The sequence below is a fragment of the Pseudoduganella flava genome, from assembly GCF_007830495.1.
GTDB lineage: Bacteria > Pseudomonadota > Gammaproteobacteria > Burkholderiales > Burkholderiaceae_D > Rugamonas > Rugamonas flava.
The window spans coordinates 58,095-114,289 of record NZ_VLKW01000006.1; the positions used below are offsets into that span (position 1 = coordinate 58,095).

Annotated in this window: 54 protein-coding genes and 1 pseudogene (1 of these 55 only partly in view); 35 read left to right on the forward strand and 20 right to left on the reverse strand. The window is 62.6% G+C overall.

Annotation, left to right across the window (positions count from 1 at the left end; translation table 11 throughout):
- Positions 1-133: 133 nt before the first annotated feature.
- Positions 134-2,368 (reverse strand): NADP-dependent isocitrate dehydrogenase, encoded by a 2,235-nt coding sequence (locus IP92_RS16195; RefSeq protein WP_145876803.1) that lies wholly within the window; start codon positions 2,366-2,368, stop codon positions 134-136.
- Between the two features lie 337 nt (positions 2,369-2,705).
- Between IP92_RS16195 and IP92_RS16200 the strand changes: the two genes are divergently transcribed.
- Genes IP92_RS16200 through IP92_RS16210 form a run of 3 tightly spaced genes read left to right on the forward strand, consistent with a single transcriptional unit; the run spans position 2,706 to position 4,197 of the window.
- Positions 2,706-3,062 carry an ArsR/SmtB family transcription factor gene (locus IP92_RS16200; protein WP_145876806.1) on the forward strand — a complete coding sequence of 119 codons (357 nt, stop codon included), beginning with the start codon at positions 2,706-2,708 and terminating at the stop codon, positions 3,060-3,062.
- On the forward strand, positions 3,062-3,529 hold the full coding sequence (locus IP92_RS16205; RefSeq protein ID WP_145876808.1) for an SRPBCC family protein: 468 nt from the start codon (positions 3,062-3,064) through the stop codon (positions 3,527-3,529). Before IP92_RS16200 ends, IP92_RS16205 begins: the two co-directional genes overlap by 1 nt.
- 8 nt (positions 3,530-3,537) lie before the next feature.
- Positions 3,538-4,197 carry a glutathione S-transferase family protein gene (locus IP92_RS16210; RefSeq protein WP_199271783.1) on the forward strand — a complete coding sequence of 220 codons (660 nt, stop codon included), beginning with the start codon at positions 3,538-3,540 and terminating at the stop codon, positions 4,195-4,197.
- A gap of 4 nt (positions 4,198-4,201) precedes the next feature.
- Here the strand turns inward: IP92_RS16210 and IP92_RS16215 are convergent, their stop codons facing one another.
- The 4 genes from IP92_RS16215 to IP92_RS16230 form a co-directional block, all read right to left on the reverse strand.
- On the reverse strand, positions 4,202-4,483 hold the full coding sequence (locus tag IP92_RS16215; RefSeq protein WP_145876810.1) for a hypothetical protein: 282 nt from the start codon (positions 4,481-4,483) through the stop codon (positions 4,202-4,204).
- A gap of 304 nt (positions 4,484-4,787) precedes the next feature.
- Positions 4,788-5,384, reverse strand: coding sequence for an NADPH-dependent FMN reductase (locus IP92_RS16220; RefSeq protein ID WP_145876812.1), 597 nt, complete (start codon positions 5,382-5,384; stop codon positions 4,788-4,790).
- A gap of 8 nt (positions 5,385-5,392) precedes the next feature.
- Positions 5,393-6,601: a sterol desaturase family protein gene (locus tag IP92_RS16225; RefSeq protein WP_145876815.1), complete on the reverse strand. Its 1,209-nt coding sequence runs from the start codon at positions 6,599-6,601 to the stop codon at positions 5,393-5,395.
- A gap of 12 nt (positions 6,602-6,613) precedes the next feature.
- Positions 6,614-6,814 (reverse strand): hypothetical protein, encoded by a 201-nt coding sequence (locus IP92_RS16230; protein ID WP_145876817.1) that lies wholly within the window; start codon positions 6,812-6,814, stop codon positions 6,614-6,616.
- Between the two features lie 207 nt (positions 6,815-7,021).
- On the opposite strand from IP92_RS16230, the gene IP92_RS16235 reads away from it, so the two are divergent.
- Both IP92_RS16235 and IP92_RS16240 read left to right on the forward strand, forming a co-directional pair.
- On the forward strand, positions 7,022-7,555 hold the full coding sequence (locus tag IP92_RS16235; protein WP_145876819.1) for a DUF1993 domain-containing protein: 534 nt from the start codon (positions 7,022-7,024) through the stop codon (positions 7,553-7,555).
- A 75-nt stretch (positions 7,556-7,630) separates the two neighbouring features.
- A complete protein-coding gene (locus IP92_RS16240) occupies positions 7,631-8,356 on the forward strand; it encodes a helix-turn-helix transcriptional regulator (protein WP_145876821.1) in 726 nt (241 codons plus the stop codon).
- A gap of 48 nt (positions 8,357-8,404) precedes the next feature.
- On the opposite strand, the gene IP92_RS16245 is transcribed toward IP92_RS16240, so the two are convergent.
- Together IP92_RS16245 and IP92_RS16250 are read right to left on the reverse strand one after the other, a co-directional pair.
- Positions 8,405-9,106, reverse strand: coding sequence for a LytR/AlgR family response regulator transcription factor (locus IP92_RS16245; RefSeq protein ID WP_145876823.1), 702 nt, complete (start codon positions 9,104-9,106; stop codon positions 8,405-8,407).
- Positions 9,103-10,200, reverse strand: coding sequence for a sensor histidine kinase (locus IP92_RS16250; RefSeq protein WP_145876825.1), 1,098 nt, complete (start codon positions 10,198-10,200; stop codon positions 9,103-9,105). Before IP92_RS16250 ends, IP92_RS16245 begins: the two co-directional genes overlap by 4 nt.
- A gap of 151 nt (positions 10,201-10,351) precedes the next feature.
- On the opposite strand from IP92_RS16250, the gene IP92_RS16255 reads away from it, so the two are divergent.
- On the forward strand, positions 10,352-11,245 hold the full coding sequence (locus IP92_RS16255) for a DJ-1/PfpI family protein (RefSeq protein ID WP_145876827.1): 894 nt from the start codon (positions 10,352-10,354) through the stop codon (positions 11,243-11,245).
- A 93-nt stretch (positions 11,246-11,338) separates the two neighbouring features.
- Here the strand turns inward: IP92_RS16255 and IP92_RS16260 are convergent, their stop codons facing one another.
- On the reverse strand, positions 11,339-12,313 hold the full coding sequence (locus IP92_RS16260) for a hypothetical protein (protein WP_145876829.1): 975 nt from the start codon (positions 12,311-12,313) through the stop codon (positions 11,339-11,341).
- A 219-nt stretch (positions 12,314-12,532) separates the two neighbouring features.
- On the opposite strand from IP92_RS16260, the gene IP92_RS16265 reads away from it, so the two are divergent.
- The gene (locus IP92_RS16265; protein WP_145876831.1) at positions 12,533-13,432 is read left to right on the forward strand and encodes an alpha/beta fold hydrolase; all 900 of its coding nucleotides are present in this window, start codon (positions 12,533-12,535) and stop codon (positions 13,430-13,432) included.
- Positions 13,433-13,448: 16 nt separating this feature from the next.
- On the opposite strand, the gene IP92_RS16270 is transcribed toward IP92_RS16265, so the two are convergent.
- The gene (locus IP92_RS16270; protein WP_145876833.1) at positions 13,449-14,021 is read right to left on the reverse strand and encodes a hypothetical protein; all 573 of its coding nucleotides are present in this window, start codon (positions 14,019-14,021) and stop codon (positions 13,449-13,451) included.
- A 65-nt stretch (positions 14,022-14,086) separates the two neighbouring features.
- Positions 14,087-15,916: a glutamine--fructose-6-phosphate transaminase (isomerizing) gene (gene glmS / locus IP92_RS16275; RefSeq protein ID WP_145876835.1), complete on the reverse strand. Its 1,830-nt coding sequence runs from the start codon at positions 15,914-15,916 to the stop codon at positions 14,087-14,089.
- 141 nt (positions 15,917-16,057) lie between these two features.
- Here glmS and IP92_RS16280 point away from each other — a divergent pair, with 141 nt between their 5' ends.
- A complete protein-coding gene (locus IP92_RS16280) occupies positions 16,058-16,522 on the forward strand; it encodes an Lrp/AsnC family transcriptional regulator (RefSeq protein WP_145876837.1) in 465 nt (154 codons plus the stop codon).
- Positions 16,523-17,180: 658 nt separating this feature from the next.
- Positions 17,181-17,780 (forward strand): acyl carrier protein phosphodiesterase, encoded by a 600-nt coding sequence (locus tag IP92_RS16285; RefSeq protein ID WP_145876839.1) that lies wholly within the window; start codon positions 17,181-17,183, stop codon positions 17,778-17,780.
- Here the strand turns inward: IP92_RS16285 and glmU are convergent.
- Positions 17,764-19,140, reverse strand: coding sequence for a bifunctional UDP-N-acetylglucosamine diphosphorylase/glucosamine-1-phosphate N-acetyltransferase GlmU (gene glmU, locus IP92_RS16290; RefSeq protein WP_145876841.1), 1,377 nt, complete (start codon positions 19,138-19,140; stop codon positions 17,764-17,766). The genes IP92_RS16285 and glmU overlap by 17 nt on opposite strands.
- A gap of 25 nt (positions 19,141-19,165) precedes the next feature.
- On the opposite strand from glmU, the gene IP92_RS16295 reads away from it, so the two are divergent.
- The 7 genes from IP92_RS16295 (at position 19,166) to IP92_RS16330 (ending at position 24,302) form a co-directional block, all read left to right on the forward strand.
- Positions 19,166-20,065 (forward strand): DUF6279 family lipoprotein, encoded by a 900-nt coding sequence (locus IP92_RS16295; RefSeq protein ID WP_145876843.1) that lies wholly within the window; start codon positions 19,166-19,168, stop codon positions 20,063-20,065.
- A 66-nt stretch (positions 20,066-20,131) separates the two neighbouring features.
- A complete protein-coding gene (locus tag IP92_RS30225) occupies positions 20,132-21,412 on the forward strand; it encodes an NUDIX hydrolase N-terminal domain-containing protein (RefSeq protein WP_199271784.1) in 1,281 nt (426 codons plus the stop codon).
- A gap of 133 nt (positions 21,413-21,545) precedes the next feature.
- On the forward strand, positions 21,546-22,175 hold the full coding sequence (gene rsmD, locus IP92_RS16310) for a 16S rRNA (guanine(966)-N(2))-methyltransferase RsmD (protein WP_145876845.1): 630 nt from the start codon (positions 21,546-21,548) through the stop codon (positions 22,173-22,175).
- A gap of 73 nt (positions 22,176-22,248) precedes the next feature.
- Entirely contained in the window at positions 22,249-22,755 is a 507-nt protein-coding gene (coaD, locus tag IP92_RS16315) for a pantetheine-phosphate adenylyltransferase (RefSeq protein WP_145876847.1), read from the forward strand.
- Positions 22,756-22,764: 9 nt separating this feature from the next.
- A complete protein-coding gene (locus IP92_RS16320) occupies positions 22,765-23,022 on the forward strand; it encodes a YfhL family 4Fe-4S dicluster ferredoxin (RefSeq protein WP_145876849.1) in 258 nt (85 codons plus the stop codon).
- 61 nt (positions 23,023-23,083) lie between these two features.
- Positions 23,084-23,638 (forward strand): DUF1003 domain-containing protein, encoded by a 555-nt coding sequence (locus tag IP92_RS16325; RefSeq protein WP_145876851.1) that lies wholly within the window; start codon positions 23,084-23,086, stop codon positions 23,636-23,638.
- Positions 23,639-23,714: 76 nt separating this feature from the next.
- Positions 23,715-24,302: a chalcone isomerase family protein gene (locus IP92_RS16330; RefSeq protein WP_145876853.1), complete on the forward strand. Its 588-nt coding sequence runs from the start codon at positions 23,715-23,717 to the stop codon at positions 24,300-24,302.
- A 208-nt stretch (positions 24,303-24,510) separates the two neighbouring features.
- On the opposite strand, the gene IP92_RS16335 is transcribed toward IP92_RS16330, so the two are convergent.
- The 4 genes from IP92_RS16335 to IP92_RS16350 form a co-directional block, all read right to left on the reverse strand.
- Complete coding sequence (locus IP92_RS16335; RefSeq protein WP_158644359.1) at positions 24,511-25,191, reverse strand: hypothetical protein; 681 nt, start codon at positions 25,189-25,191, stop codon at positions 24,511-24,513.
- A gap of 220 nt (positions 25,192-25,411) precedes the next feature.
- Complete coding sequence (locus IP92_RS16340; protein ID WP_145876856.1) at positions 25,412-26,194, reverse strand: hypothetical protein; 783 nt, start codon at positions 26,192-26,194, stop codon at positions 25,412-25,414.
- A complete protein-coding gene (gene dgt / locus IP92_RS16345; protein ID WP_145876858.1) occupies positions 26,184-27,713 on the reverse strand; it encodes a dGTP triphosphohydrolase in 1,530 nt (509 codons plus the stop codon). Before dgt ends, IP92_RS16340 begins: the two co-directional genes overlap by 11 nt.
- Before the next feature lie 932 nt (positions 27,714-28,645).
- A complete protein-coding gene (locus IP92_RS16350) occupies positions 28,646-28,933 on the reverse strand; it encodes a hypothetical protein (RefSeq protein ID WP_145876859.1) in 288 nt (95 codons plus the stop codon).
- Between the two features lie 106 nt (positions 28,934-29,039).
- Here IP92_RS16350 and IP92_RS16355 point away from each other — a divergent pair, with 106 nt between their 5' ends.
- Positions 29,040-30,008: a LysR family transcriptional regulator gene (locus IP92_RS16355; protein ID WP_145876861.1), complete on the forward strand. Its 969-nt coding sequence runs from the start codon at positions 29,040-29,042 to the stop codon at positions 30,006-30,008.
- Positions 30,009-30,080: 72 nt separating this feature from the next.
- On the opposite strand, the gene IP92_RS16360 is transcribed toward IP92_RS16355, so the two are convergent.
- Both IP92_RS16360 and IP92_RS16365 read right to left on the reverse strand, forming a co-directional pair.
- On the reverse strand, positions 30,081-31,619 hold the full coding sequence (locus IP92_RS16360; protein WP_145876862.1) for a methyl-accepting chemotaxis protein: 1,539 nt from the start codon (positions 31,617-31,619) through the stop codon (positions 30,081-30,083).
- Positions 31,620-31,696: 77 nt separating this feature from the next.
- On the reverse strand, positions 31,697-32,152 hold the full coding sequence (locus IP92_RS16365; protein ID WP_130186877.1) for an Lrp/AsnC ligand binding domain-containing protein: 456 nt from the start codon (positions 32,150-32,152) through the stop codon (positions 31,697-31,699).
- 222 nt (positions 32,153-32,374) lie between these two features.
- Here IP92_RS16365 and putA point away from each other — a divergent pair, with 222 nt between their 5' ends.
- A complete protein-coding gene (gene putA / locus IP92_RS16370) occupies positions 32,375-36,010 on the forward strand; it encodes a trifunctional transcriptional regulator/proline dehydrogenase/L-glutamate gamma-semialdehyde dehydrogenase (protein WP_145876864.1) in 3,636 nt (1,211 codons plus the stop codon).
- 407 nt (positions 36,011-36,417) lie between these two features.
- Here putA and IP92_RS16375 read toward each other — a convergent pair whose 3' ends face one another.
- A complete protein-coding gene (locus IP92_RS16375; protein WP_145876866.1) occupies positions 36,418-37,128 on the reverse strand; it encodes a 5'-methylthioadenosine/adenosylhomocysteine nucleosidase in 711 nt (236 codons plus the stop codon).
- A 723-nt stretch (positions 37,129-37,851) separates the two neighbouring features.
- On the opposite strand from IP92_RS16375, the gene IP92_RS16380 reads away from it, so the two are divergent.
- The 7 genes from IP92_RS16380 (at position 37,852) to IP92_RS16410 (ending at position 46,354) form a co-directional block, all read left to right on the forward strand.
- On the forward strand, positions 37,852-38,889 hold the full coding sequence (locus IP92_RS16380) for an NAD(P)H-dependent flavin oxidoreductase (protein WP_145876868.1): 1,038 nt from the start codon (positions 37,852-37,854) through the stop codon (positions 38,887-38,889).
- 300 nt (positions 38,890-39,189) lie between these two features.
- Complete coding sequence (locus IP92_RS16385) at positions 39,190-39,960, forward strand: ABC transporter ATP-binding protein (RefSeq protein WP_145876870.1); 771 nt, start codon at positions 39,190-39,192, stop codon at positions 39,958-39,960.
- The gene (locus tag IP92_RS16390; protein ID WP_145876872.1) at positions 39,960-40,715 is read left to right on the forward strand and encodes an ABC transporter ATP-binding protein; all 756 of its coding nucleotides are present in this window, start codon (positions 39,960-39,962) and stop codon (positions 40,713-40,715) included. Before IP92_RS16385 ends, IP92_RS16390 begins: the two co-directional genes overlap by 1 nt.
- Before the next feature lie 65 nt (positions 40,716-40,780).
- Positions 40,781-41,989: an ABC transporter substrate-binding protein gene (locus IP92_RS16395; protein WP_145876874.1), complete on the forward strand. Its 1,209-nt coding sequence runs from the start codon at positions 40,781-40,783 to the stop codon at positions 41,987-41,989.
- Positions 41,990-42,335: 346 nt separating this feature from the next.
- A complete protein-coding gene (locus IP92_RS16400; RefSeq protein ID WP_145876876.1) occupies positions 42,336-43,220 on the forward strand; it encodes a branched-chain amino acid ABC transporter permease in 885 nt (294 codons plus the stop codon).
- A 10-nt stretch (positions 43,221-43,230) separates the two neighbouring features.
- A complete protein-coding gene (locus IP92_RS16405) occupies positions 43,231-44,205 on the forward strand; it encodes a branched-chain amino acid ABC transporter permease (RefSeq protein WP_145876879.1) in 975 nt (324 codons plus the stop codon).
- Between the two features lie 94 nt (positions 44,206-44,299).
- Entirely contained in the window at positions 44,300-46,354 is a 2,055-nt protein-coding gene (locus IP92_RS16410) for a 3-hydroxybutyrate oligomer hydrolase family protein (protein WP_145876881.1), read from the forward strand.
- A gap of 44 nt (positions 46,355-46,398) precedes the next feature.
- On the opposite strand, the gene IP92_RS29930 is transcribed toward IP92_RS16410, so the two are convergent.
- Complete coding sequence (locus IP92_RS29930) at positions 46,399-46,551, reverse strand: hypothetical protein (RefSeq protein ID WP_158206759.1); 153 nt, start codon at positions 46,549-46,551, stop codon at positions 46,399-46,401.
- A 48-nt stretch (positions 46,552-46,599) separates the two neighbouring features.
- Positions 46,600-47,756, reverse strand: a pseudogene (locus IP92_RS16415) (iron-containing alcohol dehydrogenase).
- Between the two features lie 90 nt (positions 47,757-47,846).
- On the opposite strand from IP92_RS16415, the gene IP92_RS16420 reads away from it, so the two are divergent.
- The 10 genes from IP92_RS16420 to IP92_RS16465 all read left to right on the forward strand — a co-directional run.
- Complete coding sequence (locus tag IP92_RS16420) at positions 47,847-48,611, forward strand: sulfite exporter TauE/SafE family protein (protein ID WP_145876883.1); 765 nt, start codon at positions 47,847-47,849, stop codon at positions 48,609-48,611.
- Between the two features lie 198 nt (positions 48,612-48,809).
- Positions 48,810-50,738 (forward strand): tRNA uridine-5-carboxymethylaminomethyl(34) synthesis enzyme MnmG, encoded by a 1,929-nt coding sequence (gene mnmG / locus IP92_RS16425; protein ID WP_145876885.1) that lies wholly within the window; start codon positions 48,810-48,812, stop codon positions 50,736-50,738.
- Complete coding sequence (gene rsmG, locus IP92_RS16430) at positions 50,738-51,406, forward strand: 16S rRNA (guanine(527)-N(7))-methyltransferase RsmG (protein ID WP_145876887.1); 669 nt, start codon at positions 50,738-50,740, stop codon at positions 51,404-51,406. Before mnmG ends, rsmG begins: the two co-directional genes overlap by 1 nt.
- A 91-nt stretch (positions 51,407-51,497) precedes the next feature.
- Entirely contained in the window at positions 51,498-52,268 is a 771-nt protein-coding gene (locus IP92_RS16435) for a ParA family protein (protein WP_145876889.1), read from the forward strand.
- A 70-nt stretch (positions 52,269-52,338) separates the two neighbouring features.
- Positions 52,339-53,226: a ParB/RepB/Spo0J family partition protein gene (locus IP92_RS16440; RefSeq protein WP_145876891.1), complete on the forward strand. Its 888-nt coding sequence runs from the start codon at positions 52,339-52,341 to the stop codon at positions 53,224-53,226.
- A gap of 333 nt (positions 53,227-53,559) precedes the next feature.
- Complete coding sequence (locus IP92_RS16445) at positions 53,560-53,928, forward strand: ATP synthase subunit I (protein ID WP_145876894.1); 369 nt, start codon at positions 53,560-53,562, stop codon at positions 53,926-53,928.
- Between the two features lie 84 nt (positions 53,929-54,012).
- Positions 54,013-54,816, forward strand: coding sequence for a F0F1 ATP synthase subunit A (atpB, locus tag IP92_RS16450; RefSeq protein ID WP_145876896.1), 804 nt, complete (start codon positions 54,013-54,015; stop codon positions 54,814-54,816).
- Between the two features lie 62 nt (positions 54,817-54,878).
- Positions 54,879-55,160: a F0F1 ATP synthase subunit C gene (atpE, locus tag IP92_RS16455; protein ID WP_145876898.1), complete on the forward strand. Its 282-nt coding sequence runs from the start codon at positions 54,879-54,881 to the stop codon at positions 55,158-55,160.
- A 39-nt stretch (positions 55,161-55,199) separates the two neighbouring features.
- The gene (locus IP92_RS16460; RefSeq protein WP_145876900.1) at positions 55,200-55,670 is read left to right on the forward strand and encodes a F0F1 ATP synthase subunit B; all 471 of its coding nucleotides are present in this window, start codon (positions 55,200-55,202) and stop codon (positions 55,668-55,670) included.
- A 2-nt stretch (positions 55,671-55,672) separates the two neighbouring features.
- A protein-coding gene (locus IP92_RS16465; protein ID WP_145876903.1) for a F0F1 ATP synthase subunit delta crosses the window boundary here: on the forward strand, positions 55,673-56,195 show its 5' portion. 11 nt of this gene lie beyond the right edge of the window; 523 of the gene's 534 nt are visible here — the first part of the coding sequence; the start codon lies at positions 55,673-55,675; the stop codon falls past the right edge of the window.

Below are 56,195 nucleotides of genomic sequence, written 5' to 3' on the forward strand. Positions count from 1 at the left end.
CGGCAGCAGGAGCGACCGTAATATCTGCGATAAGTTCCGTTCCGGGATGAAAGCTCAGCCAACGCGAACAGCGCGATGAAAAAACGGCCGGCTGCTCGCGCAACCGGCCGTTTTCAACGACTACGGAGAACGATCAGGCTGCGACCGTTTCCAGCGCCTTGTTGAAGGTGGCGCTCGGGCGCATCACGGCCTTCACCTTGGCGCTGTCCGGCAGGTAGTAGCCGCCGATGTCGACCGGCTTGCCCTGGATTTCCAGCAGCTCGGCAACGATCTTCTGCTCGTTCTCGCCCAGTGCCTTGGCCAGCGGTGCGAACTTGGCGGCCAGTGCCGCGTCTTCCGTCTGGTTCGCCAGTTCCTGTGCCCAGTACAGCGACAGGTAGAACTGCGAGCCGCGGTTGTCCAGCTCACCGGTCTTCGGCGACGGCGACTTGCGGTTGTCCAGCAGCTTGCCGGTGGCGGCGTCCAGCGTCTTGGCCAGGATCTTGGCTTGTGCGCTGCCCGTCTTCAGGCCCAGGTCTTCCAGGCTGACGGCCAGTGCCAGGAACTCGCCCAGCGAATCCCAGCGCAGGTGGTTTTCTTCCACCAGCTGCTGCACGTGCTTCGGTGCCGAACCGCCGGCGCCCGTTTCGTACATGCCGCCGCCGGCCATCAGCGGGACGATCGACAGCATCTTCGCCGACGTGCCCAGTTCCATGATCGGGAACAGGTCGGTCAGGTAGTCGCGCAGGATGTTGCCGGTCACGGAGATCGTGTCCAGGCCGCGGATCACGCGTTCCAGCGTGTAGCGCATCGCACGCACCTGCGACATGATTTCGATGTGCAGGCCCGTCGTGTCGTGATCCTTCAGGTACGTCTGCACCTTCTTGATCAGCTCATTCTCGTGCGGACGGTACGGGTCCAGCCAGAACACGGCCGGCATGCCGGAGTTGCGCGCGCGGGTGACGGCCAGCTTGACCCAGTCGCGGATCGGCGCGTCCTTCACCTGGCACATGCGCCAGATGTCGCCCTGCTCGACGTTCTGCGACAGCAGCACTTCGCCCGTTGCCAGGTCGGTGATGTTGGCCACGCCGTCTTCCGGCACTTCGAACGTCTTGTCGTGCGAGCCGTATTCCTCGGCCTGCTGGGCCATCAGGCCCACGTTGGGCACCGTGCCCATCGTGCGCGGATCGAAGGCGCCATGCCATTTGCAGAAGTTGATGATCTCCTGGTAGATGCGGGCGAACGTGGATTCCGGGATCACGGCCTTGACTTCCTTCAGGCGGCCGTCGGCGCCGTACATCTTGCCGCCGGCACGGATCATCGCCGGCATCGACGCATCGACGATCACGTCGTTCGGCGAGTGGAAGTTGGTGATGCCCTTGGCCGAGTCGACCATCGCCAGCGCAGGGCGGTTTTCCTGGCAGGCGTGCAGGTCGCGCTCGATCTCTTCGCGCTGCGAGGCCGGCAGCGTGGCGATCTTGCTGTACAGGTCGGCCATGCCGTTGTTGACGTTGATCTTCAGGCTGTCGAACAGCGCACCGTGCTTCTCGAACGCTTCCTTGTAGAACATGCGCACGCAGTGGCCGAACACGATCGGGTGCGACACCTTCATCATCGTCGCCTTCACGTGCAGCGAGAACATCACGCCGGTGTTCTTGGCATCCTCGATCTGCTTTTCATAGAACTCCAGCAGGGCCTTGCGGCTCATGAACATGGAGTCGATGATCTCGCCTTCCTGCAGCGCGACCTTCGGTTTCAGCACGATGGTCTGGCCGGACTTCGTGATCAGTTCCATCTTCACGTCGCGGGCACGATCCAGCGTCATCGACTTTTCGCCGTGGTAGAAGTCGCCGTGCGTCATGTGCGACACGTGGGTGCGCGATGCCTGCGACCACTCGGCCATCGAGTGCGGGTTCTTGCGCGCGTATTCCTTGACGGCGCGCGGCGCGCGGCGGTCGGAGTTACCTTCGCGCAGGACGGGGTTCACGGCCGAGCCGATGCACTTGCCGTAGCGCGCCTTGATCTCTTTTTCCTCGTCCGTTTTCGCGTCGGCCGGGTAGTCGGGAATGTTGTAGCCCTTCGCTTGCAGTTCCTTGATCGCTGCCTGCAGCTGCGTCACGGACGCGCTGATGTTCGGCAGCTTGATGATGTTCGCGTCCGGCTCCAGGGTTTTCTTGCCCAGTTCGGACAGTGCGTCCGGCACGCGCTGTTCGGGCGTCAGACGATCGGCAAAATTCGCGAGGATGCGCGCGGCAACGGAAATATCGCTTTCTTCGACGCGGATGCCAGCCGGCTTCGTGAAGGTCCTGACGACCGGCAGGAAGGCGTGGGTCGCCAGCAGCGGCGCCTCGTCGGTCAACGTGTAGATAATGGTCGGATCATTGCTCATGCGCTAATTCCTCGGTTTTCGCGGTTTGTACTACTGAAAAATCATCGCCTGTCTGGTCGCGCGGTCAACATATCCCGATCACATGACCCGACTACGCAGCGTGACGGACAGAGTGAAAATCATAACCCACTTCGGCCCCTCGTCCCCGTGGCATTTGTCGATGCCGGCGGTCTCCAGTGGACGGCGTTCCTTGCTGGGTTCAAGTCTTATATAAGATATAGGACATCCCGATATTATGGCACGAGCGCGGGGTGGGGCACCAGCTTTTGGCGGCCTGCCGCCGCAATACTAAAGCAATCGCTTGACTATTTGATGACACGGGCGGATACTCAAGTCCATGCTTAACCATGAACAGAAACTCGATGCTGTCTTCCGCGCCCTGGCCGAGCCCGCCCGCCGCGCGATCGTGCTGCGGCTGTCACGCGGCAGCGCCAGCGTCAGCGAGCTGGCCGAACCGATGGCGATGTCGCTGGCGGCCGTCGTGCAGCACGTGCAGGCGCTGGAGCAAAGCGGGCTCGTGAAGACGCACAAGGAAGGACGCGTGCGCCGTTGCACGCTCGACCCGCAGGCGATCAGCCTGGCCGAGTCGTGGCTCAGCGAGCGCCGCCAGCAATGGGAAACGCACTTCGACCGCCTCGGCGCGCTGTTCGCGGCCGATACCGATACTCCCCCCACCAGTGAAAGGAAGTCCTGATGAACGTCTCGCCGATCTTCCATGGTTCCTTCGTCATCGAGCGCCGCTATCCGGTGCCGCCCGCCCGCGTATTTGCCGCCTGGACCGATCCCGCGCTGAAGAGCCGCTGGTTCGTCGGGCCGGCCGGCTGGCAGCAGATCGAGCGCACGCTCGACGTGCGCCCGGGCGGCAGCGAGATCCTGCACGGCAGGTTTGCTGAACGCGCGCTGGAGACGAAATTCACGGCCCGTTATCACCACGTGGTGCCCGACGCCCGGCTCGTGTACATCTACGACATGCACCTGAACGGCGCGCACCATTCGGCATCGCTGGCCACCGTGGAGTTCATCGCCGATGGCGCCGGCACCTTGCAGCGCTTCCACGAGCAGGTGGCCTTCCTTGACGGCACCACGGCCGACCAGGGCGTACCGTCGCGCGAGCACGGCACGGCGGCGCACCTGGACCGCCTGACCCAACTGTTCCAATGAGGCCGGCCATGGACCTGCATTTCTACGCCCACCCATTCTCGTCCTACTGCCAGAAGGTGCTGGTCGCGCTGTACGAGCACGATTTACCGTTCACGTGGCGGCCGATCAACGACGGCGATGCCGCTGCCGAGGAGGAATTCGCGCGGCGCTGGCCGATGCGCCACATGCCGCTGCTGACGGACGGCGGCCGCGACGTCGTCGAGGCCAGCATCGTCATCGAATATCTGGAACGCTACCGCGGCGACGCGCCGCCGCTGATCCCGCTTGATGCCGACGCGGCGCTGCAGGTGCGCTTCCTCGACCGCTTCTTCGACAACTACGTGATGACGCCGATGCAGCGCATCGTCTACGACCACATCCGGCCGGAAGCCGAGCGCGACGCGCGCGGCGTGGCCGATGCGCGTGCGCTGCTCGAGCGCAGCTATGCATGGCTGGAGACCCAGATGGCCGGCAAGGAGTGGGCGGCCGGGCAGGCGTTCACGCTGGCCGATTGCGCGGCCGCGCCGGCGCTGTTCTATGCGGACTGGGTGCACCCGATCGCCGCGCACTACGAACATGCGCGGGCGTATCGCACGCGGCTGCTGGCGCGGCCGTCGTTCGCGCGTGCCGTCGACGAAGCGCGGCCGTACCGCAAGCTGTTCCCGCCGGGGGCGCCGGACCGGGATTGACGCGTTACTGGTACGGACAGCGCTGGCGCATCATCTCCATGCGCCGGTCGCGCATCTCGGGCGTCATGCCCTTCATGTGCTCTTCCATCAACGCCTGCCGCTCGGCCGGCGTCTTCGCGCTCATGATTTCCCGGTGCTGGGCGCACATCGGCTGCCTGCCCTCGTCCGGTGCGCCACCGCCTTGCGTGCCGGCAGCACTGAGGCCGGACGTGTCCGCCATGCCGGCGCAACCGGCCAGCAGCACAGCCGCAAGCGGGCCGGACCATCGAAGAAGTGGGTTCATCATCAGCTCCTCACGGGTAATCCGATATCTCCCATCCTACAAGCTTTGCCGGCGCCACTCCCGTGGATTTCATTCGAGTGCGGCGTTGGCGTCACAACCTCGACACAATTGCCGCCGAGCGTACTCCAGCGTACGGAGCGCGCGCGGCGGCACTGGCATGCTGGAACCCTGGATAAACGAACAGGAGCACAATCATGGGTAAATACTTCCTCGCATGGATTCTGGGCGTGCCGGCCTTCGTGCTGGTTCTCATCTATCTGTTCTTCAACTGATCGCAGTGCGGCGCCCTTGACCGGGCGCCGCCTGCTTACATGCCGTAGCCGTACTTGCCGTAATCGAAGTCGAAGTTCTTCCTCAACTCGGCCAGGTGAAGGGCATACGCATGCAACGTGCGCAGCGAATACTCCAGCCGCGCGCGTATCGCCTGCTCGGCCTGCACCGGTTCCGCATTGAACACGGCATCGACATTGCGCACGATGACATGGTCCGGGATATACACGACATGGTTGTTCTTCGCGGACGCCATGCGCAACTCGGCAACGGGATAGACGCCGTTGCCCGACGCGGACACCGAGACGATCAACGCGGGCTTGTGCCCCAGCTCGCGGTTCCCGCACAGCAGCAGGAAATTCTTGAAGCCACTGGGGACCATGCCAGCCCATTCAGGCACGACAAACACGAAACCTTCCGATGCACGCAACTGCCGCGCGATCGGCAGCCACACGTCGTGCCATTTACCGCTTTCCGATCCCGCTTCCTCATCCCATAACGGCAGCGGATTGCCGGCCAGGTTGATGACGGCGGAGTTCACGCCTTCCGCCCCCAACATGCTCGCGATATAAAACGCGAGCTTCATGCTTTGCGAGCCGCGCCGGTGGCTGCCGCTGACGATCGTGATCTTCATGCCCGCTCCTAGTGACTCATCTTCGCCTTGACCGGCGGGCTGTAGAACACGGAACCGAACAGGATCTTCGGCCAGTGGCGCAGGCTGTTCAGACGCAGTTCGCGGTAGAACCGCACATAGGGCAGCAACAGGAAGCGGATCGGGTTATAGCAATAATCCGCGTGCTTGCCGAACAGACCCGTCTGCGGAATCTCTTCGTCCGGCTCGACGTACGTGCCGAACAGCCGGTCCCACAACGTGAAGCGTGCGCCGAAATTGCAGCCGGTCTTGCGGTTGTGGCGCGGCTCGTTCGAGTGGTGCGTGTAATGCACGGCGACCGTGACGAACACCAGCCGCATCATCCGGAATACGCGGTATTTCTGTTCCAGCTTGTACAGCATCGGCGAATGCGAGGGATCGATCCAGATATCGATCAGCAGCACCGGGATCAGGAACCAGCCGACGCCGGCCAGGTCCGTGGTGAACAATGCGCTCAGCAACGGCAGCATGAACAGCGTGATGCCTTTCGATGCCTTCAGCGCCAGCACGTCCGGTTCGGCCGCGAAGTGGAACTGCGTCAGGTTTTCATGGCGATGATGGTTGATGTGCCCCAGGTTCCACAGCAGCCGCATATTGTGCGTGAGGCGGTGCGACCAGTAAAAGCAGAAGTCGCCGATCAGGCACGCCAGAATGACGGCGAACGGCCCGCTGATATCAACGATCTTCGGCACCGCATGCAGCCACGCCATGTAGTGGCCCATCACCCGCTCGAACCACGGCTGCGTGCCGATGAACAGGAAGCCGAACAGCCACATCATGATATTGGCCAGCGACGTATTGATCATGCCCTTCCACGCGAACGGCCGGCCGGTGGCGCGGCGGTGAAACACGATGTCGCCGAGGCCGACGGCAACCAGAAAGGCGAAGCGGAACAACGCAAGCCCCAGCAATATCTTCGCCACCAGCGGACCTTCCGCGCCCAGGTTCACCTCCGGCATCATGTGGAAGATGTGCGCCGTATTGGTCGTCAGCGGGTCGAGCAGGAACGCCAACTTCGGCGTCGCGAACAGCCACACGACGAATGCCGCACCAAACGCCGCGTACAGCCACCGCCGGTGTTTGCTCAACATGTTTTCGTGAATATTGAAGTCCCAGATCTTCCGCACGATCCGCGCCGCGGCGCCGCGCCAGTCGCCCGGCAGGGCGTTCACGTGCGCATTCGATACCGATGTATTCATGGTCTGCTTCCCTTATTGGTTTGTGTTGTTCCAGCGATTTATTTGGAGTTGGTGATACGGATGGCTCGCCCGGTGTTCCAGGTCGATCAACCCGGCTTTTTTGAGTCCATAATGAATGCCGAACGCCAGCACCATCATCGAAACAATCCACAGCGCGATGACGACGATGGCGGTGATACTCCGATTGCTGCCTGCAAGTTTTTCGCTGCGCATGATTCGCTCCTCTCGTTTCAAACACGTGGCTTGCGAAATCATTCTTCACTGTTGAGTGGCGCGATAAAAGCTGTCAGGAATGACTGTCATATTTCTCTGTCAGTTCTGACAGGTGGGGGAAAGGGGGCGTGTGTCAGATCTGACAGGTGAGGCGCGAGGCGGTGTTCGTTATACTGGCTGCATCGGTTTTCGCACACAGGTGTTCCCATGATCGTTCCAAGCAGCGTCTTCCTTCACTACCTGAAAAGGCTGGACCGCCTGTTGAAGCGCATCGAGCGCTTCCAGCCCGACATCTCGGGCAACCGGCTGCATCCGGACATGTTCCCGCTGTTACAGCAAGCCCGCACGGCGATCAGCTTCGCGCTGCGCGCCTGCTGCCCGCTGGCCGGCCGGGAGATCGTCTCGTTCGGCGACGGCGAATACAACTACGAAAACATCTACGCTGAGCTGGCCGCGGCGATCCAGTACCTCGCCGCGATCCCGCCGGAAGAATACGGCGACCTGGGCGCGCGCACGATCGACACGGCGGCCGGTTTTGCCGACCTGCGGATGAATGGCTGGGATTACTATCTGACGTACTGCCTGCCCAATTTCTGCTTCCACTACAGCATGGTCTATGCGATCGCCCGGCAGGCCGGCGTGCCGATCGGGAAAGCCGATTACGACGGCTTCCACAAATATCCGCTCGGCTTTTCGTTCACTGACGAATGCGATCCGGAAGATTTACCGCAGCGCGCATGATGTGATGCGATTATTTCGGACGGGTCCGTCCGCTGACCGTGGCGCAACGTGGTGGGAGGAGTAGTGGACTATTCGATGTTCCGTGAATTCAGGGCCGCGCTGGCGGAGGCGCCACATCTGGTCGATCTGAAAAACATTTGCCGGGACTTTTGCCGCGCGATCGGCGTCGATCATTATCTGTTCGGCGTCTGCGAAGTGGTGTCGCTGGTCTCGCCGAAAGTGGTGACCCTGACGAATTTCCCGGCCGAGTGGGTCGAATGGTATTTCCAGAACCGCTCGTCGTCCGTCGATCCGCTGCTGAAATACAGCCTGTACAACACGACGCCGATCCTGTGGAGCGAGCTGATCAACACGAAGGGGTATGACGCGCAGAGTTCACGGGCGTTCTTCGAAGCTGGCAAGGAATATGGCCTGCACCACGGGCTGACGGTGCCGCTGCACCCGCCCAGCGGACAAACGTCGTACTTCAGCGTCGTCAGCGCCGATGCGGCCGCCGATGAAAACGTTCTCGGCAACCTGATGCCGGCCGCCGCGATGTTCAGCCAATACCTGTTCGCCGCCTATACGCGGATCGACAAGGTGGAAAACCCGAAGGTGAACGAATTGACCGAGCGGGAACTGGAGTGCGTGTTCTGGGCTTGCGAAGGCAAGACGGCCTGGGAAATGGCGCAGATCGTCGGCGTGGCGGAACGCACCGTCAATTTCCACCTGACGTCCGTGATCAAGAAGCTGGGCGCGTCGAACCGGCAGCACGCGGTGGCCAAGGCCGTGATGTATGGGCTCGTCAAACCGCGGCCTTAGGCTGCCCGGCGCGGGCCTGTTCATGTGCCGCAAGGTGGCACGGCTTCGTCAGGGACCGGCCAGCCGCTCGACCATCGCCTTGCGATAGCGCCGGCTCATGCGCAGCCGCTGTCCCGACTCCAGCACGACGTCGTATTCGCCGTCGGCCTGCAAATCCAGCGCCCGCACCCGGCTCAGGTTGACGATGGCCGAACGGTGGATACGCTGGAAGCCATGCGGCGCCAGCGCCGCCTCCAGGTCCGCCAGGCTGCGCCGCAACATGTGCGCGCGGCTACCAACGTGCAGCGTCGAGTAGTAATCGCTGGCCTCGATCCAGTCGATGTCGGCGAACTTCACCACTTCCAGCGAGCTGCCGTGCCGGACGATGAAGCGTTGCGTTTCACCGGGCACGCGCAGTCTTTCCTTGGCCCGTTCCAGCACGCGGTCGAAGCGCGCGTCGTCGAACGGTTTCAGCAGGTAGTCGAGGGCGCCGACGTCGAACGCGCGCAACGCGAACTGGTGGTGGGCCGTGACAAAGACGATGGCGAATGGCGGCGCGGGGCCGATGCGCTCGAGCAGTTCGAAGCCGTCGCACTCGGGCATTTCCACGTCCAGGAACACGAGATCGGGACGCAGGGCCGGCAGCGCAGCCAGGGCTTCCTCCGCCGAGCCGCATTCGCCCACCACGCGCACCGAGGGATCGCGCGCCAGCAGCATGGCGACATTGCTGCGCGCCAGCGGCTCGTCGTCGACGATCAGTGCGCGCATCATGCGGGGCAATCGGATAACGTCAGCGGTAACGTCAGCGTCGCCAGCACGCCGGCGGCCGCTTCGTTGCGCAACGTGAGCGCCTCGGCGCCGCCGTACAGCGCACGCAGCCGCTGCCGCGTGTTCGCCAGGCCGACACCTTCCCGCCAGCTGGCCGGCAGCGGCGGCCCGTCGTTGTACACGCTCAGCGTCAGCGTGCCACCGTCCGCCGATGCGGCAACGGTGAGCTCGCCCCCTTTGGCACGCTTCGCGATGCCATGCTTGATCGCGTTTTCCACCAGCGGCTGGACGATGAAATCGGGCACCAGCGCCGACTTCAGGCTGTCCGGCACGTCGATCCGGTAACGCAGCCGCTCGGCAAACCGGATGCGCTGCACGTCGAGGTAGTTACGGATGAAATCGAGCTCTTCCTCGATCGTCACCAGCTGGCGCTCGGAACGGTCGGTGACGCGGCGCAGCAGGTCGCCCAGCGCGGCCGTCAGCGCGATCGCCTCGTCGCCCTTGTTGACGCGGATGAGTGCCGTGATCGCGTTCAGCGAATTGAACAGGAAGTGGGGTTCCAGCTGCACCCGCAGCGCCGCCAGCTGTGCTTGCGCCAGCAATTCCGCCAGCCGGGCGCTGGCCGCGCGCTGGTGCAACAGCCGGGCACGGGCTTCCAGCGCCGCGTGCAGCGCCACGATCGCGCCATACAGCACGACGTCGCCGATCAGGTTCGCCAGCAGCTTCGAACGCAACAGCGGCAGAAACGGATCGGGACCTTCCGGGTAGGCGTACGGATTGGTCTCGTGCTCGAGCAGCGCCGCCCAGGCCGCCCACAGCACGCCGATCGCCAGGCACGCCACGCCGTGCACGAGCCATGCCGCGACGCGCCGCGACGGCAGCGGAAAGCGGCGCAGCAGCGCGAGAGGCACGGGGGTGAACGCGGCCCACACGGCCCACGACGCCACCGTCACGACGAACAGCGTGACCCACGCGTGGTGCATGCCCATCGCCCGCATCGATACCACGACTTGCGTGCCATCGACGAGCCCCAGCGCCAGCCACCCCAGCGCCGCCTGGCGCGCCGTCGTCGCGAAGTTGTTCGTGCTTTCCGTCATGCCCGCATCATAGGGGAATTCTCCCGGCGCGGCGACGCTTTGCAGCCAATGCACCGCCACGTGCAGCCAACGGCCTCGCTTGCGCGCCCACGCAATGGGACACTGCCGGTTCGCCCCGCATGGGCGTCACATCAGCACATAAGGACCAAACATGAACAGACGTGACCTCTTCCGCTTGTCGAGTGCGCTAGGATTGACCGCGGCGCTGCCTGGCATCGGTAACGCCGGCAACCAGGCCACCGCGCCGGCACCGCTGCACCCGCCCGCCACAGGCAGCATTCCCGTGGCCTTCCTGCTGTCGGAAGACGCGGTGGTGATCGACTTCGCCGGCCCGTGGGAGGTGTTCAGCAACGTCAGCGTGCCCGGCCGGCCGGACGCCCCTGTGTTCCAGCTGTACACGGTAGCCGCCACGAAGGAACCGATCAAGGCCAGCGGCGGCATGACGATCGTGCCCAGCTACACGTACGACACGGCACCGCAGCCGAAGGTGATCGTGATCCCCGCGCAGAGCGATCGCAGCGAAGCGACGCTGGCATGGATCCGCCAGGCGGCGCAGGGAGCGGACCTGACGATGTCCGTCTGCACGGGCGCGTTCCTGCTGGCCAGGACGGGCCTGCTGGCGGGCAAGGCCGCGACGACGCACCACGGCGCCTACAAGGAACTCGCGATGAAGTACCCAGACATCACGGTGAAGCGGGGCGCGCGCTTCGTCGAAGCGGGGAACGTCGCCAGCGCCGGCGGCCTTTCCTCCGGCATCGACCTGGCGCTGCGCGTGGTCGAGCGCTACTTCGGCCGGACCGTCGCCAGCAACACGGCCACCACGCTGGAGTACCAGGGCCAGGGCTGGCTCGACCCGAACGCCAACCAGGCGTATGCGCGCGTGCGCAGCGCGTCCGGCCAACCGTTGTGCCCCGTGTGCGACATGGAAGTCGACAAGAGGACGGCGCCTTCGTCCACTTATCGCGGCAAGACGTACTACTTTTGCGTCGACGACCACAGGAAGTTGTTCGATACGAAGCCGGCGGTGTTCCTGGCCGGCGCATAAAAGGGTTTGCGCCGCTTTGGCGATCGGGGTTGTCACCGCCCGTCGTAGTACCCGTGGCGCTGGCCGTGGCCCCTCGGCCAGCGCGGCGCCCCGTCACTGGAGCTTGAGATCGATGCGATCGTCGTTCAGCAGGATGACGGAGCCGTCCAGTAGCTGCTGGCTCGAGATATCCTTGTCGAGATAGCGCTCGGCCAGCCCTTTCGGCAGGTAGAAGCGATACTGTACCTTCGTCGGAATCGCTTGAGCGATGCCGAAGGTCTTCTTGTAGCTGATCACGGTAACGTCATAGCCATCCACCGCGAGATCGCCGTCACCACCGGCCAATGCCGGGAGCACTTTTCTGACCACGTCGTCGAACACGCGCGCACCGATCATGTAATTGGTCAACGTGTTTTCGTTGTACTCGATCGGATTGGGCAGCATGACCGCCAGGTAGATGCCTTTCTTGAAGACGGACCCGCACATCGCGTTTGCGATCAGGCTGACACGGTTGCGGTCGGCGAATTGCAGCACTTTTTCCGCGCGCTGTTGCAACAACTCGAGCTGTGCCGGTGCCATCGACGCTTTCAACGGTTTGCAGATCAGTTCCTTCGCCGGGTTGCGCAACGTATTGACGCGTTCCACGACAGCTGCCGGCATCGCGACGCCGCGGCACGAGTCGAAGCCGACGGTGCAACGGTCGCCATTCCGGTAGGCGGCAAGCGACAGGTCGTAGTAATTCAGCGCCGCTTCGGAATAACCCAGCGCTTCGGCTGCCGCGCCCAGGTAAAAATAGTAAAGGTCCGACACGTAGCGCTTGCCGACGACGCCTTCGACCAGTTCAGCCCAGCGCTTCTCGGCATACAGCGTGTTCAGCGCGGCGCCACCGCCGGCACCGCTGCCGAGCATGCTGTATTTCAGGCGTAGTGTGCCTTTCTCGAACTGCGTCTTGACGCCCTGATCCTGAAAGTCCGCGGCAAACCCGCATGGGGCGAAAAAGAATGAGCCGGCAATCAATGCGGCGATGATGAATGATTTCATGAATGCGCGAGGAGAAATTGTTTTTCGGCAGTAATAATTTATTTTCATCAATATAACGTATTGCGTAACTTCACGAAAGTGCCGCCACCAGGTACGCAGCGCAGGTTCGGCGCTTATCGGAAGCGGGAATACGCCGCTGACGATAACGCGGCGGTGGAGTATTTCCGGTAGCGAATCGGAAGCGTACAGTGGGAAGGAGTAATGTGTGCTTGGTCAAGCGCGGCCTTGGGCTCCCGCTTGGTTTGTCCGTGAAAGAAGGAGGATTGGATGCAGACTGTTACCACTGGCACCCTTGAAATCGGCTATCACGAGTACGGTGCGCACGACGGCTGGCCCGTCGTACTCAGCCATGGATTTCCCTATGATCCACATGCCTACGATGAAGTTGCACCGCGCCTGGCGGACGCCGGCGCACGCGTCATCGTCCCCTATCTGCGCGGCTTCGGGCCGACGCGGTTCCTGTCCGACATTACGATGCGCAGCGGCCAGCAGGCGGCGTTGGGCAAGGACATCATCGAACTCCTGGACGCGCTGGGTATCGAGCGGGCCATCCTGGCGGGATATGACTGGGGCGGCCTGGCTTCCTGCGTGGCGTCGGCGCTGTGGCCCGAGCGGGTGGTGGGCCTCGTTTCCTATGCCGGTTACGACATCATCGACGTCGAGCGGCTGGGTCACGCCTACTCGCCCAGCCTGGAACAGGCCGTCTGGTACCAGCATCTGTTCCAGAGCGAGCGCGGGCGCGAGTGCCTGGCGCAGCACCGCCGCGAACTGTGCCGCATCCTGTGGCGGCAGTGGTCGCCGACCTGGGCCTTCGACGACGCCACGTTCGACCGCACTGCCGCCTCGTTCGACAACCCGGATTTCGTCGATGTGGCGATCCACTCCTACCGGTTCGACTTCGGGCTGGCAGAGGGCGATCCGGCGCTGGCCGATCTGGAAGCTCGGCTGGCCGCGAAGCCTCCGATCACGGTTCCCGCCGTTACGCTGGACGGAACGCAGGATCCGCTGAAGCCGGGCGGCACGGCAGACCATGCGCCGATGTTCCACGCCCGGCACGAGCATCGGGTGGTGGAGTGCGGGCATAACCTGCCTTGGGAGGCGCCGGCGGAGTTTGCGGATGCGGTGCTGACGGTGCGGGCTTGGGTTGCTGGCGCTCCTCTTGCGTGACGAATCGCCTATCGCGCTACTGCCGGCCGCCGAAATAATTCAGCCGATGGCCGCCGAGCCTGCGTGAAAGCTCGGCGAGAAAGTCGCTGGAGAACTCTGGCCAGTTGAAGAATTCGAACGCCAACGTGGCGAACCCGGCGCTGGGATGGCTCCAGGCGGGAATCGGGCTCGCCGCCTTGCAATGAGGGCATTCGAACGTATCTGGCCCACCCTCCGTCCACTTCGCGCCCTCGTCGCAAAAAACACCGAGATCGACTTCGGCGTCGCAGCGCGGGCAGCGCATATCGGGAAATGCGCCTGAGCTGTTGAACAGGAACTGCGGGCTTGTCACGACACGCATGCCGTTCAAGCCCGCCTCCAGGAACGACTCGTACTTGCTGTTGCCGAACCCCGGCGGCACTTCCTTGCATGCCGTCTGATAAGCAGGACCGGGCAAGTAACACGGCCCGTCGCGCATGCAGCCGTCGCACTGGCGGTCTTCGATGATGCGCGCATCGACCAGCCAGCCGATGATGGATGCGGCCAGCTCCCGCGCCCGTTCGGGTGAGGTTTCCTCACAGTCGATGATTGCATCTGCCCAGTAACCCATGCCACCTCCCGATGTGTGAATGCCAGGACCTGCATTTGCCGCGTCGCGCTCTGGTAACGCCGCCCTTACTCCACCGTCACCGACTTCGCCAGATTCCGCGGCTTATCCACATCCGTCCCCCGCGCCAGCGCCGTGTGGTAAGCCAGCAATTGCAGCGACACCACGTGCAGGATCGGCGACAGGCAGCCGTAGTGCTCGGGCATGCGGATGACGTGCACGCCTTCGCCGGACGTGATGCGCGAGTCGACGTCGGCGAATACGTACAGCTGGCCGCCGCGGGCGCGCACCTCCTGCATGTTCGACTTCAGCTTCTCGATCAGCGCGTCGTTCGGCGCGATCGTCACGACCGGCATTTCTTCCGTCACCAGCGCCAGCGGGCCGTGCTTCAGTTCGCCGGCGGGGTACGCTTCGGCGTGGATGTACGAGATCTCCTTCAGCTTCAGCGCGCCTTCCAGGGCGATCGGGTAGTGCATGCCGCGGCCCAGGAACAGCGCGTTTTCCTTGCGGGCGAATTCCTCGGCCCATGCGATGATCTGCGGTTCCAGCGCCAGCACGGCGGTGATCGCGGACGGCAGGTGGCGCATCGCCTTCAGGTGCGTGCTTTCCTCTTCGTCCGTCAGGCGGCCGTTGACTTGGGCCAGCGACAAGGTCAGCAGGAACAGCGCGGCCAGCTGCGTCGTGAACGCCTTCGTCGATGCCACGCCCACTTCGACGCCGGCGCGCGTGATGTAGGCCAGCTTGCACTCGCGCACCATCGCGCTCGTCGCGACGTTGCAGATCGTCAGCGTGTTTTCCATGCCCAGCGAGCGGGCGTGCTTCAGCGCGGCGATCGTGTCGGCCGTTTCGCCCGATTGCGAGATCGTCACCACCAGCGTGTCCGGGTGCGGCACGCTGTCGCGGTAGCGGTATTCGCTGGCGATTTCCACGTTCACCGGCACCTTGGCGATCGATTCGATCCAGTACTTGGCCGTCAGGCCGGCGTAGTAGCTGGTGCCGCAGGCGAGGATCAGCACGCGGTCGATCTGCTTGAATACCTTGTAGGCCTCATCGCCGAACAGCTCGGGCATGATGCCGGTGACGCCTTCCAGCGTGTCGCCGACGACGCGCGGCTGCTCGAAGATTTCCTTCTGCATGTAGTGGCGGTACGGGCCCAGCTCGGCCGCGCCCGTGTGCGCGTGCACCGTCTTCACCTCGCGCTGCACCTGCTTGCCGTTCGCGTCGACGATCCACGTGCGGGCCAGCTGAAGGTCGACGACGTCGCCTTCTTCCAGGTAGATGATCTGGTCGGTCGTGCCAGCCAGCGCCATCGCGTCGGACGCGACGAAGTTCTCGCCCTTGCCCAGGCCGACGATCAGCGGCGAGCCCTGGCGGGCGGCCACGACGCGGTGCGGTTCCTCACGGCTGAACACGGCGATCGCGTAGGCGCCGTGCAGGCGCTTGACGGCTTGCTGGACGGTCTCGAACAGGTCGCCGTTGTACAGGTGGTCGACCAGGTGGGCGATCACTTCGGTGTCCGTCTGGCTCTGGAATACATAGCCCAGCTTGGTCAGCTCGGCACGCAGCTCGTCGTGGTTTTCAATGATCCCGTTGTGGACCAGCGCGATGCGGGCGTTGTCCGAGTTCGGCGAGAAGTGCGGGTGGGCATTGTGCGACGCCGGTGCGCCGTGCGTTGCCCACCGGGTGTGGGCGATGCCCGTGAAGCCTTGCAGGCCGACTTCCTGGGTCTGCTTTTCCAGGTCCGCCACGCGCGACGTGCTGCGCGAGCGCTGCAGGCGGCCGTCCACGTGCAGCGCGACGCCGCACGAGTCGTAGCCGCGGTATTCCAGACGCTTCAGGCCTTCGATCAGGATCGGGGTGATGTTACGTTGCGCTACTGCGCCGACGATGCCGCACATGTTCAACCTCTTCAGTAAGTGGATTGACAACATCGTAGAGGAGTAGACGAGAAATATGCTTTCTTAATACCGCGTCTTATGAAACAATATTTCGTCACCGTTGTGTCATGAATTATTCTTTCATATATCTACTAAAAGTTTATGGATATTTCTCTCGATGAGATCGACCGCCGCATCTTGAACGCGCTGCAAGCGGATGCATCAATCACCAATGCCGAGCTGGCGCAACTGGTGCACGTCTCGGCGCCCACCTGCTTGCGCAGGGTCAAGCAGCTGCGCGACGCCGGTGTGATCGAACGGCAGGTGGCCATCGTCGCACCGGAGAAGGTAGGGGCCCGGCTGACGGCGATCGTGGAAATCACGCTGGACGTGCAGGCGGCGGACCGGATGGCCGAGTTCGAGACGCATGTCGCGCAGGAGGAGGCTGTGCTGCAGTGCTACCGCGTGTCGCCCGGGCCGGATTTCGTGCTGGTCGTCCAGGTGCCTGACATGCCGGCCTATCACGCGCTGGCACACCGGCTGTTCACGAGCCATGCGAACGTGCGCAACGTGAAAGCCTATTTTTCGACGCTGCGCAGCAAGTTCGAGACGCGCATCGCCGTCTGAACGGCCGGGTTATCCCAGGCTTTGCACAGCCTGTACACCGCTTGTCCGCTTGGTTGTCCACGGGCTTTTCCACCACTATGGATGGGCTTATAACCAGCTTGTACCGGGGTTATACCCGCTTGATCACAAGCTTTTGCACAATGTTGTTCACAAGCTCTGCAGCCATGTTCTCCACTGTCCAGCCCGCCTGAGCGGGGTGCCGTAAAAGCGTGCAACAGGAGGTCGCGATGCACCGGACCCGATTTCCCATCTGGGGATATCCAGTCGGTTTGTCCACGCAGGCATCGCGACCGCCTTCACGACTGTCCTTATCACCGCCTCACGTGATGGCGGCCGCTCATCCGTTATGCAGCGCGCTGCCGCTTCCTTACTTCAAGCATGTCATCAACAACTTGTCCCACCATTTCTCCACAGCGTTATTCACCCCGCGAGAACGCTCTGACGACGCGATTTTGACGTCATACAGCGTTCTCCACCGCTTATCCGCCGCTTTTACTCACCTTTACCAACAAACTTATCCCCAGTTGCCTACTGTCCAGGCATTCACTCCGTTACCAGCACCGTTCCAGCCTCTCCCGCTACTTCTGCACCGCCTGTGCACCGTCTGTCCACGCGCTTGTGCACATGCTTGTCCACAGCGCAGCGGCTAGAATGGCGCATGAACTACCTTGCACATGTTTATCTGGCGCGGCACGGCGATGCGGCGATGGTCGGGGCGATGCTGGGCGACTTCGTGAAGGCGAACGACGTCCAGGGCTATCCACCGGCAATCGCGCGCGAGATCACGCTGCACCGGCACATCGACAGCTATACGGACAGCCACCCGGTCGTGCGGGAGGCCCGCGAATTGTTCGGGGAAGGCCGCCGGCGCTATGCCGGCATCGTGCTGGACGTGTTCTACGACCACGAGCTGAGCCGGCACTGGGACAGCTGGTGCGACGTGCCGAAGGATGAATTGATCGCCCGCTTCTACGGCGCGCTGACGGCGCACGAACCGATGTTGCCGCCGCGGCTGCGCGAGATGCTGCCCTATCTGGTGCGGCAGGACTGGCTGGGTGGTTACGGCACGTACGAGGGCGTGGAGGCGACGATCGCCCGGGTGTCGCGCCGCCTCAGCAGGAATGGCGACCTGCTGCGCGACGGCTTGCAGGACCTGGCCCGGCACCGCGAGGCGATCGCGCAGGGGTTCCAGCGCTTCTTCCCCGACCTGGTGCGGTTCGCGGAAGAGCGCCGGCAGGTGCTTATTTCTTCGTCTTGACGGGGCGCTGCCAGCCGTCGATCGTCATCTGCTTCGGACGGGAAATCGTCAGCTTGCCCGCTGCCGCATTTTTGGTCAGCGTGGTGCCGGCGCCGATCGTCGCGCCCGCGCCCACCGTCACGGGGGCGACCAGCTGGCTGTCGCTGCCGATGAACGCGTCGTCCTCGATGATCGTGCGGTACTTGTTGGCGCCGTCATAGTTGCAGGTGATCACGCCGGCGCCGACGTTGACGCGCGAGCCCACGTCCGCATCCCCCACGTAGGCGAGGTGGTTCGCCTTGCTGTGCGCGGCGACGATGCTGTTCTTGATCTCGACGAAGTTGCCGACGTGGACCTCTTCGCCCAGCTCGGTGCCCGGGCGCAGCCGCGCGTATGGGCCGATGATCGATTTCGGGCCGACGACCGCTTCCTCGATGTGGCAGAACGGCTTGATCTGCGCGCCCGCTTCGATCGACGCATTGACGATGACGCTGTGCGCGCCCACCGTCACGCCATCGGCCAGCGTGACCTTGCCTTCGAAGACGCAGCCCACGTCGATCGTCACGTCGCGCCCGCAGACGAGCTCGCCGCGGATGTCGATGCGTGCCGGGTCCATCACAGTGACGCCTTTTTCCAGCAGCGCCAGCGCCTGGTTGTTCTGGTGGATCCGCTCCAGCTGCGCCAGCTGCACCTTGCTGTTCACGCCCAGCACTTCCCACTGGGCGCCCGGGTGGGCCGACACGACGTCGACGTCCTCGGCAACGGCTTGCGCCACGATGTCCGTCAGGTAGTACTCGCCTTGCGCATTATTGTTCTGCAGCGATGCGAGCCATTTCTTCAGGCGGGCGGTCGGAATGCACATGATGCCGGAATTGATTTCGCGGATCGCGCGCTCTTCCGGCGTCGCGTCCTTTTCCTCGACGATGCGCACGATTCGGTCATTTTCGCGGACGATGCGGCCCAGGCCATACGGATCGTCCTGCACGACGGTGAGGATGCCCAGCTTGTCCTGGCCGGCCGCGTCGACCAGGCGGCGCAGCGAGGCGGCGGTGGTCAGCGGCACGTCGCCGTACAGCACCAGGGTCGGCACGGTTTCATCCAGCACGGGCAGCGCCTGCATCACGGCGTGGCCGGTGCCCAGCTGCGGTTCCTGCAGCGCGGCGGAGATGTCGATGCCGCCCTGGGCTTTATGGCTCTCCAAAGCCGACAGCACCGTGGCGCCGCCGTGGCCATAAATGACACATAATTTGCCGGGCGCGAGGCTGCGCGCCGTATCGATCACGTGCGACAGCAGCGGCTTGCCGGCAAGCGGGTGCAGGACCTTGGGCAGTGCGGATTGCATGCGTTTGCCCATGCCGGCAGCGAGGATGACAACGTTCATGGCCGATTTCGTCTTAGTTAAAAATATGCAAAATTTTAACACGCAGCCCCTTTCGTTCCCCCGCTCGTTCCGCACGTGGCTCGCGCTGGTGTTTCTGGTGCTCGTCGCAGCCTGCAGCTCGCTGAAGCTGGCCTACAACAACGGCGACACGCTGCTGTATTGGTGGCTCGACAACTATGTGGACTTCGATGGCGAGCAGCGCGACGAGGTCAAGAAGGACATCGACAACCTGTTCCGCTGGCACCGCAAGACGCAGTTGCAGGACTATGTGCACGTGCTCCAGCGGGCCCAGCAGCAACTCCGCTCCGACCCGACGCCGGCCGACCTGCGCGCCGACTACGACGACATCCGCGCCCGCACCCAGTCGCTGCTGCTGAAAGCGGCGCCGGACATCGCCGACCTGGCGCTGTCGCTAAAGCCGGACCAGCTGGTGCAGATGGAGAAGAAATTCGCGAAGAACAACGACAAATTCCGCCGCGAGAACATGAAGGGCAACAGCGACGACCAGAACGCGTATCGCTACAAGAAATCGATGGAGCAGTTCGAGTTGTGGTTCGGCAGCTTCTCGCGTGAGCAGAAGGACATCATCCGCAAGGCGTCGGACGCGCGCCCGCTGGACAACCAGATCTGGCTCGACGAACGGATGCGCCGCCAGCGCAGCATCCTGGCGCTGGCGCGCCGCATCATGCAGGAAAAACCCAGCCGCGAGCAGGCCATCGCGCAGATCCAGAGCCTGATCCGGGAAAGCTTCACGCGGCTGGACAACTCGGAACGCAAGCCTTTCTTCGACGCCTACACGGGCAGCACGATCGAGCTCGTGCATACAGTGGTCCGCATCGCGACGCCGGAACAGAAGGCCCACGCGCAAAAGCGGATGCAGGGCTGGATCAACGACTTCAACGCACTGGCGGCGGAGGCGAAGTAGCCGGCGGCCGGCGTACGATAAAGCGGTCGTGTTAGGCTATTTGCATTGCCAACTCAACAATGCGCCATGACCACGCCTGTCTTCCGCGCCGTCCTGTTCGACCTCGACGGTACTCTTGCCGACACCATCCCCCTCTGCATCGCCGCCTTCCGCGCCACGCTCGAGCCGCAGCTCGGCCCGCTCACGGACGAGCAGATCGTCGCCGCGTTCGGGCCGGATGAGGAGGGCGTCATCCGTACCCTGGCGCCCGGCTACCAGGGTGATGGGGTCGCCACCTTCCTGCAGCACTATGAAACGCAGCACGCGCTGTGCCCGGCGCCGTTCCCCGGCATTGCGCCCCTGCTGCGGGAATTGCGCGAGCGGGGCGTGCGGCTGGGGCTCGTCACCGGGAAGGGCGCCGGCAGCACGCGGCTGTCGCTACGCCGGTTCGGGCTGGACCTGTTCGACGTCATCGAAACGGGGTCTCCGCACGGGTCGCGCAAGGCCGAGGCATTGCGGCACACGTTGGCGCAGTGGGATGTGCCGGCGGCCGCAGCCGTCTATATCGGCGATGCACCCACCGATGTGACGATCGCCCGCGACGTCGGGCTGGCGGCCGTCGCGGCGGCGTGGGCGGGCACTGCCGAGGTGGACGCTCTGCAGGCGACGGCGCCGGACTTGCTGGCCACGTCGGTCGACGCATTGCACACGTGGCTGCTGGCCCGGCTGGGCGGCGACGAGACGCCGTGGCTGTGGATCGCACAACGGCTGCAGGCGCTGGCACAGGCGGGCCTGGCGTACAACCCGCCGCCATTCGACGCCGAGCGCTACCAGGAAGTCCTGGCACTGAGCCAGCGGATGCTGGGCGGCCTGACCGGCCATCCGCCGGCACGCTACGCCGAGGCGGCCGCGCCGGAGCAGGGCTACCCGACGCCGAAGGTCGACATCCGCGCCGTGCTGTTCCGCGGCACCGACGAGATCCTGATGGCGCGCGAAAAGCACGACGGCGGCCGCTGGTCGCTGCCGGGCGGCTGGGCGGACGTCGGCTACACGCCGTTCGAAGTGGCCGTGAAGGAAGTGCAAGAGGAAACGGGGCTGGACACGGAAGCGGTGCGGCTGCTGGCGCTGTGGGACAAGCGCGTCCACCCGCACCCACCGCAGTCGTGGTACGTGTACAAGGCGTTCGTGCTGTGCCGCATCACGGGCGGCTCACTTCTGGCCGACACGGCCGAGACAACCGAGGTGCGCTGGGTCCATCGCAGCGAGCTGGCTGGGCTGGACATCTCGGTGGACCGCGTCACGCTGTCGCAGCTGGAGCGCCTGTTCGACTTCGCCAGCGATCCCGATCTGCCGACCTTGTGCGACTGAAGCCTGCCGGGCGGAAAAGTTTCCAAAATTCGGGGTCTGACCCCGATTTTGGGAAATATTTCTGCCAAAACGGTGTCTGACACCGGTTGTTTGGTGCGTGCTATAGTGCCGCGTCATTTCCGCGTCACGTCCCATGCAAAAGAAAAAGCCCGCCGCCAAAGTCCCCGTTCACGGTCCCCAGCATGCCAAGCAGGTGCGCATCATCGGCGGCAGCTGGAAGCGCACGCCGCTGCCGGTGCTGGAAGCGCTGGGCTTGCGGCCGACGCCCGACCGCGTGCGCGAGACGGTGTTCAACTGGCTCAACCACCTGCGCGGCGATTGGGGCAACCTGCGCGTGCTGGACCTGTTTGCCGGCAGCGGCGCGCTTGGCTTCGAAGCCGCCAGCCGCGGCGCGCAGCAGGTGACGATGGTCGACGCGAACGCTTCCGTCGTGCGCCAACTGCAGACGATCCAGGAAAAGCTGAAAGCCACCAATATCGTCGTGCAGCGTGCCGATGCGCTGGCGCTGGCGCAATCGCTGGCCCAGCGGGGCCAACGCTTCGACCTGATCTTCCTCGACCCGCCGTACCAGCAGGATTTCCTGTCGCGCTCGTTGCCGCTGTGCGACAAGCTGCTGGCCGACGGCGGCCTCGTGTATGCCGAGTCCGGCCTGGCGTTGTCGGCCGACGGCGACGCGCCGGAATGGATGGCGCCATGGGAAGTGGTGCGCGAGGACAAGGCCGGCATGGTGCATTTCCATTTGCTGCGCCGCCGCGAAGACTAGCCGCCAGCGGACGGATCTGCCCCGTTTTCAGGCATAATGCGCGTCTGATTCGTGCAAAAAGGCGAGGGACGCAATGGTTGTAGCCGTTTATCCAGGAACTTTCGATCCGCTGACCCGTGGTCACGAGGATCTGGTACGCCGCGCGTCCGGCCTGTTCGACACGCTCGTCGTGGGAGTGGCCGACAGCAAGAACAAGCATCCGTTCTTTTCGCTGGAAGAGCGCCTGGAGATCGCCAACGAGGTGCTCGGACATTACCCGAACGTCAAGGTCGAGAGCTTTTCCGGCCTGCTGAAGGATTTCGTGCGCCAGCACGATGCCCGCGTGATTGTGCGCGGCCTGCGCGCCGTGTCCGACTTCGAATACGAATTCCAGATGGCGGGTATGAACCGCTACCTGCTGCCGGACGTCGAGACGCTGTTCCTGACGCCGTCCGACCAGTACCAGTTCATCTCGGGCACGATCGTGCGCGAGATCGCCCAGCTGGGCGGCGACGTATCGAAATTCGTGTTCCCATCCGTCGACCGCTGGCTGCGCAAGAAGATCGCGGAAAACAGCGCTGCCCAAGGCGGCGCCGCATAGAGGTTTATCATGGCTTTGATGATCACCGACGACTGCATCAACTGCGACGTTTGCGAGCCCGAGTGCCCGAACGACGCGATCTCGATGGGTCCGGAAATCTACGAAATCGATCCGAACAAGTGCACCGAATGCGTCGGCCACTTCGACGAGCCGCAGTGCCAGCAGGTCTGCCCCGTCGCGTGCATTCCGTTCAATCCGGCCTGGCGCGAGAGCAAGGAAGAGTTGCAGGCCAAGTTCGAGCACCTGCAGGCCGCCAAGGCCGCCTGAGCACTGCCGGGCGCCCGCGTCCCGGATCCGCTGCTATCCTCGTGCGCTCCATCAGGAGCGGATGATGCCCAACGACGACCTGTCCACCACCGACCCGGAAGGCGCGCTGCCGGACGCCGTCAACGAGAACCTGGAAACGATCAGCGAGTTCTACGCGCGCCACAAGCACGAGATCTCGCCGATGCAGACGCTGATCGAGCGCGTCGCGCTGTTCTTCGGCCGCCCCGGCTACCTGATCGGCATCGTCGTGTTTGCCGTGCTGTGGATCGGCGCGAACCTGTTTGCCGAACAGCTGGGCTGGGACGTGTTCGACGAGCCGCCGTTCTTCTGGCTGCAAGGCATCATCACGTTGAACGCCTTCCTGACGACCACGACCGTGCTGATCCGGCAGAACCGCATGGCACGGCTGGCCGACCAGCACACCCACCTGGACCTGCAGGTCAGCCTGCTGACGGACAAAAAAACCAGCAAGATCATCAGCTTGCTGGAAGAGCTGCGGCGCGACATGCCGCAGGTAGCTGACAAGTCCGACCCGGAAGCGCAGCAGCTCGACAAGCCGGCCAACCCGAACGCGGTGCTGGGCGCGATCGAGAACCAGGACCGCGAGAAATGTTGAAAAAAGCATGATCGTGCGCAAACCAGGCACGGCGGTGGTATAGTGCATCGGCACTTCACAACCATCCGGAGACACCATGCACACCACCCGCCGCACACTGATCAATAGCGCCTGCGCACTGCTGCTGGCCGCCGCACTGCCCGCCTTCGCCGCCGTCGAGGTAGCCGGCGTCAAGTTCGACGACACCGCCACCGTCAACGGCCAGGCGCTGAAGCTGAACGGCGCGGGGCTGCGCACGAAGGTGATCTTCAAGGTCTATGCGCTGGGGCTGTACCTGCCGGAGAAAAAGACGGCAGTGGCCGACATCCTCGCGTCGCAGGGCGCGCGCCGGATCCAGATCGTCAGCCTGCGCGACCTGTCGTCGGAAGACTTCGGCGATGCCTTCATGAAGGGCCTGAACGCCAATACGGACCAGGCCGAGCGCACCCGCCTGCTGCCGCAAACCAAGACGTTCGGCGAAATGTTCGCGTCGATCCCGGGCCTGAAGAAGGGCGACGTGCTGCTGGTCGACTGGATTCCCGGGACCGGCACCGTCTGCACGCTGAACGGCAAGAAGATCGGCCAGACGGTGCAGGACGTGGCGTTCTACAACGCGATCCTGCGCACCTGGCTGGGCGAACACCCGGCCGATTCGGATCTGAAGCCGAAGCTGCTGGGCGGTTGATTTCGCGGTGCAACAAACGCCATGGTGTAGATGACGCCCCTGTTCCGCTCTACCAGGGCGGAACGTCCGCTAACATATATGTGTCGAGCTGGACGATGACCTAGTGGTGGCCGTCCAGCTTGCACAAACAAATTGGCGGCCGCTCCGTCTCATCGGTCACCGTCACCAACTGCGCCTAGAGACGTTACCCCAAGGCTTAAGCAAGAGATCAGCTCTGGCCATGCCTTGATTCACCATCGCTGGTCGTTGACGTGATGGCAGGTATCACTACGGAAGACTGCTCGTTTGCAAACAGCATGATGTGGTGACCTGACGGATTTTCTGGATACAAATGATGAGGTGTGTGACGAAGATTGAAAGAAATTACTTCTCGCGTGGTGTCCGGCACACCGCGTGGAGTTATGTCTAGCGCATCGATGACAAATCCCATCGGCTGGTTATGGGTAAGCCAAAAACCGAACGGCAAGAATTTTAGAAGATGGCCATAAACAGTCTTTTCACCTGGCTTTGGCAAGGACACATCCATCCAGGCCGCATGCCTGAGAATCACTTGTTTGCGTGACAGGTACGGCCAGCAGTACAAGTGCCAATCCTGAGGGAAGGGACGATCAGGATGAATGAAATACTGGCGTAGGGATTCAGAAGCGCCAATGTTCGGACGCCAAGTCCGAGTATCTCCCACTGGGTGAGCCGCGAGTACGTGGCCAATTACCGATTTTGCCACTAGGTGCAGATTCGCCTCTAGCCGGACAATCCGTGGCAGCACGACATTGCTTGCTACGGCCTGCAGCCCCCTATGCATGTTGTCGACAAAATATTTAAGCTCAGGGTCGAAGTTGAGTCCCAGAAGCTCGTTATTGCACATCGAGCACAATGTCTTAAACTTCAAGCCACCCTGAATATAGATTGAGCTGCGAGATCTCTCCCTCCGCTCCGAGTCCATAGTGAGCCGACGCAATATCGCATTGGTTATTTGCACACATCCTTTCGGTGGCACATGGTCGCGCGTTAGCTCTCCAAATTGACCGCAGATCACGCAAAATCCAGGACCTTTTATTCCTGCGAATCCAGCCCAACTGTTTATGTGTTTCGAATAGCCGGCCATGCCTTCAATACACCGGAATTTCGGTTGAATATGGCGTGCCCGTTGTTTTGCAATGACCAATAGCCAATTGTTCAGCCGGGTTATTGAAGAGTGTTGCTTGCGGAGCGAACGAGAAATTTTGCTCAGTATCGGCGGCTAAGAATCGACGCAAGGCCTCTACATACATTGATGACATATCATCGGCATTTTCCGAATTAAAATTCCTCAAAATATACTCACCGAGCCGCGGCGTAATTAAAAGCGAGTTCTCGATTGACAACCGAATTGCGCGTCTGACCATACTACTAGGAGCCGGGTTCTGTTCTAAGTTCAGGTCGAGAACACGATTCTTTACTGCCGTAATATAGAATTCCGCGCAGTATATTTTTCGCTGCTGAAGATGATAGGCGGCGGCGTCTAGATTGAAAAACGTCGTCTTTAAAATATCTTCAAATGAGGCTCCGAACACTAAGCCGTTACGAAATGCCCAAGTGTCGGCAAAGGACCAAATATCGAATAACTGTGTTCCGACATTAAAGCGAAAGCCGCCGAACTTGTTTCGGATAGGTGAAAACTCAGCAATTGCAGCATTAATTTCAGCGCTACTCGATTGGGTAACAATATCGACGTCCGAACTGAACTGTCGGGTATTACCCAAAGCAACCTCTCTAATCATGCCTCCGAAAATCACAGTTTCTGGCAGGCGCTCTGTGAGAGCAGTGAGAGTGTCGCGCAGTTGATCACGGCGCCTCGATCTATGATCAAGGTACCGTTTTAAGTACTTAGCAACTGTCGATTTATTTCGCACTGCTCAATTCCGACTTCTCGGCATCATAGTCTCGTTTCATTGGCGCTAGCTCTTCATATAGACTCATTGCGTATGAATCGGTCATGCCGGACACCATGTCTGTAAGCAAGACACATTCGTGATAACGAGTGCTCTGGCCCCGGGGCGTTGCCTCATAAACGCGACGGTAGTTCTCAGAAATCCGTCCGTAAACATAGCGGTTGAACGGATGCCGCCGCTTCGCTTTAGGGTCCGTGGAATCATCAACATCAGTGATTGCTTCCCAAAAGATGTCCATCAGTCCACGAAGTACATTGTACCCTTCAAGCTCCAACTCTAGGACGGCGCGGTTGTTGTAAGCATGAACTATTGCAAAGTCTTTCAAGACCTTACGAAGACGCTCCCCGCTGCTCAAGGCCAGCAGACTCTTTGGTTGCTCGCCTGTCAAGAACGACTCATGGTACTGCTCACTCATAAATGTGGTGGTAGCCGAGAGGACCAAAGCGCTGATTGCGAACGCCCGAAATCGCTGCATTGAGACATCATTCAACTCAGCGGGAGACAGGTGGGGTGCCTCATTCCTGTATTGGTTATGCTTGACGCGGCTGTGTTTAACAACTTCCCCTACCAATGCATCTCCATTTGCCTGATGCTCAATATAAGACAGGAGATCGGAGAACGATGCAAGGCCCTTTTTCACAGCATCCTCCACGTCAAGAACGACGTACGCAATATCGTCGCACGCTTCCATTACGTATGCGAACGGGTGTCGCTTCCCAAGTGCTAAGCCGACCTTGCTTTGAACGAGCTCTGCAATTTCCGCTTCCGAGGAAAAGAAACCATGCTTCTTACAGGCAGCGGAACCACCAGAAGTCACCTCGTGAGAGCGACAAGGATATTTCATCATTGCCGATAGCGTGGCATACGTGAGATCTAAGCCGAACTCATCATTCAACAACTGTAGCCGTGTCACCAGTCGGAATGCTTGTGCGTTGCCCTCAAACTTCAAGAAATCCTGTTTCTGCTGCGCTAACATAGGACGATGGCGCTCATCCAAAACTTTTTCCTGGTGATCTTTGAACCAGCTTTGAATCGCCGCCTCACCTTGGTGACCAAATGGAGGGTTACCTAGGTCGTGCGCAAGGCCGATCGCAGCAAGCAGGGCTGGAATGTCACGCTTCGCCCTATCGCTTTCGCCTGCGATTTTATGCTCAAAAGCGAGAGTAGTTCCAATGCTACGAGCCAAATTCGACACCTCATGTGAGTGAGTAAGTCGAGTTCGCACGCTGTCGTTCTTCTCTAACGGAAAAACCTGAGTTTTATCTGCCAAGCGACGCACAGGTGTCGAGAACAGAATCCGGTCATAGTCCCGCTCGATGTCAGTGCGAGTTTCATTCGATGTAGATTGCGAGCCGACGCCTTCCAGCTTAGTCTCCTGGGGGGCGGGCTTCGCCGTCTCTGCACTTTGAAGCTGGGCTTCTTTTTTTCGTCGACCGGAGCACAGTAACGATGCCCAGCGCTGTTCAGGACTATTGGACACGATATTTCCTTATGAAGTTTGCAAGTACCAAGAGATGCTGCCACACATTAACGAATGTTCGAACATAAGCTTACGAGTTGCGATGACTACTGGGAGTATTACGAGCTGGAAGTTATGTTAATTTTAAGCAAGGCCAAATCTTTTGGCTTTAACGTAATTCCATTCCCCTTCAGGACGTGAGCACTAACAGCTCTAAACCTATGACATACCCGATTGTCGCAAGCCACGGTAAATACTAAATTTCGGCCGCTATTACGACGTAGTACTGTTTCTTTGCGCCGTAGTTCATGCAACTGACGCTTATCGCCACACCCTTGGTTGAGGTGGATATCGTCGAGAGATTAATTAGCATTCCCCCCTTGCCCATCACTTTTCTCTTTTACCTCGGGGGTTGACCTGGCCCTCTCAATTGCCTATTTCAAAGGGAGAGCGAAACATACGTCTGCAAGAAGCGTCGTCTAAAGCTGCCTTGTGGTCATAGAGCCTGATGTGCTGTCTACGAGTGGCGGCAGCAAAGTCCTCGACAGGCATCATGAGAATACTACTTCCTAATCCTGATTTTCGCCACTGCGGTGACGCGGATTGTGGGAATTGTAGACGGGTCAATTGGGATCTCATGCAGGCCCAATCCGCGATCCAATGCGTCAAGATCGAGCCTTAGCGCAGATAAGCGGTCTTTCATCTTCGCCAGTTTGGCGGTTTCGCTCTCGCACGCCTCCATGCGGACCATCAACCGGGAACGCCGACGTACTAGCCAACTCAGTTATGATGGATTTTTGTCATGTCCCTTATCCCATACAATAGAGGCATTCCTGTGTCAGGAATGCCTCTATTGTATGGGATAAGCGCCCCCCAAGGAGGGGCCCAGCTACATCATGGCGGCAACAAACAAAACCCGGCGTCAGCCGGGTTTTTGTTGAGTGTTTGGGATGTCAGGCGCGCGATGCCAGCGCTTGCAGTTCCGCCGCTTCGCTGGGCGACGTCTTCTGCGAGTTCATCATCCGCTTCAGCATGGCCGCGTCGCGCATCTGGCGGCGCTGCAGCCGTTGTTCCTTCGTCAGCTTCGGCTTCACGACGAGCACGGCGGCCAGCGCCAGCCCGCGCAGCATCGGCTTGAACAGCACGACGAAGCCTACCACCGCCGCGCAGGCCAGCAGCAGTTGCAGCGCATCGCCCACGGACAGGGGCACGAATTGGGCTGCGGTAACAAAAGTGGACATGATTTTTCAGTTGCGTTTAGAATCTGACGTAACTATAGTGCAGCGCAACATATCAATCCAATTCTGTTTCCCAATATTAATCATCACTCATCTGAATGACTGAATCATGAGCTTTTTGACGCTGGATTTGAACCTGCTGCGCGTTTTCGATGCCGTGATGACGGAGCAGAACCTGACGCGGGCTGCGGGGCACCTCGCGATGACCCAACCCGCCGTGTCGAACGCGATCAAGCGCCTGCGCGAAAGCCTGGGAGACGAGCTGTTGATCCGCACCGCCTACGGTGTGAAGCCGACGCCCCGCGCGGAAGCGCTGTGGCCGGCCGTGCGCAGCGCGCTGGCGTCGCTGGAATCGGCCGTCGCGCCGGGCTCCTTCGATGTATCGAAAGCCCATGCGACGTTCCGGCTGGCGATGGCCGACGCGACGGCGGCATTCTTCCTGCCGTCGCTGATGCGTTCGATCGAAGCGGATGCGCCCGGCATCAACGTGCGGATGGTGCCGCTGACAACGCGCGAACCCCGGCCGATGTTGCTGCGTGGCGACATCGACTTGGCCGTCGGCTTCTTCCCCGGCGTGGCCGCCCAGCTGTCGTATGAGACGGCGTCGCCGATCCGGCACGAACGCCTGTATTCGGGCACCTACGTCGCGGTGATGCGCCGCAACCACCCGCTGGCGAAGGAAGAGCTGACGTTGGACAACTACTGCGAGGCGAACCACCTGCTGGTGAGCTTCTCGGGCCGCGCCCATGGCCTTGTGGACGAGGCGCTGGCACAGTTGCAACGCGAACGGCGCATCCTGCTGACGGTGAACCAGTTCTTCACGGCCGGCCGCGTCGTCGCGAACTCCGACCTGATCACGGTGCTGCCGAAGCACCTGATCGCGTCGACCGGCATGACGGACGCGCTGGTGTACAAGGAATTGCCGTTCACGCTGCCGGCAGTGCACCTGGACATGCTGTGGCACGAGCGCGACGCCCGCAGCCCGGCCCACAAATGGCTGCGCAGCCAGCTGGAAAGCATGCAAAGCGTGGCCCAGCGGACCGCGCCGAACAGCTCCCCGAAGGCCGATACCTACTGATATTTCCCAAAAATGGGGTCAGACCCGTTTTTTGGAAATGTTTCTCGAAAACCGGTGCCTGTCACCGGTTTTTTAATGCGCGGCGGATTTGTAGCCGATCCGGAAGCCGCCCCAGTGCTTGCCGTTCACGTAGATCGGGGCGGACAGGTCGTGCATCACTTCGCCCGTGTCGCGCTTGTACGTCTGCAGCAGGAACGGCCGGGTGTTGCTGCCGCAGCGCTTGCCGGTGCGGTCCGTGAAGATGCGCTTCGTGCGGTTGTTGACGATGTCGACGTCGTAATTGCCCGTCAGCGGCTGCGAATACTTCTTGTTGTGGGTGGGGAAGTAGCCGTGGTCGTCGACGGCGCCCGCGTACGCCAGCTGCGGCATCGCCTTCAGCAAGCCTTCCTGCAGCGGCGGCAGCACCTGGTCGGTGAAGCTGTCGAAACGGGTGTTGTACTTCGGCGGGTTGGTGCCGGGGATCGCCTTGTACTGGCGGTCGAACAGCGCGTCGCGCGAGATCTTGCCGCTGGCGATCGCCTGCTCGAACAGCCGGCCCACTTCCCTGGCCGCCTGCTGCGCGGCATCGCGCACCGCGTCGTGCGACGTCGGCACGTCCGCCTCGGCCAGCGCGCCCGCGATGATCTCGGCGCGGTCCGCCAGCGCCATCGCCGAGGCCGCCACGCGGGGCAGGTCGCGGTCGGTGGACAGCATGCTGTCGCGGATCCGGGTAATCGCATCGGCGATCACCTGGGCCGTTTCGACGTGCTCGCGGGAGGCGCGGGCGATCTCGTCGATCTCGCGCTCCGATTCCTGCGACGATTGCTCGATATTGGTCAGCAGCGTGTGCACGGTGCGCACGTTGGCGGCCGCCTGCGTGACGGACTCGGCCAGCGACGTCATGCCGCTGCTGGCCTTGTCGGCCTGGTCGTTGATGGCGCGCACCATCTGGCTGATCTCGTCAGTCGCTTCCTTCGTGCGCTGGGCCAGCTGGCGCACCTCGCCGGCCACGACGGCAAAACCGCGGCCCTGTTCGCCGGCGCGCGCCGCCTCGATCGCGGCATTCAGCGCCAGCAGGTTGGTGCGCGCGGAGATCTCGGAAATGGCATTCGTGAAGCCGGCGATGCGGCTGGCTTTCTGGCGCAGGTCGGCCATCGTGTCAGCCGCCGTACGGGCATCGACGCTGGCGCCGGAGATGCGGCCCAGGCCGGCGTCCGCCTCGGCGCGGCCCGCCACGGTTTCCTCGCGCACCCGGTGCGCCACCTGGGCGGCGCGCTCGGCATTGGCGGCGATCTGGCTCGTCGTCGTGGCATTCTGCTGGGTCGCGGTGGCGATGCTGGCGGACGTTTCGACGTCTTCGCCGATCTTTTTCTTGATCGAGTCGACGAAATACGACGTCTCGGCCGCGCCGATCATGATCGCATCGATCTCGTTGCCGACGGTGGCGGCAAAGCGGCGGCTGCCGTCATCCGCGCTGCCGCGGCCGGCAAAGCGCGCCACCGGCGCCGCGATCGCGACGGCGACGAGGGCTGGCCACCACCCCGAGTTCCCGAACAACAGCCACGCCGGCACACTACCCGCCGCCATGGCGCCCAAGGTCCATCCCGCCTGTTGCAAGGCCTCGCGCTGCATACCGTCTCCGATCTCTGCCGTGCGCTCTTGGCGGCGCTTGCTTGTTGAATGGCTTGCCTGGCTGCCTACGTCATTGCTTATTTAATAGGCAGCTTGCTGGTGTTCTTTACTTCTTCCATTACGGCATAAGTATGTGTCTCGCGCACGCCTTTTTGCAACAAAGTTTTTCCCAGGAATTCCCGATAGGCCGCCATGTCCTTTACGCGCGCTTTCACGAGGTAATCGAATCCTCCCGCCACCATGTGGCATTCGAGCACCTCTGGAATCAGTTGTACGCTATGCTTGAAGGCATCGAAGACTTCGGGCGTCGTGCGGTCGAGCACGACTTCGATGAAGACCAGCAGCGACACGTCCAGCAGTTGCGGATTCAGTTGCGCGGTATAGCCCAGGATGTAGCCCGAATCGTGCAGCTTGCGCACCCGCTCCAGGCACGCGGCCGGCGACAGGTTCACGCGCGCGGCCAGCTCCACGTTGCTGATGCGGCCATCGCTCTGCAGCTCCATCAGGATCTTTTTACTGATCTTGTCCAGCATCGAATATCCCCACATTAATTTTATTTGGTTAAATTCTCTCACCAAAAATGTTGTATTGCTAGCCCCCACGATTACCAGAATTAATCCAGAAGAATCCCGCATACAATCGAATCATTGGCACCAGCCACCTGACCCTGACGAGCACGCTCCGCGGCCCCCCTCCGCCGGGCGTGTTTTGCTAGGTGGCCCTGCGTTGTTTAACCTTCGATAAAGATTGTTCCCATGAATGCCCCAGTTCCCTTCAGCGCCCTGCAGGCGGAGATCCTGCGCGACCCGACGCCGCTGCGTGCAGCCATCACGGCGGCTTATCGCCGCGACGAGCCGGCGGCCGTGCAATGGCTGCTCGGCCAGATCCGCGACCGCGGCGCCGACGCGACGCAGGATGCGCAGCAGCTGGCCCGCCGCCTCGTGACGGCGGTGCGCGAGAAGCGCACCCGTTCGTCCGGCGTCGATGCGCTGATGCACCAGTTCTCGCTGTCGTCCGAGGAAGGCGTGGCGCTGATGTGCCTGGCCGAGGCGCTGCTGCGCATTCCCGACAAGGCGACGGCCGACCGCCTGATCGCCGACAAGATCAGCAAGGGCGACTGGCGCAAGCACCTGGGCGAATCGCCTTCGCTGTTCGTCAATGCGGCCACGTGGGGCTTGCTCGTCACGGGCAAGCTGGTCAGTTCGTCCAGCGAGGAAAAGCTGGGCTCGGCGATCACGCGCCTGATCGCGAAAGGCGGCGAGCCGCTGATCCGCAAGGGCGTCGACCTGGCGATGCGGATGCTGGGCAACCAGTTCGTCACGGGCCAGACGATCGACGAAGCGATCAGGAACGGGCGCGACAACGAAGCGCGCGGCTACCGCTATTCGTACGACATGCTTGGCGAGGCCGCGCTGACGGCGGCCGATGCGGCCAACTACTACGCCGCGTATGAGCAGGCGATCCACGCGATCGGCCGCGCGTCGAACGGCCGCGGCATCCACAACGGCCCGGGCATTTCCGTGAAACTGTCGGCACTGCACCCGCGCTACAGCCGCGCCCAGCGCGACCGCGTGATGACGGAACTGCTGCCGCGCCTGCGCGCGCTGGTGCTGCTGGCGAAACAGTACGACATCGGCCTGAACATCGATGCGGAAGAGGCCGACCGCCTTGAGCTGTCGCTGGACCTGATGGAGGCGATGGCGCACGATCCGGCACTGGCCGGCTTCGACGGCATCGGCTTCGTCGTGCAGGCTTACCAGAAGCGCTGCCCGTTCGTCATCGACTACCTGGTCGACCTGGCGCGCCGCACCAATCGCAAGTTCATGGTCCGCCTCGTCAAGGGCGCTTACTGGGATGCCGAGATCAAGCGCGCCCAGGTCGAGGGCATGCCCGGCTATCCCGTCTACACGCGCAAGGTGTACACGGACGTGTCGTACCTGACCTGCGCGCAGCGCCTGCTGGCCGCCACCGACGTGATCTACCCGCAGTTCGCGACGCACAACGCGCAGACCTTGTCGACGATTTACACGTGGGCCAAGCGCGACGGCATCGACGCCTACGAATTTCAGTGCCTGCACGGCATGGGCGAAACGCTGTACGACCAGGTCGTCGGCGCCGACAAGCTGGGCAAGGCCTGCCGCATCTACGCGCCGGTAGGCACGCATGAAACGCTGCTGGCCTACCTGGTGCGCCGCCTGCTGGAAAACGGCGCGAACTCGTCGTTCGTCAGCCAGATCGTCGACGAGAACATCCCGATTGACACGCTGATCCAGAACCCGCTCGATATCGCCCGCGCCCAGGGCGGCTTGCCGCACCCGGCCATCCCGCTGCCGCGCGACCTGTTCGGCGCCGAACGCAAGAACTCGGAAGGCCTCGACCTGTCGAACGAGGACGTGCTGCGCGACGTGTCGCAGGAACTGGCGCAAGCGCGCACGTGGACGGCGGCACCGCTGCTGGCGGTACCGGCCAGCGCCGGGCAAGCGGCCCAGGTCATCCTGAATCCCGCGCAGAACGGCGACCAGGTCGGTGCGGTGACGGAAGCGACGGCGGACGACGTCGAACACGCGCTGTCCAGCGCCAGCGCCTTCGCGATGGATTGGCAGACGGTGACGCCCAGCGAGCGTGCCGATGCGCTGATGCGCGCCGCCGACCTGTACGAAACCCACAAGCTCGAGCTGATGGCGCTGGCGATCCGCGAAGCGGGCAAGTCGCTGCCGAACGCGATCGCCGAGGTGCGCGAAGCGGTCGACTTCCTGCGCTACTACGCGCAGCAGATCCGGCACGAGCAGAATGTGCTGGCGCTGGGCCCCGTCACGTGCATCAGCCCGTGGAACTTCCCGCTGGCGATCTTCACCGGCCAGGTCGCGGCGGCGCTGGCGGCGGGTAACGTCGTGCTGGCCAAGCCGGCCGAGCAGACGCCGCTGATCGCGCACCGCGCCGTCGAGCTGCTGCACGAAGCGGGCATTCCCCGCGCCGCGCTGCAATGCCTGCCGGGCCGCGGTGAAGTGGTCGGCGCCGGCCTGTGCAACGATGCCCGCGTGAAAGGCGTGATCTTCACCGGGTCGACGGAAGTGGCGCAGCTGATCAACCGCACGCTGGCGAAACGCGCGGCGGTGGAGCACAGCGACATTCCGCTGATCGCCGAGACGGGCGGGCAGAACGCGATGATCGTCGATTCGTCGTCGCTGCCGGAGCAGGTGGTGCAGGATGCGATCTCTTCCGCGTTCGACAGCGCCGGCCAGCGCTGCTCGGCGCTGCGCGTGCTGTTCCTGCAGGACGATATCGCCGACAAGACGATCACGATGCTGAAAGGCGCGATGAGCGAACTGAAGATCGGCAGCCCGGACCGCCTGGTGACCGACATCGGCCCCGTCATCGACGGGGAAGCGCAGCGCAACCTGCTGGCGCACATCGAGAAGACAAAGCTGGGCTGCGTCGCGCACTTCTCGCTGGGCTTGCCGGGCGACGGCGCCGGCACGTTCGTGCCGCCGACCGTGCTGGAAATCCGTTCGCTGGCCGAGCTGACGAAGGAAGTGTTCGGCCCCGTGATGCACGTGATTCGCTACCAGCGTTCCGAACTGCCGCAGGTGATCGAGCAGATCAATGCGAGCGGCTTCGGCCTGACCCTGGGCGTGCATTCGCGCATCGACGAGACGATCGACTACATCACGTCGCGTGCCCACGTCGGCAACATCTACGTGAACCGCAACATTGTCGGTGCAGTCGTCGGCGTGCAGCCGTTCGGTGGCGAGGGCAAGTCCGGCACCGGCCCGAAGGCGGGTGGTCCGCTGTACCTGAAGCGCCTGCAGCGCGCCGCAGCGCCGGTGGACACCCATGCGCGGCAATCGTCGGCCAGCGTCGATGCGCTGGCCGTATGGGCGAAAGCCAAGGGCAAGGGCACGCTGGCTGCGCTGGCCGAGCAATACGTCCGCACGACGCCGCTGGGTGCCGAGATCCTGCTGCCGGGCCCAACGGGCGAACGCAACACGCTGCGCTACGCGGAGCGGGGCCGGATCGCCTGCTTCGCCGACACGCAGGACGCGCTGCTGAACCAGCTGGCGGCGGCACTGGCGACGGGCAACCGCGCCGTGATCGTTGCGCAGTCGACGTCGCTGGTACCGGCCGACCTGCCGGCACCGGTACAGGACCGCATCCAGGTCGTCGGCAGCATCGACGCGTTGAAGGACAGCTTCCAGATCGCGCTGGTCGAATCGTCGCTGTCGGCCCAGGTGCGGGTACCGCTGGCCGAGCGCGACGGCGCGATCGTCTCCGTGATCGACACGACGGCCGAAGGGGCAATCCCGCTGTGGCGCCTGATCGCCGAACGGGCACTGTGCGTCAACACGACGGCCGCGGGCGGTAATGCCAGCCTGATGACGTTGGGGGCATAAAACGCAAAAGTAACGGTTGAACAACAAAAATGGCGCTGCGGCGCCATTTTTTTTATTGTTCACAGGAAGAGCTGTAAGGGGCCGCCACGCGGTCGGCGTCCGTCACACATCAACGGCCATGTCGCGGCCGCTTAAACGTCTTACAGAGGCTGTAAACGTGTCTAACGGGGCCGCCTAGTACCGTCGAGCCTGTGTCAACGGTGCCTGGCACCAGTGAACCGGGCTCGACAGGCCTCGGCGCGGGCTGAAGGGGGTCGCCACGCTGTTCCGTTGCGTAACACGGTGCCGGCCCAGTCGCAGCCATTCAAACGTCCTACAGGGGCTGTAAACGCGTTTAACGGGCCGCCCAGCACCGTCGAGGCCGTGTCAACGGTGCCTGGCACCAGTGACACAGGCTCAGCAGCGCCTCAGCCCTCGCAAAATGCCTTGACGATGCCGAACGAATACCGCGAGGCCACCGTCTGCACGAAATGCATGAAATCGGTGGCGGCGCTTTCGTTGGCGTTGTCGGAGATCGTCCGGATGACGGCGAATGGGACGCCCAGCTCGAAACACACTTGCGCGACGGCCGCGCCCTCCATCTCCACGGCCAACAGGTCCGGCAACGCGTTCTTGAGGGCCGCCAGGCGCACGCCGTCGTGGATGAACTGGTCCCCGCTGCCGATCAGTCCCCGATGCAGCACAGGGCCGTTCTCGCCGTCCAGGAAGCGCCGCGCCGCGGCGGCCAGCCGGTTGCTCAGCTCCCGATCACTGGGCAACTGCGCCAGACCCGTCAGTGGCACCTCGAAGCGGGGAAACAGCGGCGACGCATCCATGTCGTGCTGGACCAGGGATTCGGCGATGACAATGTCGCCGACCCGCACGTCGAAATCCGCGCTGCCGGCCACGCCGGTAAAGAGGATGTGGGTAACTCCGAACCTTTCCACAAGCGTTGCGGCCGTCATCGCGGCGGCAACCTTGCCGATGCGCGACAGCACCGCGACGGTATCGACGTTCCACAGCTTGCCGGACGTGTATTCCCGCATGCCAAGCACCGCCCTGCGGGGGTTTTCCATCGCTTCGATCAGGCCGTGCTGCTCTTCCGCGAGAGCGGAAATGATGCCGAGACGTGTCTGCATGCGGTTTTTGCGCCGTTGGTTTACAAAGATAAGAATAAATATTTAAGCTGGTAGTAGATAGTAAACGTGGAACTGCTTGTGGATAAAGCTGTTAACATCCACAGAATCATGCGTTTACGACGCTGACAACCGGCTGGACAAGCATTGTATCGGTGCCGGACGAGTTCTGAACAAAAATTCCTGCCGTGCACAACGTTCGCGTTTACGCACATTCGATCCTGTGGATATGCAGGAACTTATCCACAAAACGTCTTCAAAACGGCTGTTTTTGCTTGCAAGACAGGCAATCAGCGCCATCAAAACGCCTCTTCGATGATCCAGCTCAGCATCCAGCGATGGTTACTGAACGGTTTGCTTGCATCACGGTCGAACCGGGAGTGCAAAGTTCGACAGGATCGCTGGCGTTTCTTTTATGCATCTTTCTCGGATCTTTTTTTTTTCGTACGCGTGTCTTCCACGCGGCAGCGCCACGAGGTTTACAAGAATAAGTTTATATATAAGCTGATAGTGGTTGTTAACAGATCCCGCTTTTTGTGGATAACCTTCTCAAGCGCAGAAAAATCAGCGGTTTACGTCTTGTACAACCACACGCGTAAACGTTGTATGGCCGAGGAACGGATTTTGGACAAAAATGGCGTTCTGCACCGGCGCGCGGTTTACGCACAAACGATGCCTGTGGATATCCAAGGGCTTATCCACAGGCCGAATACTTGAGGAGATACCATGACATTGCGGTCCCTGTTCCCCCTTCCGATCATCCAGGGGCCGATGGCCGGTGGATGCACCACGCCGGCGCTGGTCGCGGCGGTGTCCAATGCCGGCGCGCTCGGTTCGATCGCCGCCTCGCTGCTGGCGCCGGACAAGATCCGCCAGCAGGTTGCCGAGACGCGCAGCCTGACGGACAAGCCGTTCCAGCTGAATCTGTTTGTCCAGCGCCAGCCGCACCCGAGCCGGGAAGAGGTGGAGCGGGGCGTCGAGCTGCTGCGGCCCGTGTGGTCGTCGCTGGGCTGGTCGGAACTGGCGCTGCCGTTCAAGTGGTGCGAGGATTTCTCTGCCCAGTTCGAGTTGCTGCTGGAACTCAAGCCGGCCGTGGCCAGCTTCACGTTCGACATCCTCACGCCCGAGCAAGTGAGCCGCCTGCACGGCGCCGGCATCTTCGTGATCGGTACCGCAACCCGCGTCGACGAGGCGCAGGCCTGGCAGCAGGCTGGTGCCGATGCGGTCGTTCTTTCCGGTGTCGAGGCGGGCGGTCACCGCGGTACGTTCATCGGCGACCAGCGCGACGCGACATTGGGCGCCATCGAGCTGTTGAAAGCCGTCGTGCCGCAGGTCGGCATCCCGGTAATCTCGGCCGGCAACGTGATGACGGGGGCTGACATTCGCGAACGGCTGAACCTGGGGGCCGCGGCCGTGCAGATGGGTACGGCGTTCCTCGTCACCGACGAGGCGGGCATTCATCCGGCCTATAAACACCGCCTGCAGATCGCCGGTTCGTCGCCGACCCGGCTGACGCGGGCATTTTCCGGCCGCTACGCGCGAGGTCTCGTCAACCGCTTCATGCAACAGATGGAAGGCGCCGAGGAGCAGGTGCCGCCTTACCCCGTGCAGAACGCGTTGACGGGGCCGATCCGATTCGAGGCGGCGAAACGGGGCGATACGGAATTGATGTCGCTGTGGTGCGGGACCGGCGTGGGACGGGCACGCCGGATGAGCGCGGCACGGCTCGTGCAGACGCTCGTCGACGAGCTGCAGGGCGCGTGATCGGCGGCTGGACCGCAAAAGTTGTTGTGGGAATACCGGCGGCGCCGGTGCGGCCCATGGCTTGCCGCCGCTGCCGCCGCCAGTTCGGCTGTACTGGATTTCACGACAAAAGCCGGTTGATCACCGCACGCAGCGTGCAGTTGGCAGAAATTGCCGAGTTACCATAAACAGCAGTTCCTTTTGTTTAGTAGTGAAAAATCAAAAGTTTATGGTAGTTATACGGTATTGTGACGCAAATTTGTTCTGGGTATGATCGTCGAAAAAATTTAGCAGTATGTAAAGAATACTCGGGGAGACACAATGTCAAACTTCATCTTGGAAACAAGGAATTTGACCAAGGAGTTCAAGGGTTTTACTGCTGTCAACGACGTGAACCTGAAGGTCCAGCGGGGCCACATCCACGCACTGATCGGCCCGAATGGCGCCGGCAAGACCACGTGCTTCAACCTGCTGACGAAGTTCCTCGTCCCGACGTCCGGCCAGATCCTGTTCAACGGCCGCGACATCACGGCCGCCCGGCCGGCCCAGATCGCCCGGATGGGCGTCATCCGCTCGTTCCAGATTTCAGCCGTCTTTCCCCACCTGACCGTGTTGCAGAACGTGCGCATCGGCCTGCAGCGCCAGCTGGGCACCACTTTCCACTTCTGGCGCAGCGAGCGCACGCTGGATCGCCTGAACGCACGGGCGATGGAACTGCTGGCCGAAGTCGACCTGACCGGCTTTGCCGATACGATCACGGCGGACATGCCGTACGGCCGCAAGCGCGCGCTCGAGATCGCCACGACGCTGGCGATGGAACCCGAACTGATGCTGCTCGACGAGCCGACCCAGGGCATGGGCCACGAGGACGTGCATCGCGTCACGGAGCTGATCAGGAAGGTCTCCAACGGCCGCACGATCCTGATGGTCGAACACAATATGAGCGTCGTCTCGGGCATCTGCGACCGCATCTCCGTGCTGCAGCGGGGCGCGATGCTGGCCGAAGGCAGCTATGCCGAAGTGTCGAAGAATCCGCAAGTGATGGAGGCATACATGGGCACTGAAGCAACCGAACTGGCGGGAGAGCATTGATGAACGCTCCGGCCGCCTCCAACGTGCACGTTCCCGCCAGCGAGCCTGCCCAGACGGCGCTGGAGATCGCCGACCTGCAGGCCTGGTATGGCGAATCGCACATCCTGCACAACGTGAACATCACCGTGCGGCAGGGCGAAGTGGTGACGCTGCTGGGCCGCAACGGCGCCGGCCGCACGACGACGCTGCGTGCCATCATGGGATTGACGGGCGCGCGCAAGGGCTCCATTCGCATCAACGGCGTCGAAGCGATCGCGCTGCCCACGCATCGGATCGCCCACCTGGGCGTCGGCTATTGCCCGGAGGAGCGGGGCATCTTCTCGTCGCTGTCCACCGAGGAAAACCTGCTGCTGCCGCCGACGCTGAAGACGGGCGCGAAGGGCATGTCGATCGACGAGATCTACGACATGTTCCCGAACCTGAAGGAGCGCCGCAACAGCCAGGGCACGCGGCTGTCCGGCGGCGAGCAGCAGATGCTTGCCGTGGCGCGCATCCTGCGCACAGGCGCGCGCCTGCTGCTGCTCGATGAAATCTCCGAAGGCCTGGCGCCGGTGATTGTGCAGGGCCTGGCGCGGATGATCCGCACGCTGAAGGCAAAAGGCTACACGATCGTGATGGTCGAACAGAATTTCCGTTTCGCCGCGCCGCTGGCGGACCGGTTTTATGTGATGGAGCACGGACAGATCGTCGAAACGTTCGCTGCATCCGAACTGAACGCCAAGATGCCGGTGCTCACCGAGCTTCTGGGCGTGTGACAGGCAGGGAAGTCCCGGCCGCCGCCGGCGCGGCGGCTCCACAATACTTCATCAATGGAGACACTATGAAACGCAAAGCTATCGCCACTGCGGCTGCCGTCCTCTGCGCCATCGGCCTGTCCGGCGCCGCCTCCGCCCAGGTCTCGGGCGACACGATCAAGATCGGTTTCATCACCGATATGTCCGGCCTGTACACCGACATCGACGGCGCCGGCGGCGCCGAAGCGATCAAGATGGCGATCGCCGATGCAGGCACCGTCATCGCCGGCAAGAAGGTCGAATTCATCTCCGCCGATCACCAGAACAAGGCCGACATCGCCGGTTCGAAGGCGCGTGAGTGGTTCGACCAGCAGGGTGTGGACCTGCTGATCGGCGGCACGAATTCCAGCGCGAACCTGGCGATGGCGAAGGTGGCGGCCGAGAAGAAGAAGATCTTCATCTCGATCGGCGCGGGTTCGTCGCGGCTGACGAACGAGGAGTGCACACCGTACACGGTCCACTATGCGTACGACACGGCGGCGCTGGCGCGCGGCACCGGCACGGCGATCGTCAAGCAGGGCGGCAAGGACTGGTACTTCATGACGGCGGACTATGCGTTCGGGCAGTCGCTGGAGTCCGATACCGCGGCCGTCGTGAAGGCGGGCGGCGGCCGCGTGCTGGGCTCGGTCAAGCACCCGTTGTCGGCTTCGGACTTCTCGTCGTTCCTGCTGCAGGCGCAGGCATCGAAGGCGCAGATCCTGGGCCTGGCGAACGCGGGCGGCGACGCGATCAATTCGATCAAGGCCGCCAACGAATTCGGCATCACGAAGAAGATGAAGCTGGCCGGCCTGCTGATCTTCATTAACGACATCCACTCGCTGGGCCTGAACGTCACCCAGGGCATGTACCTGACGGACGGTTGGTATTGGGACATGAATGCGGACACCCGCGCCTGGTCGAAGCGCTATTTCGCGAAGATGAAGAAGGAGCCGTCGATGCTGCAGGCGGCCGATTACTCGGCGGCGTCGAATTACCTGAAGGCGGTGAAAGCCGTCGGCACCGACGATTCGGACAAGGTGATGGCCTACCTGAAGAAAACGCCGATCAACGACATGTTCACGAAGAACGGCGTGATCCGTCCGGACGGCCGCATGGTGCACGACATGTACCTGATGGAAGTGAAGAAGCCGTCCGAATCGAAGTACCCATGGGACTATTACAAGCTGGTGACGACGATCCCGGGCGACCAGGCGTATATGAAGAAGGAAGAAACCAAGTGCGCGCTGTGGAAGTGACGCGTGCGCACCTGCTCCCGCCCGCTGGAGGGCAGGCGCGCAGTTGAAGCTGGCCGGCGGCGTGCCGCCGGTTTGTTGGACGGGCCGGCGCGCCCGCCTGATGGGCTCAGGTGGGCTCAGGTCGGCTCAGGTGGGTTCGGGGCGGCTTGGTTGCACGCGGTTGCAGTCGGGCGCACCGAGGCGCACCAAGAATCGCTGAAGGGCAATGAAGAGCACGGACGGGCACTGAGGAGTGCTGACGTGCACGCGGTTGTGCTCACTTGCGCCTTCATGCCGGCCTCTGCGGTAACGAAGCGGCGGCGCCACGTCGCCCGGTCCACGTTTTCCTTACATTGAACGAGTAGCCATGGAAATATTCGGCAAACCTGTGCCTTTCATGATGAGCCAGCTTCTGTTGGGCCTCGTCAACGGCTCCTTCTATGCGATGTTGTCGCTTGGCCTGGCCGTGATTTTCGGCCTGCTCAACGTGATCAACTTCTCGCATGGCGCCATGTACATGGCGGGCGCCTTCCTCGCCTGGATGGGCATGTCCTACCTCGGCATGAGTTACTGGACGATGCTGCTGGCGGCACCGATCGTCGTCGGCCTGCTCGGCATCGTCATCGAAAAAACGATGCTGCGCTGGCTGTACAAGCTGGACCACCTGTACGGGCTGTTGCTGACGTTCGGGATCACCCTGCTGGTTGAAGGGGTATTCCGGTCGTTCTACGGCGTGTCCGGCCAGCCGTTCGAGACCCCGGAACTGCTGAGCGGGGCAACGGACCTGGGCTTCATGCTGCTGCCGAACTACCGCGCCTGGGTCGTCGTCGCGTCTCTCGTTGTCTGTCTGGCTACCTGGTTCGTCATCGAGAAAACCCGGCTGGGCGCCTATCTGCGGGCTGGTACGGAAAACCCGAAGCTGGTCGAGGCGTTCGGCATCAACGTGCCGCTGATGGTCACGCTGACGTATGGCTTCGGCGTGGCGCTGGCCGGCCTTGCCGGCGTGCTGGCGGCGCCGATCATCCAGGTGTCGCCGCTGATGGGCTCGAACCTGATCATCGTCGTGTTCGCCGTCGTCGTCATCGGCGGCATGGGCTCGATCCTCGGCTCGATCGTCACCGGCCTGGGCCTCGGTGTCATCGAGGGATTGACGCGCGTGTTCTATCCGGAATTCTCGTCGACCGTCGTGTTCCTCGTGATGGTGATCGTGCTGCTGCTGCGTCCCGCCGGCCTGTTCGGCAAAGAAAAATGAAAGGTCAGCCATGAACAAGCAAATCGGTTACGGGCTGGCGCTGCTGGCGGCGCTGGCGGCGCCATATGTCGGTTACCCCGTCTTCCTGATGAAGTTGCTGTGCTTCGCGCTGTTCGCCAGCGCGTTCAACCTGCTGATCGGCTTCACGGGCCTGCTGTCGTTCGGCCACGCGGCGTTCTTCGGCATGGCCGGCTACGTGACGGGCAATGCACTGAAGAGCTGGGGACTGCCGTTTGAACTGGGCATCGTGGCCGGCATTGTCGCGGCGGGGCTGATCGGCCTCGTCATCGGCGGGCTGGCGATCCGCCGCTCCGGCATCTACTTCTCGATGATCACGCTGGCGCTGGCGCAGATGGTGTACTTCGGCGCGCTGCGCTACACGGCCTTCACGGGAGGCGAGGACGGCTTGCAGGGCGTGCCGCGCGGCCGCCTGCTGGGTGTGCTCGACCTGTCCAGCGACCTGGCCTTGTACTTCGTCGTGCTGGCGATCGCCGTCGCCGCCTTCGCGCTGATCGTGCGCACCGTCCATTCGCCGTTCGGCCAGGTGCTGAAGGCGATCAAGGAAAACGAGCCGCGCGCGATCTCGCTGGGCTACGACGTCGACAGGTACAAGCTGATGGCGTTCGTGCTGTCCGCCGCGCTGGCGGGGCTGGCCGGCGCGCTGAAGACGATCGTGCTGGGGTTCGAGACGCTGACGGATGTGCACTGGTCTATGTCCGGCCTCGTCATCCTGATGACCCTGGTGGGCGGCATGGGCACCCTGGCCGGGCCGCTGTTGGGCGCGATCCTGATCATCGCGCTGGAGAACAAGCTGGGCGACGTCGGCACGATGCTCGCGACCGGCACGGGTATCGAATGGTTCAATACGCTGGGTGAAGCGGTCAGCATGGTGACGGGCCTGATCTTCGTGGCCTGCGTGCTGCTGTTCCGGCGCGGCATCGTCGGCGAGATCGTCGCGGCGCTGGGCAGGAGAAAACCAGCGTGACCCCCGATCACGACGCCGGCCAAGCCGGCGTTGTTTTTTGAGCAGGAGGTTTCAGCAAGCAAGCTGTTTCATTGACTGATAAGAGGACAACATGATGAACACATCGAAAACCGCGCTGGCGCTGGCTGCTGGGCTGGCGCTGGCCGGTTGCGGCGGCGACCACGACGACGACGAGGAAGTGCTGAACCAGAAGCCGGCCTACCTCGGCACGATCACGTCAACCAGTTACGACGGCACCACGGACGACCTGTTGACGGCGGGACTGGGCGTCAGCGGCCTGGCGTCCGCGACGGCGCCGGCCTACAACGATCCGGGCAACCCGACGCCCCGCGAACTGCGCCGCAACGCCATCTTCTCGAACTACCGGGCGGTGATCGACATCGCGGCGAACAGTGGCTACGGCAGCCTGTACGGCCCCAACGTCAACGCGGCCGGGCAGCCGACCAACGGCAACGGCATGGTCGCCGGCACGGAATATATCGCGTACGCGGACGACGGCTCGGGCCGGCAAAACGTCACGCTGATGGTGCAGGTGCCGAACACGTTCGATCCGTCCAACCCGTGCATCGTCACGGGCACCTCGAGCGGCTCGCGCGGCATCTACGGCGCCATCGCGACGTCGGGGGAGTGGGGGCTGAAGAACAACTGCGCCGTGGCCTATGCGGACAAGGGCAGCGGCAACGGCCTGTACACGTTCGAGGACGACAGCGTGAACCTGCAGAACGGCCAGCGCTCGTCGCGCACCGCGGCCGGCAAGAATGCGATCTTCGCGCCCGAGCTGAGCGATACGCAGCGGGCCGCCTACGCGCAGCAGTACCCGGGCCGCATCGCGTTCAAGCACGCGCACTCGCAGCTCAATCCGGAAAAGGACTGGGGCAAGATCACGCTGCAGGCGGTCGAGTTCGCGATGTACGTGCTCAATGAGAAATACGGCGTGCAGTCGCGCGACGGCACCGGCCACCTGGTGCGCTACACCCCGTCGAACACGCTGACGATCGCATCGTCGATCTCGAACGGCGGCGGCTCCGCGCTGCTGGCCGCCGAGCAGGATACGCAAGGGCTGATTGATGCCGTCGCCGTCACGGAACCGCAGATCCAGCCGAACAAGACGACGGGGTACACCGTGCGCCAGGCCGGTATCACGGTGCCGGCGCAGGGCAAGGCTCTGCTGGACTACAGCAGCTACGCGGCGCTGTACGAACCGTGTATCGCCGGCAGTGCCGGCCGCTGCCAGGCACTGGTGCAGAAGGGCTTGTTGAGCGGGATCGACCAGGCATCGCTCGTGTCGGATGCGCGGGCTCGGTTGCGTGCGTACGGCTGGACGGCCGATACGGAACCGCTGCAGGCGGCGCACGCGCTGACGAACATCCTCGTCGCCGTCACCTACGTGAATGCGTATGGCAAGTTCTCCGTGACGGACAATGTGTGCGGCTTCAGCTGGGCGCAGACGGATACCGGCGGCGCGCCGATACCGTTCACGTCGGTAGCGAAAGCGGCTAGCTTCGCGACGCAAAGCGGCATCATCGGCACGCCCGTCTACGAGCAATCCGTTGGCGGAGCGAAGGCTTACAACCTGGCCGTATCGCCGTCGACCGGCCTCGACGACCAGGCGCTGGACGGCTTCCTGTGCATCCGCTCGCTGGCAACCGGCGTCGATCCGGTGACGGGTGCGCCGCTGTCGGGCGACATGGCAACACAGAGCGCACGCGTGCGGGCGGGCATGACGGAAGTGCAGGCGACCGGCAATCTGCGCGGCAAGCCGGCGGTCATCGTCGCGGGCCGCTCCGATACGCTGATTCCGGTCAACCATGCGTCGCGTGCCTACCTGGGGCTGAACGCATCGGCGGAAGGGGCCGCCAGCAAGCTGCGCTATGTCGAGGTGACGAATGCAAACCACTTCGACAGCTTCGCGAACGCGCTGCCGAACGTGATCGTGCCGCTGCACGTGTATCTGTTCCGGGCGCTGGACGCCGTCTATGCCAACCTGAAGAACAACACGACGGCACTGCCGCCGTCGCAGGTGGTGCACACGACGACGCGCGCGGATTCGTCGACGGCGATCACGGTGGCGAACTTGCCGCCGCTGGCGGCGTCACCCGGATCGAATGCGATCACCGTCAACGGCACCACGGTGAACGTGCCGGACTGAACGCGGCGCTGGGGCAGGCAAGCTGCCTGTCCCGGCGGGAGCTGTCAACAGGTGTCGTTCCGCACGCCACCCGAACACCCGGTCGCACTCTTCGCGCTGAACAAGGCGAAGAATTCGCCAAGGCTGACGCTGTGCGCCGAAGCGGAAACGGACAACAGGACGGCGGCCGTTGTAGCCGCGGCAAGCAGTTTTTTCATGTTCGAGTTTCATCAAAGTGGATGGAACCCGAGCGTAACACGGGAAATTCATAAGGCCGCGGCATAGATGGCCCGGGCATCGTCGCGCGTCACGTCTCGCGGGTTGTTGCCGAGCAGGCGGGTTTGCAGCATCGCGTCGTCCGCTAGCAGGTCCAGGTCAGCCGCCGTGATACCGACCTGGCGCAGCGTCCGCTCGACGCCGGTTCTCGTTGCCAGCTGTTCCATCGCAACGGCAAGCGCTTCGGCAAGCGCGTCGTTGCTGCCGGTCGCATCGGGCACGACGATGGCCGCCAGTTCCGCATACAAGTCCGCCGCCGCAGGCGTGTTTGAAGCGCAGCACATGCGGCAGCACCAGCGCGTTCGACAACCCATGCGGCACGTGGAAGATGCCGCCGATCGGGTAGGCGAGGGCGTGCACGGCGGCGACCGGGGCGTTGGCGAACGCCTGCCCGGCCAGCGTGGCGCCCAGCAGCATCGCCTGCCGGGCTTCGATGTCGGCACCCCGTTCGCAGGCCCGTACCAGCTGTCCAGAAAGCAGGCGCAGCGCTTCGCGCGCCAGCATGTCGGACAGTGGATTCTTCTTGTGCCGGCTCGTGTAGGCTTCGATCGCGTGCACCATCACGTCGATGCCGGTGGCCGCAGTGACGCGGGGGCAGACCCACGGTCAGTTGTGAATCGAGCACGGCAAGGTCCGCGAACAGTTGGGGAGCGACGATGCCCATCTTGGTCCTCGCACCTGTCGTCACGATCGCGATGTGGGTGGCCTCGGACCCGGTCCCCGCCGTCGTCGGCACCTGCACGAGCGGCAGCCGGGTACTGCGGACATTGCCGATGCCGTAAGCCTCGGCGAGCGGCTGGCCGCTGCCGGCCAGCACGGCAATGAGCTTGGCGACGTCCATTGAGCTGCCACCGCCGAGGCCAATGACGACATCCGTGCCGTGCTCGCGCGCCGCCTCGACCGCGGCAAGGACGACGGCGTCTGGTGGATCGGCCACGACGTCTCCATACGTTTTCACGTGAAAACCGGCGGCCTCCAGGCTGGCGATCGGCGCGGCTGCCAGGCCGGTGGCGAGAAGTCCCGCATCGATGACGAGCAGGGCACGCTGTGCCTGAGGGAAGCGTTCCCGTACCAGGTTGCCGAGGCGGTCCGCGGCTCCGCAGGCCGACACGAAATGCGGCACGGTACTGAAGGAGAAATCGTTCATGGCATCTCCATCGACGGTGATCCCCAAGCATACACCAGGCAGTGCCGTGTTTTCTTCCGTACAATGTCGAGTTCGTCTTGAGGAGGAACGATGCTGGATGTGGCGATGTTGGGCGTGGCGGCGTTTTCGGCCGGGCTGGTCGATGCGGTGGTCGGCGGGGGAGGGTTGATCCAGATCCCGGTGCTCTTTTCCCTGTTTGGTAACACGGCCCCGGCAACGCTGCTCGGGACGAGCAAGCTGGCCGGCATCTTCGGCACGGCGGCAGCGGCCGTCAACTATGCCCGGCGTGTGCGCATCGCATGGACGGCCGCGGCGCCGGCCGCATTCACCGCGTTCCTGTTTTCGTTCTTTGGCGCGTACACGGTGACGCGCATTCCGGCCGACTTCATGCGTACACTGCTGCCGTTCGTGCTGATTGCGGTGGCCGTGTACACGTTCCGCCGCAAGGACTTCGGCAGCGTACACGCGCCGTTGCACACCGGGTTGAAGGAGCGCCTGCTGTCCGTGGTGATCGGTGCGGGCATTGGTTTCTATGATGGCTTCTTCGGCCCCGGCACCGGCAGCTTCCTCGTGTTCCTGTTCGTTCGGCTGTTTGGGTTCGACTTCCTCGGTGCATCGGCCGTGGCGAAAGTGGTCAACGTGGCGTGCAACCTGTCCGCGCTGATGTGGTTCGGGTACAGCGGCCATCTGCTCTGGCAGCTGGGGTTGATGATGGCCGTGTGCCAGGTGGCGGGTTCGCTGATGGGGACAAAGCTGGCGATGAAGCACGGCAGCGGTTTCGTTCGACGGGTGTTCCTCGTCGTGGTGACGATTCTGATCGTGAAGACGTCCGGGGATGCCTGGCAACGCTGGTGATTGTTTCACGTGGAACATCGACTGAGCCCGGCTGTTGCCGGGCTTTTTTGTTTCACGTGGAACAGTGGCGACGCTTCAATATTGGCGATGAGGAGCTGTTCCACGTGAAACAATGCAGGAATATTTCTGCCTAAAAAAGTCGCAGGGCGCAAAAAACTTTATAATCTCGATCCATACCTAGTCTCTCGCTTCTCATCAATGCTATTTCCTACTGAATTCGACGTCATCGTCGTCGGCGGCGGCCACGCCGGAACCGAGGCCGCGCTCGCGTCCGCCCGGATGGGTCAGAAGACTCTGTTGCTGACGCATAACATCGAGACCCTCGGTCAGATGTCCTGCAACCCGTCGATCGGCGGCATCGGTAAAGGCCACCTGGTCAAGGAAGTGGATGCGCTCGGCGGCGCGATGGCGATCGCGACGGACGAGGCGGGCATCCAGTTCCGTATCCTGAATTCGTCGAAGGGACCAGCCGTCCGCGCGACGCGTGCCCAGGCCGACCGCATCCTGTACAAGCAGGCGATCCGTTCGCGTCTGGAGAACCAGCCGAACCTGTGGCTGTTCCAGCAGGCCGTCGACGACCTGATGGTCGAAGGTGACCGCGTGGTCGGTGCTGTCACCCAGATCGGCTTGCAGTTCCGCGCTCGCGCCGTGGTGCTGACCGCTGGGACGTTCCTGGACGGTAAGATCCACGTCGGCTTGCAGAACTACTCGGCCGGCCGTGCAGGCGATCCGCCGGCGCTGTCGCTGTCCGCCCGCCTGAAGGAATTGAAACTGCCGCAAGGCCGGCTGAAGACGGGTACGCCGCCGCGCATCGACGGCCGCAGCATCGACTTCTCCGTGATGACGGAACAGCCGGGCGACCTGGATCCGGTGCCCGTGTTCTCGTTCATGGGTAACACGGCGATGCACCCGAAACAGCTGCCGTGCTGGGTCACGCACACCAATCAGCGTACGCACGACATCATCCGCGGCGGCCTCGACCGCAGCCCGATGTACACCGGCGTCATCGAAGGTGTCGGCCCGCGGTACTGCCCGTCGATCGAGGACAAGATCCATCGCTTCGCCAGCAAGGAATCACACCAGATCTTCCTGGAGCCGGAAGGCTTGACGACGAACGAGTTCTACCCGAACGGCATCTCGACGAGCCTGCCGTTCGACGTGCAGATCGAACTGGTCCGTTCGATGAAGGGCCTCGAGAACGCGCACATCCTGCGTCCCGGCTACGCGATCGAGTACGACTACTTCGATCCGCGCGGCCTGAAGGCATCGCTGGAAACGAAGGCGATCGCCGGCCTGTACTTCGCCGGCCAGGTCAACGGCACGACGGGTTACGAAGAGGCGGCGGCGCAGGGCCTGCTGGCCGGCATCAACGCGGCGCTGCAAACGCAAGGCAAGGAGCCGTGGACGCCTGGACGTTCCGAGGCGTACCTGGGCGTCCTTGTGGACGACCTCGTCACGCAAGGCGTGCAGGAGCCGTATCGGATGTTTACGAGCCGTGCCGAGTACCGCCTGTCGCTGCGTGAGGACAACGCGGACATGCGCCTGACGGAAATCGGCCGCAAGCTGGGCGTCGTCGGCGATGCGCAATGGGAAGCATTCGAGCGCAAGCGCGATGCGGTGGCGGCGGAGCTGGAGCGGCTGAAGTCGACGTGGGTGAACCCGCGCATCGTCGCGGCTGCGGAGTCCGAGCGCGTGATCGGCCAGGCCATCGAGCGCGAGTATTCGCTGGCGGACCTGTTACGCCGTCCGAACGTGGACTACGACAAGCTGGTGACGTTGACGGGCGCGGACGGCCAGAATCTCGGCGGTCCGGGCGTGGCGGACCCGGCCGTCCAGGAACAGGTCGAGATACAGCTGAAGTATTCCGGCTACATCGAGCGCCAGTTGCGCGAGGTGGAGCGCCATGAGCACTACGAGAACCTGAAGCTGCCCGAGGGATTCAACTACCTGGAGATCGCCGCGCTGTCCGTCGAGGTGCGGCAGAAGCTGGCGAAGCACCAGCCGGAAACGCTCGGTCAGGCGTCGCGGATTTCCGGCGTGACGCCGGCCGCGATTTCGCTGCTGCTGGTGCACCTGAAGAAAGCTGGTTACGGTGGCTTCGTCACGCTGAAAGACGAGGCGGCTTGATGGCGCTGTTCGATCGCGCCGCCCTGGCGCCCGTGCTGGCAGACGGCTTGCAGAAACTGGAGCTGGCGCTGACGCCGGCGCAGCAGGACCAGCTGCTGGATTACCTGGCTCTGCTGAACAAGTGGAACCACGTGTACAACCTGACGTCGGTGCGCGAGCCGATGCAGATGATGACGTTGCACCTGCTCGACTCGCTGGCCGCCTTGCCGGCCTTCGCCGGCGCGCGCAACGTGCTGGACGTCGGGGCAGGGGGCGGGTTGCCCGGCATCGTGCTGGCGATCGCCCGGCCGGACATGAAGGTGTCGATGATCGACACGGTGCACAAGAAAACGGCGTTCCTGACGCAGGTGAAGGCGGAGCTGGGCCTGGCGAACGTGACGGTGTACACGAAGAAGGTGCAGGAGCTCGCGGTGAAGGAACCGTTCGACGTGATCACGTCGCGGGCGTTTGCCGACCTGTCGGATTTCGTCGAGTGGTCGCAGCACCTGCTGGCCGATGACGGCCGCTTCATCGCGCTGAAAGGCACGGCGCCGCAGGACGAACGGGAACGGCTGCCCGAGGCGTGGCAGGTGCGCGAATTACGGCCGTTGCGGGTGCCCGGGCTGGGAGCGGACCGGCACCTGGTTTTCGTCGAGCGCAAGAACGCGGCGGAGCAAGAAACCGTATAAACCATATAAATCGTTTATACCGTATAAATAGTATAAACGATATAAATCATATAAACCGTATAAACGGTATATATCCAAAACAAGAAGATACATGGCGAAAATATTCTGCGTAGCAAACCAGAAGGGCGGCGTCGGCAAGACCACCACCACGGTGAACTTGTCCGCCGGCCTGGCCAAGCTGAACCAGCGCGTGCTGCTGGTGGACCTGGACCCGCAGGGCAATGCGACGATGGGGGCCGGTATCAACAAGGCGGGATTGGCCGCTTCCACGTATGAAGTCATGCTCGGTACGTCCGACGTGGCGACGGCGCGCCAGCGCTCCGAGTCGGGCCGGTTCGACGTACTGCCGGCGAACCGCGAGCTGGCCGGCGCCGAGGTCGAGATGGTCGAGCTGGACAACCGCGAGAAGCGCCTGAAGAACGCGCTGGCCACGGTCGACGGCGACTATGACTTCATCCTGATCGACTGCCCGCCCGCGCTGTCGATGCTGACCTTGAACGGCCTGTGCGCCGCGCACGGCGTGATCATCCCGATGCAGTGCGAGTACTACGCGCTGGAAGGGCTGTCCGACCTCGTCAACACGATCAAGAAGGTGCACGCGAACCTGAACCAGGACCTGAAGATCATCGGCCTCCTGCGCGTGATGTTCGATCCGCGCATGACGTTGTCGCAGCAGGTGTCCGCGCAGCTGGAACAGCACTTCGGCGACAAGGTGTTCAAGACGATCATCCCGCGCAACGTCCGCCTCGCGGAAGCGCCGTCGTACGGCATGCCGGGCGTGACATTCGACCCGTCCTCGAAGGGCGCCCAGGCGTACATCGCGTTCGGCGCCGAGATGGTCAAGCGTATCAAGACCATGTGAAAAAACCGGTGTCAGACACCGGTTTTCGGAAGAAAACCGGTGTCTGACACCCCTCCGGTAGAAGACAACAATGGCAACCAAAAAACTCAAGGGCCTCGGTCGCGGCCTCGATGCGCTGCTGGGCGGCGACAGCGAACCTTCCCATGGACAGGCGGAGCAGGGCGGTACGTCCGAGCTTGCGCTGGCGCAGTTGCAACCAGGTAAGTACCAGCCGCGCACGCGGATGGACGAGGGCAGCCTGAACGAGCTGGCCGCGTCGATCAAGGCGCAAGGCATCATGCAGCCGATCCTCGTGCGCCCGGTGGGCAACGAGAACGGCGTGACGAAGTACGAGATCATCGCGGGCGAGCGCCGTTACCGCGCCGCACAAATTGCCGGTTTGGAAACAGTCCCCGTGCTGGTGCGCGAGGTGGACGACACCGCCGCCGCGGCCATGGCGCTGATCGAGAACATCCAGCGCGAAGACTTGAATCCCCTCGAAGAGGCGCAGGGCATCCACCGCCTGATCACGGACTTCGCGTTCACGCATGAGCAGGCGGCCAGCGCCGTCGGCCGTTCGCGCAGCGCCGTGTCGAACCTGCTGCGCCTGTTGAACCTGGCAGCGCCCGTGCAGACGATGCTGATGGCCGGCGACATCGACATGGGCCATGCCCGCGCCTTGCTCGCCGTCGATGCCGCCACGCAGATCACGCTGGCCAACCTCGTCGTCGCGAAACGCCTGTCGGTGCGCGAAACGGAAAAACTCGTCACCCGCACCCTCGACGAGCAGGATGGCAAGGCCGATCCGAAGGTGCGCGAAAAATCCGGCGATATCAAGCGCCTGGAAGAAGAATTGTCCGATACGCTGGCGACCCCGGTCACGTTCCGGATGGGCGCGAAAGGCAAGGGCCAGTTGATCATCGATTTCGCCGACCTGGATATCCTCGACGGCGTGCTGGCCCGTTTGCGGACCGAATAATTACTCTAGAAGTAATCGCCCGGCGTTGCCGGACCGTCTATTGTGACGCCGGATGCGATCCCGATATCGGTCCCGGCAGGCGCCGGGGGCGAACATCGCGATGGACGGTTCGGCCGGGTTACCTACCGAAAATACGCCTTAAGCACGATTTAAGCTTGCTGTGCAGCCCCGGCCTGCACCGTTGTGGTGCAAACAAGCGCGACAAGTTGCTGAAGTTGTTGCAATGTTGCTTTAGATTGCTCTGTTGCGGTGCAGCATGTTTGACGTGACAATCGTAACAGCCCTATAATCCCGTGTCTTTGGGTCTTAAAGCTACGTTAAGAAGGTTGGCAAGTGAGTGATTCTGCGACAGGTATCGCCCGGCCGGTCTTCCGTATCGTTGCCCTGCAACTGACCATCGCCGTCCTGTTTTCCGCCCTCGTCGCGCTTTTCGCCGGGGTGGGGAAAGGCTGGTCCGCCGCCATGGGCGGCGCGATCGCGGTGGCCGGCAGCGCCGTGTATGCGCTGATGGTGGCGAGGGGTGGCAACGACGCCAAAGCCGTATTCCGGCGGCATTTTCGCGCCGAAATGACGAAAGTATTCATTACAGCGGTGCTGTTTATCGCAGCGCTGGTGCTGTTTCAGTCGGCCGCCTGGTTATGGCTGATCTTGGGTTTTGCGGTGACAACCTTGGCGTACTGGTTCTCACTGCTGACAGTTTAAGCGCCGCGCATTACGTTGACAGTGTTGGCCTTTCGAAGATCGAAAGGTGCGGACAAAATTTCTAAATTCAATATCAACTTTATTATGACCACTGAACACGCGGGGGGCCACGCGGCTCCGGCAAATGCCACCGAGTACATCCAGCACCACCTTTCCCATCTTCAAACCCACGACGGTTCGTTCAACCTGGACACGTTCTGGATCTCCGCGGTCCTGGGTCTCGTGTTCCTGGGCGTGTTCGCGCTGGCCGCACGCCGCGCGACGCCGGGCGTGCCGGGCAAGCTGCAGAACTTCGTCGAATGGGTCATGGAACTGGTCAACGACACCGTCAACAGCGCCTTCCACGCGAAGAGCAAGGTGATCGCACCGCTGGCCATCACGATCTTCGTGTGGGTCTGGCTGATGAACGCGATGGACTTCCTGCCGGTGGACCTGCTGCCGCGCGTACTGGAATTCTTCGGCGTCTACAAGCTGCGCGTCGTGCCGACCGCCGACGTGAACCACACCTTCGGCATGTCGTTCGGCGTCCTCTTGTGCATCATCGGCTTCTCGATCAAGGCCAAGGGCGCAGGCGGCTGGACCAAGGAATTGTTCACGGCGCCGTTCCATGCGCACGGCACCGTCGCCACGATCATCCTCGCACCGGTGAACTTCATCTTCCAGATGCTGGAGCTGTTCGCCAAGCCGATCTCGCTGTCGCTGCGACTGTTCGGCAACATGTACGCCGGCGAACTGATTTTCATCCTGATCGCGCTGCTGCCATGGTGGGCACAGTGGCTGCTGGGTGGTCCATGGGCAATCTTCCACATCCTGATTGTGACGCTGCAGGCCTTCGTCTTCATGGCCCTGACGGTTGTGTACCTCAGCCTTGCTGTTGAGAAACACTAAAAATTTTTGTAAATTCCATTTTTTGGTATCTGTAGTTTTTTTAAATCTTAGGAGAAATCTAAATGCAAGCTCTGATCGCACAAGTACAAAGCATGACCGTTCTGGCAGTGGCTATCATCATTGGCCTGGCCGCAATCGGCACCGCATTGGGCTTCGCAATCCTGGGTGGTAAGTTCCTGGAAGCATCGGCACGTCAGCCTGAACTGATGCCGCAACTGCAAACCAAGCTGTTCGTTATCGCTGGTCTGCTGGACGCGATCTCGATGATCGGCGTCGGTGTTTCGCTGCTGTTCACGTTCAACAACCCGTTCCTGAACGCCGTTCTCGCCGCTGCTGCTCAGTAATTTCACGCTCCAACCGGGGAAACTTTTTAGGAGCAAGGTATGAACATCAATATGTCTCTCATCGGTCAGATGATCACCTTCGCGGTGCTCGTCTGGTTCTCGATGAAATTCGTATTCCCGGCGCTGAACAACGCGCTGGATGAGCGTGCCAAGCGTATTGCGGACGGTCTGGCTGCTGCCGACCAGGGTCAGGCTGCGATGGCAGCCGCTGAAAAGAAGGCTGTCGAAGCCCTGACCTCCGCCCGTGACGAAGCCGCCCAGCGCGTCGCGGACGCCGAAAAGCGCGCGCAACTGATCGCAGAAGAAATCAAGGCCAATGCCAAAGCCGAAGCGGACCGCATCATTGCGCAAGCCAAGGCCGAAGCCGACCAGCAAGTCACCCAGGCGCGCGAACAACTGCGTGCCCAGGTCGCCGACCTGGCCGTCAAGGGCGCCGAGCAGATCCTGAAGCGCGAAGTCAACGCGTCGGCCCACGCCGACCTGCTGAACCGCCTTGCGACCGAGCTGTAATCATGGCTGAACTCGCAACCGTCGCTCGTCCTTACGCGGAAGCCCTCTTCCGCGTAGCCCAGGCTGGCAACCTCGCGCAGTGGTCCGATCTGGTGTCCGAACTGGCCCAGATCGGTTCGCATGAAGAGGTGCTGGCATACGCCCGCAACCCGAAGGTGTCGGACAGCGATGTGCTGGCGACCGTCACCTCCCTGCTGAAGTCGCCGCTCAATGCGGAAGCGAACAACTTCCTCTCGATGCTGATCGAAAACGGCCGCATCGAATTGCTGCCGGAAATCGGCGCCCAGTTCCACGCGCTGAAGAACAGCGTGGAAGGTGCGGCGGATGCCGAAATCACGAGCGCATTCGACATGGACGGCACGCAAGCCGCCGCCCTGGTCGCGACGCTGGAAAAGAAATTCGGCCGCAAGCTGAACCCGCATGTCACCGTCGATCCGGAGCTGATCGGCGGCGTGCGCGTGGTGGTCGGTGACGAAGTGCTGGACACTTCGGTCCGCGCCAAGCTGCAACAGATGCGTGTTGCGC

Excerpts from the sequence above, each read along its gene's own strand:
- IP92_RS16195 (WP_145876803.1), bottom strand. The coding sequence starts at position 2,368 with ATGAGCAATGATCCGACCATTATCTACACGTTGACCGACGAGGCGCCG.
- IP92_RS16200 (WP_145876806.1), top strand. The coding sequence starts at position 2,706 with ATGCTTAACCATGAACAGAAACTCGATGCTGTCTTCCGCGCCCTGGCC.
- IP92_RS16205 (WP_145876808.1), top strand. The coding sequence starts at position 3,062 with ATGAACGTCTCGCCGATCTTCCATGGTTCCTTCGTCATCGAGCGCCGC.
- IP92_RS16210 (WP_199271783.1), top strand. The coding sequence starts at position 3,538 with ATGGACCTGCATTTCTACGCCCACCCATTCTCGTCCTACTGCCAGAAG.
- IP92_RS16215 (WP_145876810.1), bottom strand. The coding sequence starts at position 4,483 with ATGATGAACCCACTTCTTCGATGGTCCGGCCCGCTTGCGGCTGTGCTG.
- IP92_RS16220 (WP_145876812.1), bottom strand. The coding sequence starts at position 5,384 with ATGAAGATCACGATCGTCAGCGGCAGCCACCGGCGCGGCTCGCAAAGC.
- IP92_RS16225 (WP_145876815.1), bottom strand. The coding sequence starts at position 6,601 with ATGAATACATCGGTATCGAATGCGCACGTGAACGCCCTGCCGGGCGAC.
- IP92_RS16230 (WP_145876817.1), bottom strand. The coding sequence starts at position 6,814 with ATGCGCAGCGAAAAACTTGCAGGCAGCAATCGGAGTATCACCGCCATC.
- IP92_RS16235 (WP_145876819.1), top strand. The coding sequence starts at position 7,022 with ATGATCGTTCCAAGCAGCGTCTTCCTTCACTACCTGAAAAGGCTGGAC.
- IP92_RS16240 (WP_145876821.1), top strand. The coding sequence starts at position 7,631 with ATGTTCCGTGAATTCAGGGCCGCGCTGGCGGAGGCGCCACATCTGGTC.
- IP92_RS16245 (WP_145876823.1), bottom strand. The coding sequence starts at position 9,106 with ATGATGCGCGCACTGATCGTCGACGACGAGCCGCTGGCGCGCAGCAAT.
- IP92_RS16250 (WP_145876825.1), bottom strand. The coding sequence starts at position 10,200 with ATGACGGAAAGCACGAACAACTTCGCGACGACGGCGCGCCAGGCGGCG.
- IP92_RS16255 (WP_145876827.1), top strand. The coding sequence starts at position 10,352 with ATGAACAGACGTGACCTCTTCCGCTTGTCGAGTGCGCTAGGATTGACC.
- IP92_RS16260 (WP_145876829.1), bottom strand. The coding sequence starts at position 12,313 with ATGAAAATAAATTATTACTGCCGAAAAACAATTTCTCCTCGCGCATTC.
- IP92_RS16265 (WP_145876831.1), top strand. The coding sequence starts at position 12,533 with ATGCAGACTGTTACCACTGGCACCCTTGAAATCGGCTATCACGAGTAC.
- IP92_RS16270 (WP_145876833.1), bottom strand. The coding sequence starts at position 14,021 with ATGGGTTACTGGGCAGATGCAATCATCGACTGTGAGGAAACCTCACCC.
- glmS (WP_145876835.1), bottom strand. The coding sequence starts at position 15,916 with ATGTGCGGCATCGTCGGCGCAGTAGCGCAACGTAACATCACCCCGATC.
- IP92_RS16280 (WP_145876837.1), top strand. The coding sequence starts at position 16,058 with ATGGATATTTCTCTCGATGAGATCGACCGCCGCATCTTGAACGCGCTG.
- IP92_RS16285 (WP_145876839.1), top strand. The coding sequence starts at position 17,181 with ATGAACTACCTTGCACATGTTTATCTGGCGCGGCACGGCGATGCGGCG.
- glmU (WP_145876841.1), bottom strand. The coding sequence starts at position 19,140 with ATGAACGTTGTCATCCTCGCTGCCGGCATGGGCAAACGCATGCAATCC.
- IP92_RS16295 (WP_145876843.1), top strand. The coding sequence starts at position 19,166 with ATGCAAAATTTTAACACGCAGCCCCTTTCGTTCCCCCGCTCGTTCCGC.
- IP92_RS30225 (WP_199271784.1), top strand. The coding sequence starts at position 20,132 with ATGACCACGCCTGTCTTCCGCGCCGTCCTGTTCGACCTCGACGGTACT.
- rsmD (WP_145876845.1), top strand. The coding sequence starts at position 21,546 with ATGCAAAAGAAAAAGCCCGCCGCCAAAGTCCCCGTTCACGGTCCCCAG.
- coaD (WP_145876847.1), top strand. The coding sequence starts at position 22,249 with ATGGTTGTAGCCGTTTATCCAGGAACTTTCGATCCGCTGACCCGTGGT.
- IP92_RS16320 (WP_145876849.1), top strand. The coding sequence starts at position 22,765 with ATGGCTTTGATGATCACCGACGACTGCATCAACTGCGACGTTTGCGAG.
- IP92_RS16325 (WP_145876851.1), top strand. The coding sequence starts at position 23,084 with ATGATGCCCAACGACGACCTGTCCACCACCGACCCGGAAGGCGCGCTG.
- IP92_RS16330 (WP_145876853.1), top strand. The coding sequence starts at position 23,715 with ATGCACACCACCCGCCGCACACTGATCAATAGCGCCTGCGCACTGCTG.
- IP92_RS16350 (WP_145876859.1), bottom strand. The coding sequence starts at position 28,933 with ATGTCCACTTTTGTTACCGCAGCCCAATTCGTGCCCCTGTCCGTGGGC.
- IP92_RS16355 (WP_145876861.1), top strand. The coding sequence starts at position 29,040 with ATGAGCTTTTTGACGCTGGATTTGAACCTGCTGCGCGTTTTCGATGCC.
- IP92_RS16360 (WP_145876862.1), bottom strand. The coding sequence starts at position 31,619 with ATGCAGCGCGAGGCCTTGCAACAGGCGGGATGGACCTTGGGCGCCATG.
- IP92_RS16365 (WP_130186877.1), bottom strand. The coding sequence starts at position 32,152 with ATGCTGGACAAGATCAGTAAAAAGATCCTGATGGAGCTGCAGAGCGAT.
- putA (WP_145876864.1), top strand. The coding sequence starts at position 32,375 with ATGAATGCCCCAGTTCCCTTCAGCGCCCTGCAGGCGGAGATCCTGCGC.
- IP92_RS16375 (WP_145876866.1), bottom strand. The coding sequence starts at position 37,128 with ATGCAGACACGTCTCGGCATCATTTCCGCTCTCGCGGAAGAGCAGCAC.
- IP92_RS16380 (WP_145876868.1), top strand. The coding sequence starts at position 37,852 with ATGACATTGCGGTCCCTGTTCCCCCTTCCGATCATCCAGGGGCCGATG.
- IP92_RS16385 (WP_145876870.1), top strand. The coding sequence starts at position 39,190 with ATGTCAAACTTCATCTTGGAAACAAGGAATTTGACCAAGGAGTTCAAG.
- IP92_RS16390 (WP_145876872.1), top strand. The coding sequence starts at position 39,960 with ATGAACGCTCCGGCCGCCTCCAACGTGCACGTTCCCGCCAGCGAGCCT.
- IP92_RS16395 (WP_145876874.1), top strand. The coding sequence starts at position 40,781 with ATGAAACGCAAAGCTATCGCCACTGCGGCTGCCGTCCTCTGCGCCATC.
- IP92_RS16400 (WP_145876876.1), top strand. The coding sequence starts at position 42,336 with ATGGAAATATTCGGCAAACCTGTGCCTTTCATGATGAGCCAGCTTCTG.
- IP92_RS16405 (WP_145876879.1), top strand. The coding sequence starts at position 43,231 with ATGAACAAGCAAATCGGTTACGGGCTGGCGCTGCTGGCGGCGCTGGCG.
- IP92_RS16410 (WP_145876881.1), top strand. The coding sequence starts at position 44,300 with ATGAACACATCGAAAACCGCGCTGGCGCTGGCTGCTGGGCTGGCGCTG.
- IP92_RS29930 (WP_158206759.1), bottom strand. The coding sequence starts at position 46,551 with ATGAAAAAACTGCTTGCCGCGGCTACAACGGCCGCCGTCCTGTTGTCC.
- IP92_RS16420 (WP_145876883.1), top strand. The coding sequence starts at position 47,847 with ATGCTGGATGTGGCGATGTTGGGCGTGGCGGCGTTTTCGGCCGGGCTG.
- mnmG (WP_145876885.1), top strand. The coding sequence starts at position 48,810 with ATGCTATTTCCTACTGAATTCGACGTCATCGTCGTCGGCGGCGGCCAC.
- rsmG (WP_145876887.1), top strand. The coding sequence starts at position 50,738 with ATGGCGCTGTTCGATCGCGCCGCCCTGGCGCCCGTGCTGGCAGACGGC.
- IP92_RS16435 (WP_145876889.1), top strand. The coding sequence starts at position 51,498 with ATGGCGAAAATATTCTGCGTAGCAAACCAGAAGGGCGGCGTCGGCAAG.
- IP92_RS16440 (WP_145876891.1), top strand. The coding sequence starts at position 52,339 with ATGGCAACCAAAAAACTCAAGGGCCTCGGTCGCGGCCTCGATGCGCTG.
- atpB (WP_145876896.1), top strand. The coding sequence starts at position 54,013 with ATGACCACTGAACACGCGGGGGGCCACGCGGCTCCGGCAAATGCCACC.
- atpE (WP_145876898.1), top strand. The coding sequence starts at position 54,879 with ATGCAAGCTCTGATCGCACAAGTACAAAGCATGACCGTTCTGGCAGTG.
- IP92_RS16460 (WP_145876900.1), top strand. The coding sequence starts at position 55,200 with ATGAACATCAATATGTCTCTCATCGGTCAGATGATCACCTTCGCGGTG.